Genomic DNA, 55,385 nt, shown 5'->3' on the forward strand with positions numbered 1-55,385 from the left:
GAGACGATGGCACAGCTGATAAATCTTCATCGGATGTACCGGCCAATCGCGAATGAATTCGCTCCCACAGGTATGCGCACGCCGGCAAGCCGTGCTGCTACAAAGATTAGCGGCTCATTCACGACCATTCGGCAGCTTCAGTTTTCGGCCTGCCCCTGCTTTGCGGCATACTCGCCTCCTCTGGAGACCGATGAAGCATGCTTGAGCAACTCAATACCCGCGTCGAATCCTGTTACCAACAAGCCGAAGATTTTTTCAAACGCCCCTTCAAACGCCCTGTCGTCAGCCTCAAGCTGCGCGGCCAGAAGGCGGGTGTCGCGCATCTGCATGAAAACCTGCTGCGATTCAATCCGCAGCTGTACCGCGAAAACAGCGAAGATTTCCTGCGCCAGACCGTGGCCCACGAAGTCGCGCACTTGGTGGCCCATCAACTGTTCGGCGACACCATTCAGCCCCACGGCGAGGAATGGCAGCTGATCATGCGCGGTGTGTACGAACTGCCGCCCAACCGTTGCCACACCTACGAAATCCAGCGGCGCAGCGTCACCCGCTACATCTACCGCTGCCCGTGCCCGGAAAGCGATTTCCCGTTCTCGGTGCAGCGGCACAAGCTGGTCCGCAAGGGGCGCCGTTATCTGTGCCGTCGCTGCCGGGAGATTCTGGTGTTCAGCGGCGAGACGCGGGTGGAATGACCGTCACGCCACGGCACCCGCTTCCCGCAACGCGCTTATTTCCTGCTCGCTGAACCCTGCTTCCCGCAACACCTGATCGCTGTGCGCGCCCACTGAAACGCCGATGTGCCGGGGCGCGGGCAAGCCTTCGGAAAACTTCACCGGGCAGGCCATCTGCGGCTGCGAAGTGCCATCGCCCCGAGGCACCTGCGTCACGACCTGCCGCGCCTGCAATTGCGGATGCTGCGCGGCCTCGGACAGGCTCAATACCGGCTCGACGCACGCGTCCACCCCAGCGAATAGCACCTCAAGTTCGTCAAAGCCGCGCCGCTCGAATTCGATCTGCAATTCCCGTTTGAGGGCCAGATGATCCACGGTTTCGGGTGATAAACCGAGCTTCGCGAGTTCCGGCCGTCCCAAGGTCTCACACAGCGTTCGCACAAAGGCAGGCTCCAGGCTGCCGACCGAAAACCAGCGCCCGTCGCGGCTGCGGTAGTGGTCGTAAAAGCCGCCGCCGTTGAGCCAGTTGCCCTCAGGCTGAGGCTCGACGTTAGCGGCCAGCGCCCCGGCCCCTGCCAGGGCGTTCAGGCTGAAGGCGCAGTCGGTCATGCTGATGTCGACGAACTGCCCCAACCCGGTGTACTGCCGCGCCACCACCGCCGCCAACAGACCGATCACGCCGTGCAGCGACCCGCCCGCAATGTCAGCCACTTGCATGCCCAGTGGCAACGGGCCGCTGTCTTTGCGGCCGGTGTAACTCGCCAGCCCCGCAATGGCCAGGTAATTGATGTCGTGCCCGGCACGCTGACGGTACGGCCCTGTCTGCCCGTAGCCGGTGATCGAGACGTAAATCAGCTTTGGATTGATCGCCTTGAGGGCTTCATACCCGAGCCCCAGCCGCTCCATGACGCCGGGACGAAACTGTTCCAAAACAATGTCGTACTGTGCGACCAGCCGCTTGACCACCGCCACCGCCTCGGGCTGCTTGAGGTCCAGCGCCAGGCTGCGCTTGTTGCGATTGAGGTAGGCGTGGCTTGCGGAAACGCCTTGATCGTGAGGCGGCATGACGCGCACCAGGTCAGGCCGGGTCGGGGATTCGATGCGCAACACCTCAGCGCCCATGTCCGCCAACAACAGCGAGGCGAACGGGCCGGGTAGAAGCGTGGAGAAATCGAGGACGTTGAGCGAGGACAGCGGACCGTGCATGCGAGCTTCCCTGGGCAGCAGTGATGTGGGACAGCGTAGGTCGGCGCATTCAATGGGGCAATGAAGTCAGCCCTGTGGAGGCAAATCCCTGTGGGAGCGAATTCATTCGCGAAGCGGTTGTACATCCGACAAAAACCCATCGAATGTACCGGCCTCTCGCGAATGAATTCGCTCCTACAGGGATTGCGCATTATTTTGAATCGGTCATCCAACAAAAAGCCCACCCCCGGTTTCCCGTGGGCGGGCTTTTCAGTTCAGCGCGAGGCTAACTGATTACGAACGGCCTACCGAAGCAGGGCCTTCGGCCACGCCCAGGTCGTCTTCAGGGCGGGTTTCTTCGATGGCACGGCCACCGGAAGCCAGCTCGGCCTGCATTTGCGGCACGTCCAGCTCTTTCACCCACTTGGCAACTACCAGGGTGGCAACCGCGTTACCCACCAGGTTGGTCAGTGCGCGGGCTTCGGACATGAAGCGGTCGATACCCAGGATCAGCGCCAGACCGGCCACCGGCAGGTGACCGACAGCCGACAGGGTCGCGGCCAGCACGATGAAGCCCGAACCGGTCACACCGGCAGCGCCTTTGGAGGACAGCAGCAGAACGGCCAGCAGGGTGATCTGGTGGGTGATGTCCATGTGGGTGTCAGTCGCTTGAGCGATGAACACGGCCGCCATGGTCAGGTAGATCGAAGTACCGTCCAGGTTGAACGAGTAGCCGGTCGGGATGACCAGACCCACAACGGATTTCTTCGCGCCCAGACGCTCCATCTTGATCAGCATGCGTGGCAGTGCGGACTCAGACGACGAAGTACCCAGCACGATCAGCAGCTCTTCACGGATGTACTTGATCAGTTTCAGGACGCTGAAACCGTGTGCGCGAGCGATGGCGCCCAGCACCACCAGCACGAACAGCAGGCACGTGATGTAGAAGCACAGCATCAGTTGGCCCAATTGCACCAGCGAGCTCACACCGTAAGCGCCGATGGTGAAGGCCATGGCGCCCAGTGCACCCAGCGGGGCCAGCTTCATGATCATGTTGATGATGTTGAACATGACGTGAGCGAAGCGATCGATGAAGTCCAGCACCGGCTTGCCGTAGGCACCCAGGCGATGCAGGGCGAAACCGAAGATCACCGAGAACATCAGCACTTGCAGGATATCGCCGTTGGCGAACGCGCCGACGATGGTGCCCGGAATCACGTTGAGCAGGAAGTTGACGACGGTCTGATCCTTACTCGCAGTCACGTAGGAAGCGATTTTCGATGCGTCCAAGGTGGCAGGGTCAATGTGCATGCCAGCGCCCGGCTGAACGACGTTGACCACGACCAGGCCGATGATCAGCGAGATGGTCGAAACGATTTCGAAGTAGAGCAGCGCGTAACCGCCGGTCTTGCCCACGGATTTCATGCTCTGCATGCCAGCGATACCGCTGACGACGGTGCAGAAGATGATGGGGGCGATGACCATTTTGATCAGTTTGATGAACGCGTCACCAAACGGTTTGAGCTGAACGGCAGTTTCGGGATACCAGTGACCGAGTGCGATACCAATGATGATTGCAACGATCACCTGGGCATACAGGGATTTGTAGATTGGCTGACGAGTCGTCATTGCAGTTTCCTCAAGAGCATCGCGCGTGTCATTCCTGATACACCGACGCCTAAAGTGCGAACCCACCTGCTCGGAGGGATTTGTTTTTGTCGAGCTGCGCGCGGCAGACCTCTGCGCCCTCTATCGCAATCACCGTGCCATCTTTCAAAAAATCACCGGAAGCCCCGAACGGCATGGACTGCTCGGTTAACGGTAGCCAACAATTCGATTCAGCGGTGGCGGATTTCCGCCCATTCCCGACAAAATAGCCCGGTCATTGGCGGGTATCCGCCTTGTGACATCCCTTTGCCACTGCCTACCATCGGCCATTCATCCGTTCGCCATGTGAAGATCAACGGGCCTGTCATGCGCCATCGAACCATCGCCAGCCATTTCGCCCGCGCCGTGCTGCAAGGTGCACAGCGCTATCAGCTCGATTGCGCGCCGATTCTCGAACAGGCGGGCATTCAGCCCGAACTGTTGAACGAGCCTCGGGCGCGGATCGCCCCAGAGCAGTTCGCACGTCTGATTCAAGGGGTGTGGCGGGCGCTGGACGATGAATTCATGGGGTTTGGGCTCGCCCCGAGCAAGCGCGGCACCTTTGCGATGATGTGCCACGCGGTGATTCACTGCCGCACGCTGGACAAGGCGCTGCAGCGGGGCTTCTTGTTTTATGGACTGTTTCCGGACGCCCCACGCTTGAGCCTGGAACGTGACAGCGACGAGGTCCGGTTGTGTCTGGACGACTCAAGCCTGCGCGACCCGGCGCACTTTCTCAGCGAGTCGCTGCTGGTCATCTGGCACCGGCTGGCGAGTTGGCTGATCGGGCAACGCATCCGGCTGGAACAGGCCACGTTCGCCTACCCCGCCCCCGCCCACAGCGCCGAATACGATCTGCTGTTCTATTGCCCGATCCAGTTCGATGCCCCGCAGACCGCGCTGACCTTTCACGCCCGCTACCTGGACCTGCCGCTGTTACAGGACGAGCGCACGCTGAAGCGCTTTCTCGAACGCTCCCCCGCTGACCTGCTGGCGCGGCCGGACGAGGGCGACAGCCTCAGCAGTCAGTTGCGTAGGTTGCTAAGCCGGGACTGCCAACGCTGGCCAGACCTGGAAATCGCCGCCGATCACCTGCACATCAGCCCCCAGACCCTGCGCCGCCACCTCCGAGAAGAAGGCACGAGCTTTCAGGGATTAAAGGACGAGTTGCGGCGGGACATGGCGATTTATCACCTGGGGCAGGCAGACCTTTCCCTGCAAGAGATCGCCGAGCAATTGGGCTTTTCCGAGCCGTCGGCGTTTCATCGTGCGTTCAAGAAGTGGACCGGGCTGACACCGGGGGCGTATCGCGCGCAGGGGGATTGATGCCCCGCCCACCCCACTGTAGGAGCGTGGCTTGTCCCGCGACCGGCGACGAAGTCGTCGTAAAGCCGGTAGATGCGGCGTGTCAGGAATGCCCCGTCATCAGGGTTTACGACTGCTGCGCAGCCGGTCGCGGGACAAGCCACGCTCCTACAGGGGAGTCTGACGCGGCTCATATCGCAAACTGAATCCTGAACGCCGCGCCCCCCAGGTTCGACTCGCCCAACGTCAACTGCGCGCCGTAGCTTTCAATGATGTCCTTGACCACCGCCAACCCGATCCCCTGCCCCGGATTCTGCCGGTCCAGCCGCTCACCGCGTTCCAGAATCCGGGCACGCTGGCTCTGCGGCACACCGGGACCGTCGTCTTCGATGAGCAAGACATCGCCCATCACAGACGGCTGCCAGCTCACCCGCACTTCGCCCAGGCACAGGCGATAGGCGTTTTCCAGCAGGTTGCCGAGCATTTCCAGCAACGCGCCTTCCTCCATTTGCACCTGACTGTCGTCCGGCAAGTCAAACGTGACATTGACCCGCTTGTCGCGATAGACCTTCTCCAGCGTGTTGCACAAACTCTCGACCACAGGCTTCAAGGCCACGTGATGGCGTACCAACCCACTCTTGCGCAAGCTCGCACGTTGCAATTGATAGCCGATCTGCTGGCTCATGCGCTCGATCTGCGACTGCAGAATGCGCGCTTGCTCAAGGTCTTCCGGGCGCTTGGCGATGTTCTCACTGACGCCCTGCAACACGGCCAGCGGCGTTTTCAGGCTGTGGGCCAAGTCACCGAGGGAATCGCGGTAACGCGTCCGCTGCTCGCGCTCGCTGCGCAGCAGGCGGTTGAGGGAGCCGGTCAGGCGCAGCAGTTCGCTGGGGTGCTTTTCACTGAGACCTTCCCGCGAGCCCTCTTCGACCTGGTCCAGTTCCTGACTCATGCCCTTGAGCGCCCGGAGGCTCCACGTCAGGCCGACCCACAGCAGAATCAGCAACACCAGCAAGGCGCCGCCGAAACCGAGGTACAGCTTCTCGCGCAGGCCGGAAATCGTCTGTTGATACTCGCGAACGGGCTGCACGGCCACGATGCTGTAGGCCGCGTTGCGCCCGCCGAGCAGCTTGATTTCAACGTCATACACGAAGAATTCTTCGCCGTCCGCCTGACGGATCTTGGCGAACTCGGTGCCCAGCCCGTCGTAGCGCGGCTGGTAGTCGATGGCTTCGTCTTCGGTGGCGCGAGAACGCCAGACCAGCTTGCCGGCCCGGTTATAGATGTACCCGAGCAAACGGCTGTCGGGCAGGCTGAATTGTTCGCCGGGAAGCAGCGTCGGCATCATCAGCCGATCGTCTTCGACCCGGGCAGCGGAAATCAGCGTCGTGACGTCCGACGCCAGGCGTTTCTCGATGGAGCTTTCGAGCGCCAGGCTGAAGGCGCTCTGTAACGCAGGCAACATCAACAACATGAAGATGACCGCCAGGGTGGCGGCGGCCAGCATCAGCCGGACGCGGAGCGATCGAATCATCGACAGCGCTCAGTGAACAGGTAACCCAGGCCTCGTACGGTGTCGATAGGCTTGAAGCCGTCCGCGCCTTCGAGCTTGCGACGCAGACGGCCGACCAGCACCTCGATCACATTCGGGTCACGCTCCTCGTCGTCCGGGTACAACTGCTCCATCAGGCGCTCTTTCGGCACCACCTGCTGATGGTGGCGCATGAGGTATTCGAGAATCCGGTATTCGTAAGCGGTCAGCGCCAACGGCTGCTCGTGCATGGACGCTTGCTTGCGATTGAGGTCCAGCGTCAGCGGCCCGGCAATGATCGTCGACTGGGTGAAGCCGCTGGAACGGCGCAGCAGAGCATTCATGCGCGCTTCCAGTTCTTCGAATTGAAACGGCTTGACCACGTAGTCGTCAGCGCCTGCCGCCAGCCCTTCGACCTTGTCCTGCCAATTGCCACGAGCGGTCAGAATCAGAATCGGAAAAGCCTTGTTTTGCGCGCGCAGCTGACGAATCAGGTCGAGCCCGCCTATGCCCGGCAGGCCAAGGTCGATCACCGCCAGATCGTGGTTGAATTGCCCCGCTTGATACAGCGCCTCTTCAGCATTGCCCACCGCTTCGACCACGTGACCGCTTTCGGTCAGGCGGGTCTGCAAGTGATGGCGCAACAGGGCTTCATCTTCGACAACCAGCAGTTTCATGACGCACTCCCAGGCACATTCATACCTCTCGCTTGATGATCCTTGAACGCTGACGGCTTACAACCGGTGATGAACGGGCAAATAATTGTCCGGCCTCTGAGTCAAGCTGGCCGACTGCGACGCGTAGGCCCCGCTCATCGCCGGTGCGGCGTCGGACAGTTTAGCCGCGCTCGGCATCATTATCCCGCTCAGTTTCTTGCTGTTTCTCGCCGCGTCGGCACGGGAAACGTCGGCTCGGCCTTCAGTGGCGTGTGCGGCAGCGCTGCCACCCAGAAACGCCAGCGCCAGAAAGAGCTTGTTCATCGTCGGCATGTGCAGGTCCTCGGGCGCCAGGCGCCTTGGTGGGTACGGGGCCGAGAATACGCAGCCAGCGCTGAACCCCTCCTGAACACGTTCTGAACCTCGGCTGAACACATATGTACCGCACGGGGTCGGAACCTGTACGGCACAATCGTCTAGGCTCAACGCCAGGCGAAGCCCTCAAGATCAAGCCCTCTAAAAGGGGACACCCCCGAAAAGGAGAGAGACATGCGTTCCATGCGTTTACTGATGGCCCTCACGCTCATGTGCCTGGCTGGACTGGCCCAGGCCGAAGTGAAAACCCGCACCCTCGACTATCAGGCCGCCGACGGCACGAAGTTGGTGGGCTATTACGCTTACGACGACGCGATCAAGGGTCCGCGTCCGGGCATCGTGGTGGTGCATGAATGGTGGGGCCTGAACGATTACGCCAAGCGTCGCGCCCGCGATCTGGCCGTATTGGGCTACAGCGCCATGGCCATCGACATGTACGGCGAAGGCAAGAACACCGAACACCCGAAAGACGCCATGGCCTTCATGCAAGCCGCCACCGCAGACGCTGGCGCTTCGGCCAAGCGCTTCGACGCGGGCCTTGAGCAGTTGAAGAAGCAGCCTGAAACCAACCCGCAGAAAATCGCTGCGATCGGCTACTGCTTCGGCGGTGGCGTGGTGCTGGACGCGGCACGTCGTGGGGAACCCTTGGCCGCCGTCGTCAGTTTCCATGGCGCGCTGACCACCAAAAGCCCAGCCAAGGAAGGCGTGACCAAAACGCCGATGCTGATTGAACACGGCAATGGCGACACCATGGTCACCCCGCAGAACGTCGCGGACTTCAAGAAGGAAATGGACGCCGCCAAGGCTGACTACAAATTCGTCGGCATCGACGGCGCCAAACACGGCTTCACTAACCCCGACGCCGACAAGCTGAGCCACGGCGACCATGGCGGTCCGGACATCGGCTACAACCAGACCGCCGACATGAGCTCGTGGGCTGACATGAAGGCGTTCCTGAAAGAGCAATTTGCGAAGAATTCGACGTTGTAAGCCGATCTGAGATTCGGATTGATTCTCGTCCCTGTGGGAGTGAGCTTGCTCGCGAAAGCGCCAGTGCAGTCAGTGATTTGGGGCAACTGGAATATCGTGTTCGTTACCAAGCTCATTCCCACAGGCTGATCTTTGCCATTGGGCTCAATGCCCAGTTCCCATGACAACCAAACGATCCCACGGCACAATGCCGCCCATGACGCCAAGCCTCCCTGACTGCTGCCCCACCCTCACCGCCCACTGGCCGCTTCCATTTCCATTGGCCAACGTGGTTTTGGTCAGCACCCCATTCGACCCGCAAAAGCTCGTCGACGGCGACTTCCAGCGCTGCTTGATCGAACCACCCGCCAACATTCAACGCTCGGTCGCCAAACGTCAGACCGAATTTCTCGCGGGACGCCTCTGCGCACGGGAAGCGATGCACCGGCTTGACGGCCGTCAACACGTGCCCTTGATTGGCGAAGATCGCGCCCCGATCTGGCCAAACGACCTGTGCGGCTCGATCACCCACAGCACCGGATGGGCCGCCGCCGTCGTCGCGAACAAGCGAGACTGGCGCGGGCTGGGCATGGACGTCGAACAGTTGATGACCACCGAGCGGGCCTCAAGACTCGCCGGGGAAATCCTCACCGCCGACGAACTGCAACGCATGGCCGCAGGCCCCGAACACCAGATCGCGCTGCATGTGACCTTGACCTTCTCCCTCAAGGAAGCGCTGTTCAAGGCGCTCTACCCCCTCGTGCTCAAGCGCTTCTATTTCGAAGACGCTGAATTGTTGGGCTGGACGGAAACGGGCACGGCCAGGCTGAGATTGAAGATTGAGTTGTCGGAGGAGTGGCACAGCGGCAAGGAACTCGACGCGCAGTTCAGCGTGGAGGGGGGGCAGTTGTTGAGTCTGGTGGCGATTGCCAATTGACCCCGTGGTATCCCGGCGGATGTAAATCCCCCTGTGGGAGCGAATTTATTCGCGAAGCGGTGGATCTAGCGACACTGAGAGGTGATCTGAGCGATCTTTCGCGAATGAATTCGCTCCCACAGGTCAACCCGCTGCGTCTGGTCGCCCTTGCAACGGACAATGCTCACACCGCCCCACCCATTCCACCCGGTAACTCAAACAACAACTGCGTCGCTGCCGAATCGATTGCCCTTCGGCCCCTTCTTTATAGGTAATGGTCTTGAACAGTGGATTGCGCGTCCCATCTGGCCGAAACCGCCGATTCAGCAAGCCATGACCGACCTCGGCAGCCGCAGCATCGACGTGCGCCAGTTGCCGCAGGCACGTCTCCAGATAATCCCCGGCACTGCTCCACAACACCGCCGGTGCAAGGCTGCCATAGGCATTTAACCGCTCGATCACCTGTTGCAGGTTGTCCAGCAGCGGCGCGAATTGCTCGAAGGGATCTATGGAATCCGACGCCTGAAACGCCTCCCCTTCAAATCGAACCCCGTCGAGAAAACCCCGCTCATGCAGGGCAAACGCCAGATCATCCAGCGCCAATGACCAGCTCATCCCCTTCACCAGACTCGCCACTACCACGGGAGGGATCAACTGCATGGCGTAGAACTTGAACCACTGCGACACCAGCACCGGCAGCTTCTCGGGCATCAGTTCCGGGCCGTAGACCTGCATCAGCAGCCGATCCAGCACCTCGTCGCACAACAACTCCGGCAGCGGAATCACAGGGCGGGCATCGTCCTGAACCCACGTTTCGCCGAATCCTGCGAAAGGCCCTTCAAAGATGTCCTGCGTCACACATCCCCCTGCTGACGGGGCCAGGTCAGGCTGAAACACGCGCCGCCCAACGCCTGACTGCGACCGATCAACGCCCGTCCGCCGTGCCAATGCACGATGCGCCGCACGATCGACAGCCCCAACCCATGACCACCCGACGCCCTCGTCCGGCTATCGTCCAGGCGCATGAACGGCGTAAAAATCCGCTCCCATGCGGTTTCCGGGACACCGGGGCCGTCGTCTTCAACGTCGATGCGGCAACGCGCCTGGCTCAATTGAAAGCCGATACGTACCTCGGACTCAGCGTGACGCATCGCGTTGCTCACCAGATTCTGCAAGGCCCGGTGCAGATAGCGCGGTTCGGCCTCGACCCAGGCTTCATCGCCTTCCAAGGCGTCTTCGTTGACGGAAACACAAATCCCACGCGACACCCGCACATTGGCGCGCAGCGGCGCCAGTTCGGTGATGACCTGATCAATCAAGGCGTCGAGGTCGACACGCTGAAAACTCAGGGTCGGCGAACCCTGCTCCAGCCGCGCATAGGTCAACATCTCGTCCACCAGTTTGTCGAGGTCCTGAATGTCGTTGTCCATCCCGACCATGTACTTGTGCCGCGCCTCCGGGGTGCTGGCATCGCTGATCATCTCCAGGCCGAAACGCAGGCGCGCCACCGGCGTGCGCAGCTCGTGAGACACGGCACGCACCAGTTCGCGCTGAATGGTCAATGAACGCTGCAAATGCTCGGCCATACCGTTGAACGCCGAGGCCAGCCGCCCCACCGAGTCGGCGCCGGTTTCCGGCACGCGGGTTTCCAGGCTGCCCTGGGCGATCTGCGTGGCCGCCGCTTCCAGCCCTCGAAGACGACGCTCTAGCCGACGCACCAACAGATACACCACCAAACCGATCAGACACAGCCCAAGGAATGCGATCAGCACCAGCAGCTCGGGCGGATAGGGATTCATCTGGTACAGCGGGCCAATTTCCAGCACCCACGGGGTTTCGCCGACGCCGGACAGGACGCGGATCGAATCGCCGCCCTTGCCCAGCGCCATGACTGTGTCGCCTTCGTCAATGCGCCGCCGCTGGTCATCGTCCACGTCGGCTTTTTCCAGCTTGATCAGGTGCATGTCGAAGCCGAAGCCCTTGCTCACGCGCAGGGTTTCCAGGCGCACCGGCTGCTCATCGACGGGGAAACGCACCAATTCATCGAGCAGCAGAAAAATCGTCGCACGGGCCAGTTGCTCGCTGATCTGCTGCACCTCGCCGGTCAACAGCAGAGCACTGCCGGGTTTACCGGGTGCGCTGGGTTCGACTTCGCGAAACACACGGGCGGCATGGGGGCCAGTCTGTTCAACCACCACTTGACCGCGGCTCAAACGATTGCGCGCCCCGCCGTCCAGATGCGCCTGTTCGGCGGTTTCCAGTTCAAGGGGAATGCCCAGCAAACGTTCCCACACCGCCAAGGCGCGGGTGCGTTCAATGCCGTCCATCGCCTTGAGGTTGTCCCCCATCAGGGCAAACGTGCCGTGGGCCAGTTGTTCGCGGTATTGCTCGCTGCGCACCTTGTTGGCCAGGTGCAGCGTCAGTACGCCGAGCAGCGCGACCAGCACCAACACGCCGAGCATGCCGCCGTAGATTCGCAGGAAGATCGAATTCATCGCTCGGCCCGGGCGAAGACGCTCATTTCTTTCGCCGCTTCCGGCACGAACAGGTAACCCTTGTTGCGCACGGTTTTGATCAGCCGTGGGTGAATGGGGTCGTCACCGATTCTGGGGCGGATTTTGGAGATGCGCACGTCGATGGAGCGGTCCTGCCCGTCATAACCGACGCCGCGCAGGGCGGTGAAGATTTCCTCGCGGGATAAAATGCGCCCGGCGTTGCTCACCAGTAGCCACAACAGATCGAACTCGGCGCTGGTCAGCTCGATGCCGGTGCCGTTTAGCGAGGCTTCGCGCAGGGCGTTGTCCACGACCAAAGGACCGAAGGTCAGCCGCCGTGATTCTTGCGCAGGGGTGTCAGGCGTGTCACTGCGCCGCAACAGCGCATGAATGCGCGCCAGCAACACACGGGGGTGCACGGGTTTGCAGACGAAATCATCGGCGCCCATGTCCAGCCCCAACACCTGATCGCTGTCGTCGGTCCGGGCCGTCAGCATGAGGATCGGCCCGTCGTAGTCGGCGCGCACCTTGCGGCAAATGCTCAAGCCGTCTTCGCCGGGAAGCATGAGGTCGAGAATCACCAGATCCGGCTGCTCCTCGACAATGCGCCTCGCCGCCCGCGCGCCATCGCCCTCCAGGCTCACTTGCAGGCCATTGTTCTCAAGGTAATCGCGGGTCAGTTCGGCCAGCCTAAGGTCATCCTCAACGATCAGCACCTGCCAGGGTTCTTGCTGCACGTTCCGTGTCTCCTGGGGTTGTTCTTATTAATAGAAGATCCGTTGGTCTCGCGTGGCGACAAATCATAGAGCGCGGTGGGCACCTGTGGGAGCGAATTTATTCGCGAATCGATGGGGCAGACGATACATCTCTGTGGTCTGAACGATTTTTCGCGAATGAATTCGCTCCCACAGGATGAACTCCACTGATGAATGAGAGGTGCATCGCCCTGTTTCTCAACATGACACGCGACATGCAAAACCACCCTCAACGCATCCCTGTTCACCCCGACGCCCGAGACAGAATTTGCACTCACGCACAACCCGTAAAATTCTTTTTACTCGCGAAAAAACGGTGATCGGCAGCCCATCCCAGTGGCTACGCGGCCTACGCGGGATTTCCCCATATCCCACACAAATTACACACAGCTTTATCCACAGGTCATGTGTCTAGGATGCGTTGCAATTAGTGTCCGAAACGCATTATCTTGTACCCCGTCGCTGATCGAGACCCTACATGTAGGGTTTCACTGAAAAAACCAAACACAAGTGACCGAGAGATTTCAAGCATTTTTCTCGCGCCCAATGGGTTGAATTATCCCCGTTTCACCGCCTGACCGCTCACACGCGAATGGCAGACACCAGGCTTCATGATCTGCGCGTTTCGGTACAAGTGTTGCAACATTAAACCAGCATTCTGCTTCAGATTTTCCGGGTGACGAGCCGTAGAGCCGCACCCTTTTCGGACTTCAAAGCCAGGGTCGGCGCTCCTTCAGCCTTCCCATTCGTTATGAAGTCATTGGGTCGACGTTTGTCGGTCAACTGCTTCAAGACGGAACGGTGGGCATGTGATTCATGCCCAATAAACATTAGAGAACGTGGAGACACCCATGCAAACAGACACAACTCGCGAGAACTCGCCCGCCATCGCGCCGCAGACAGGTGCGACCCAGCAGGACCTGTCCGCGACCGCACCGGGTCAGCTGCGTGTGATCAAGCGTAACGGCACTGTCGTTGCGTACACCGATGACAAGATCACCGTTGCCATCACCAAAGCGTTCCTCGCAGTTGAAGGTGGCACCGCCGCCGCGTCTTCGCGTATCCACGACACCGTTGCCCGTCTGACCGAACAAGTCACCGCGACCTTCAAACGTCGCATGCCTTCGGGCGGCACCATCCACATCGAAGAAATCCAGGATCAGGTAGAACTGGCGCTGATGCGCGCTGGCGAGCAAAAAGTGGCTCGCGACTACGTGATCTACCGTAACGACCGCTCCAAAGAGCGCGCTGGTCGTGGCGGCGATGCCCCGGTTCAGGCGCACCCCTCGATCCGCATCACTGCCAAAGACGGCAGCCTGGTGCCACTGGACATGGGCCGTCTGAACACCATCGTCACCGAAGCGTGCGAAGGCCTGGCTGAAGTCGATGCCAACCTGATCCAGAACGAGACCCTGAAAAACCTCTACGACGGCGTGGCGCTGACCGACGTCAACACCGCGCTGGTGATGACCGCGCGTACCCTCGTCGAACGTGAGCCGAACTACTCGTTCGTGACCGCCCGCCTGCTGATGGACACCCTGCGTGCCGAAGGCCTGGGCTTCCTGGGCGTCGCCGAAAGCGCCACTCACCACGAAATGATCGACCTGTACGCCAAGGCCCTGCCGGCTTACGTCGCGAAAGGTATCGAGTTCGAACTGCTGAACCCTGTGCTGGCCGAATTCGACCTGGAGAAACTGGGCAAGGCGATCAACCACGAGCGCGACCAGCAATTCACCTACCTGGGCCTGCAAACCCTGTACGACCGTTACTTCATCCACAAGGATGGCGTGCGTTTCGAACTGCCGCAGATTTTCTTCATGCGCGTGGCCATGGGCCTGGCGATCGAAGAGAAAGCCCGTGAAGACCGCGCCATCGAGTTCTACAACCTGCTGTCGTCCTTCGACTACATGGCGTCGACCCCGACCCTGTTCAACGCCGGTACCCTGCGTCCACAGCTGTCGAGCTGCTACCTGACCACTGTTCCGGATGACCTGTCGGGCATTTACCACGCCATCCACGACAACGCCATGCTGTCCAAATTCGCAGGCGGTCTGGGCAACGACTGGACCCCGGTTCGTGCGCTGGGCTCGTACATCAAGGGCACCAACGGCAAATCCCAAGGCGTCGTGCCGTTCCTGAAAGTCGTGAACGACACCGCTGTGGCCGTGAACCAGGGTGGCAAGCGCAAGGGCGCTGTCTGTGCCTACCTGGAAACCTGGCACATGGACATCGAAGAGTTCATCGAACTGCGCAAGAACACCGGTGATGATCGTCGCCGTACCCACGACATGAACACCGCCAACTGGATTCCTGACCTGTTCATGAAACGCGTCTTCGACGACGGCAAATGGACCCTGTTCTCGCCTTCCGAAGTCCCGGACCTGCACGACCTGACCGGTAAAGCCTTCGAAGAGCGCTACGAGTACTACGAAGCGCTGACCGAGTACCCAGGCAAGGTCAAGCTGTTCAAGACCATCCAGGCCAAAGACCTGTGGCGCAAAATGCTGTCCATGCTGTTCGAAACCGGCCACCCATGGCTGACCTTCAAGGACCCGTGCAACCTGCGTTCGCCACAGCAGCACGTCGGCGTGGTCCACAGCTCGAACCTGTGCACCGAGATCACCCTGAACACCAACAAGGATGAGATCGCGGTCTGCAACCTGGGCTCGATCAACCTGCCGAACCACATCGTCAACGGCAAGCTGGACAGCGACAAGCTCAAGCGCACCATCGACGTTGCCGTTCGCATGCTCGATAACGTGATCGACATCAACTACTACTCCGTGCCGCAAGCCCGTAACTCGAACCTGCGCCACCGTCCGGTCGGCCTGGGCATCATGGGCTTCCAGGACGCGCTGTACCTGCAGCACATCGCTTACGGTTCGGACGCTGCCGTCGAATTCGCCGACCGCTCCATGGAAGCCGTCAGCTACTACGCGATCCAGGCTTCCTGCGATCTGGCGGACGAGCGCGGTGCCTACGAGACGTTCCAGGGTTCCCTGTGGTCCAAAGGTGTGCTGCCGCTGGATTCGCAACAGATCCTGATCGAAGCCCGTGGCCAGAAGTACATTGACGTCGACCTGAATGAAACCCTGGACTGGGCGCCCGTCCGTGCCCGCGTTCAGAAAGGCATCCGTAACTCGAACATCATGGCCATCGCACCGACCGCGACCATCGCCAACATCACTGGCGTTTCGCAGTCGATCGAACCGACCTACCAGAACCTGTACGTGAAATCGAACCTGTCGGGCGAATTCACCGTGATCAACCCGTACCTGGTTCGCGACCTGAAAGCCCGTGACCTGTGGGACTCGGTCATGATCAACGACCTCAAGTACTACGACGGTTCGGTTCAGCAGATCGAGCGCATCCCGCAAGAGCTCAAAGACCTCTACGCGACCGCCTTCGAAGTGGACACCAAGTGGATCGTCGACGCGGCAAGCCGTCGTCAGAAGTGGATCGACCAGGCTCAGTCCCTGAACCTGTACATCGCTGGCGCATCGGGCAAGAAGCTGGACGTGACCTACCGCATGGCCTGGTACCGCGGTCTGAAAACCACCTACTACCTCCGTGCCCTGGCTGCGACCAGCACCGAGAAATCGACCATCAACACCGGCAAGCTGAACGCCGTTTCCAGCGGCGGCCACGGCCCGGACGACTCGGCGATCACCGCCCCACGTCCAGCCGAAGCAGCCCCGGCCGCCGGCCCAGCGCCCGTGCCAAAGGCCTGTGCGATTGATGAGCCGGATTGCGAGGCTTGCCAGTAAGGCAAATCGCGCTCCTTCTGTAGGAGCGCGCTTGCCCGCGAACCAGACACCCTGGAGTCGCTGACACAACACATGTAGCAGTCCGGCTCGCCGGCGGCAGCGTCTTCAAAACCGCCACCACCCGCAAACCGGACCACTGCAAACGGCCCTACACCGCACACCTGTAGGAGTGAGCTTGCTCGCGAATACGCCAGTCCATGCACCGGCGATTCCCGAATCGACACTCAAAAGAAGAAACACCGAGGGCCACCCTCACCTATTCATGTTCTTTGCGTGCAACGCCTGATACGCAACCAACACTCAAGATCCACCCGGTCAGTCATTACCACTGACCCTCACGCAGGAGACTCATCGTCATGCTGAGCTGGGACGAATTCGACAAAGAAGACGCCGCTGAACCCGCCAAAGGCGCCAACGCTGGCCACGCTTCGGAAGCTGCCATGGACAAACTCGACAGCGCCGGTGGTGCTGCCGCTCGCGACGCACGCGCCGTCAGTGCCAACGACTCCGCTGCCATCGCCCGCGCCAAAGCCGCGCTGGACAAACTCGACATCGCCGAAGGTCTGGCCGAACTCGAAGGCTCCGCCGCCCGCGTTGCTGTCGACGAAAAGCGCATGATCAACTGCCGCGCCGACCTCAACCAACTCGTGCCTTTCAAGTACGACTGGGCCTGGCAGAAGTACCTCGATGGCTGCGCAAACCACTGGATGCCGCAAGAAGTCAACATGACCGCCGACATCGCCGTATGGCGTAACCCGGAAGGCCTGACCGACGACGAACGCCGCATCGTCATGCGCAACCTCGGCTTCTTCTCCACCGCCGACTCCCTGGTTGCCAACAACCTCGCGCTGGCCGTGTATCGCCTCATCACCAACCCTGAATGCCGCCAGTACATCCTGCGCCAGGCTTTCGAGGAAGCGATCCACACCCACGCCTACCAGTACTGCATCGAATCCCTGGGCATGGACGAAGGCGAGATCTTCAACATGTACCACGAGATCCCGTCAGTCGCGAAAAAAGCCGCCTGGGGCCTCAAATACACCCGCGCCATCTCCGACCCGGAATTCAACACCGGCACCGTCGAGACCGATAAAGAACTGCTGCGCAACCTGATCGCCTACTACTGCGTTCTGGAAGGCATCTTCTTCTACTGCGGCTTCACCCAAATCCTCTCCATGGGCCGCCGCAACAAAATGACCGGCGTCGCAGAACAGTTCCAATACATCCTGCGCGACGAGTCCATGCACCTGAACTTCGGCATCGACGTGATCAACCAGATCAAAATCGAAAACCCACACCTGTGGGACGCCGAACTGAAGGAAGAAGCCTCGCAAATGATCCTGCAAGGTACTCAGCTGGAAATCGAATACGCGCGGGATACCATGCCTCGTGGGGTGCTGGGTATGAATGCGGCGATGATGGAAGACTACCTGAAGTTCATCGCTAACCGTCGTTTGTCGCAGATTGGGTTGAAGGAAGAGTATCCAGGGACGACCAACCCGTTCCCTTGGATGAGCGAGATCATGGACTTGAAGAAAGAGAAGAACTTCTTTGAGACTCGGGTGATTGAGTATCAGACGGGTGGGGCGTTGAGCTGGGATTGATTAAACCTAAGACCTATTTCGTAGATAGCCTCGCTTCGGCGAGGCGGCTCTAAGCTAATATATGACTACAGAAAAACTAATCACTAACCTTGAATTAGCCTACCAAAGCGTGCAAGAGGAAAGTCAATTCCTCAACGTAATTGATAGCTTGACAAAAAACTACAACCATATTGAACGCACGCAGTTAAATCTGTTAGTGCTTGGCGATCTTAATGCGCTTCTACAAAAACAACCGCAAGCCCGGCAACAAATAGTTGCCGATGTTCAAGCATCGCTGCGGCTACAAAAATTCAGCACCGTTACAAGAGCCGCTCACAGAATCAGCCAGGCGCTTGAAAAAATTGATCTTCCTATAACTTACAAAATACATGAAAAAATTCTTGCCTTAACAGATGCTATAGATGACCAGCTAAACATCCACAGCGTCGAAACTTCTGTAGAACTTGCAAAATGCGCTGCAGATTTTAGCAATGCGTTTTTAGAATTAACCCTTTACAAGCCAACCCTATTAGAAACAATTGCCAAAGATTTATATTCAGCCGATCTCGAACATTCAAGCATAACAATCTACTTCGCCGAAAATATTTCACTTGAAGTATTCTCAATTCGAACATCTGCGTTGAATGCGCTGATCGAAGAATGCTGTAATATTGTAGATATGAGTTCAAACCAAGCCGGAGTTCAGATAAACAAAATCGAATCCGGCAGCTATTTCGCAAAAATTTCTGCAAACCCCTTAGTTATCGCACTCCTAACCACAGTAATCACAAACGGCACTAACCATTTATTCTCAACTTTCGAATCCAACGCTGACCTCTCGTTACGAAATTCGACGGAAATTGTTGAAAAGCTACTTAACATTAGAGAAACCCTGAGAAACAACGGATTTGATACCAGTGACTTAGATGAAAACCTAAAGAAATCCACATTGACCATATCCAGACAGCTGGAGAAATTTCTAGCAAATAGCTCGAGAGTGGAAATTAACAACATCAGTATTAGTACGGCACCTCAAAGAATAGGCAGCGAAGCCATTGCTCAGCCCGAGAAAAAAACTATAAAAAATTTAAGCCCTCCTTCCATCTAACACTTACTCAATAAGCTATTCCGCTATCTAATGGGAATAGCTTAATCTACATCGGACATCGTATTCATCTACCTAAATCACCAAAACAGTGCCAAGTGAAAAGCCCAAAACGATTAGCGCATTCCAATAAATCCAGCTGAAGAGCTCGAAAGTAATAAATTCTTCCAAACCTGATCAATGCTCGTTACCCGGAATTGCCGCGCAACTATAGAATTTCATAATTGATGGAACTATATATAGCGAAGGGTTTACGCGCGAACGCCCCAGTACATCCCCGAAAACCTGTGAACGAAAGTGTATCAATCTGGGTGAGCACGTTCAACGCAGGTACTGGCACTCCTAGCAGTTGCATAAGGGGCGTGCGAACGATTCATGCCTGCAGAATAGCCGCAACCACACGTAGGAAATTTCCTAGACAGCGATGGTAGCCACTCAGTATCGTTCAGGGGTTTTCAACCCGTGGCGACGATTATGGACATCGACAAGACCAACAGCGATTGGAGTGAGCAGGAAATTCAGGCCGCGGTCGATGCCTACCTCGACATGCTGGAACGCGAAAAGAAGGGCCTCAAGATCAACAAAGCTCTCGAGAATCGCGTGTTACGTGAAGGGCCGTTAGCGGGTCGTACGAAGGGATCGGTCGAGTTTCGTATGCAAAACATCTCGACCGTTCTGGCAGAGATGAACCAAGAACGCATTATCGGTTACAAGCCCGCGAAAAACGTCGGCGCGAATGTTATCCGCAGCATTCGCGAAGCTCTCGGCGCATACAGCCATGTGGCGTCTCCTGAAGACTTCGAACCTACAGCGGACGAGGCGATACTCGAACAACGGGCTTTGAAGCTGGAAAAGCATCCGTTGAAGACGCCGCCGAAGGGCATTGAAAAGCCACAACAATCACCCTCTACGGGCAAAGCGTACATTCGGGATCCTGAAGTCAGAGCTTGGGTACGCCAGCAAGCTAAAGGCATTTGTGAAGGCTGTGGCCAGCCTGCCCCTTTTCAAGTCAATGAAACCCCATTCCTCGAAGTTCATCACGTCAAGCACCTGGCACATCAAGGCTCTGACCGCCCGAGCAACGCGGTTGCGCTCTGTCCGAACTGCCATCGTCGATGCCATCACTCCAGCGATAAACAGGCGTTCACCGATGCTCTCTATGACAAGGTCAAGCGGCTTGTCCCGGAGCCTTGACCTATGTTGTTTCGTCAAGATGATGACTTACCTCATCAGGCACCGGTCAACATCGCTAACGGATCGCATGGTACCAAGCGTCAAGACTAACCATAGTAATCCCTGTATTTGTCACAGTTGAAGAACAGCTCCAGCCCTATACACCACGCGACAACACCCCCCCAGATAAAAAAATCGTCGACCTGACTGTCGGGCATGAAGGTCGCGCTTGCACCTGCCATGATGAGAGCAAGGCCAACATATTTGCGCTGTTGTCGCTGCCTAATTTTGCGGTTGAACAGGTACCAACTGGTGCATGTGAGAAAAAGACCGAAGAGGAAGAGCATCAAGATTGTCCCTCTTCTCTTTCGCTGTGATCGCGGCCAAACAGCAACCCGATTCCCGATGTCATCAGTGTGAGCACCATGATGAACGGAGCATCGTCAAAGATTGGCGCCCGAAAAAACGCTGCTACGCCAACACCTGACAATGCCAGCCCGACCGACTTTCTTAGAACTCGCGGTCTGAGCTTGAAGACCAATAGGTATTGGATTGTCATGCAAACCCCGAAAAGCATCGGGTCAGTCATCGGATCGAGACTCCACCTTGGGCTTCGATCAGCATTGATTTGGCTGAATGCTGCGGCCCGATGCCTCCGTTCACCCATGCTTGAATGTCGATGAGGACGTCGCCCGCATGGCGCGTTCCCAGTGCCGACCTGACGCCAAATCCGGTCGCGACGCCGGCGGCATTTCTTGGGCCGGACGACTTTGCCGGAAATACCAGGCGACCGACCGCCGCGGCTACCAAGGCCCATGAATCATTGGTGTCGTTGATTTGTCCCGCTTGGGTTCGTGTCAGCGGATCAGACACCGCGATGATCATTTCGCACGGGCGTTTCTGGGCGAGCATTCGGTCGTAGAGCTCGACCAGCACGTCATGGATTTTCCAGTTGATCTGGACAAGGTCACAGAGCTGCAGGGACCGGAGCTTACGCACGTCCTCTGGCATGACGACAACGCGCGTCGCCTGAAACCGGATGTTGAAACGGCCGTAGTATTGAATCCTTTCCAGCTCCATCGAATGCGCCCGCAATAATAGTGAGGCGTCGGATTCTGCTGGGCTGGATTGAATTCAGGAATGCCGGTTAGGTGGAAATGGACGAGCCTTACTTATGGTTCGGAGAAGTCCTACGCGGAGGCGCCCATTTCCGGGATATCGAGTTGTGTGCGGTCTCTACCCCTTTGTCCTCGCCCGATACTCCTGCACCATCTCCTTCGTAACATCCTCCTTAAAGCACAACGGCGAGTACCCACCCGGCCGACTGTATGCACTGCGTTTCCCACACCGGCTTCCATTGCGGGTTGCGTTGTAGGGACATGGGCAGTTGCCGGAGTAGTTGGCGATGGAGTCTTCGATGAGGATCTGCGCGATGGCGGCGTCGGTGAGGCGGGTTTCTTTTGCGTTGACGGTGAAGGCGCTGAGCAGTGCGAGTGCTGCGATGAAGAAGGTTCCTACCTTGGTCATGGCTGTTCCTTAGCGGTGCGGATGGATTTTCCGGACAGCGTTTTACCATGACATCATTGAGCCACCACAATGCTTTTTCGCTGTAGAATGTGAGCGCATTCCTACTGCGGTGAATGAGGGTTCTTACAGACAGTTCGTTGTTTTCCGGGCCGAATTTCTACAGAGGGCCTATGATCGCTGCCGTCGGCAAGCCGGAGTGCTACACGTCAGCCATCTGTTAATCGAAACCTCTTAATGGAAGTGTGAAAGCCCACGGATATGGCCAAGAAATCCTCTCTGTTTGACGACCTCTTTGTAATCGCCAGCAAATTGCCTTGGTGGCTGAGTCTTTCGATTGCGCTGATCTCAGGCGTTGGCCTGCACGCGGTAGCCTCGTCTACCCCAGCGCCGTTCTCTGGCGCCCCTCATCAGTTTCAGTCGGTCGTTATCGGCAATATGACGCGGGTGGCGGCGGGCATTGGGCAGTACGCGCTGCCATTCATTTTCGGTTGCGGCACGGTGGCCTCGCTCTTCCGCCGTTTCCGATCACGCACGTTGTTGAAATCCGTCACCACCCCAGGCGGCAATACGTTGCTGAGCATCAGTTGGCGCGAGTTCGAGTTGTTGGTGGGTGAGGCGTTGCGTCGTCGCGGTTTCAAGGTGCAGGACACGGGCGGATCCGGGCCGGACGGCGGGATTGATCTGGTGGCGCGTAAGGACGGTGAAACCTATCTGGTGCAGTGCAAGCAATGGCGCGCGGTGCAGGTGGGTGTGCCGGTGGTGCGCGAGTTATACGGGGCGATGGCGGCCGAGGGGGCTGTCGGCGGGTTCGTGGTGACGAGTGGGACGTTTACCAGGCAGGCGCGGGACTTTGCTTCAGGACGCAATCTGCAACTGGTGGATGGGGACGTGTTGCGGCAGTGGATTGCCGAGACGAGCAAGCCCAATCCCCGGCCAACGACTGACGTGGCGCCCGAGGGTGTTGAGCCTGCGGTGGTTGAGCCGATGCAGCCAGCGGCGGTGGTTCTTGAACAAGGGCCTGAAGAGCCAGTGGCAACGCCGGCCGTGCCCAAGCCGCCCGCCTGTCCGCATTGCCGCAAACCGATGGTGATCCGCGTCGCTCGCACTGGCGCAAACGCTGGTGGTAATTTCTGGGGCTGCGGAGATTATCCGAAGTGTCGTGGCATTCGACCTATCTTTGGGCCAATGAAAAACATTTAATTCCCTGACGCGCACATAACTTTTTCGCTATTCAACATTTAGCCGGGTTTCATTTGATCCTGAGGCGCTGGGTTCTTACAGTGGCCTCACCTAATCGAACTTGCACACGCAAGAAGGTTTATTTCAAATGTTCAAATCCATCGGCATTATCAGCGCACTCGCTGTGTCTTCATTGATGGCCTCCCCTGCCGTTTTCGCCGAAGAATCTCCTGCCTTCGTGGCCCGCAACGAAGCGCTGCAAGCGAACGTCGAGCAGCACGAAGAAGCCCTGGCTGCGAAGGCCAAGGAGCAGGACAAGACGCAGCAAGCCTCAACCTACGACCCTCAAGCGGAGAACGCCAAACACACCTGACCTGTACGCCGTTTCTGTTCTGTCTTTTTCTTTGTTGTGTTTCTGTTGTTGCAACTCTCCGCGTCGTTGCTCCCGACGTGGGGCCCCAAAGCTCCAAACTTCAGCCGCTTTCCCTAGCGGCTTTTTTTTCGGCCTTAAAAAGTGACGACCGTAATAACGATGAAATAACGGGCCTGGGATGGTTAATTAACAACAGGCTTGAAGCCACGTTTCGCTGTTAGATCTTTTCGCGGGCAAGCGCGCCCCTTACGGTCATCGGTCTGCGCAAACGCATTTCTACCCATCGCCTGCAAGCGTCAGGCAAAATGCGGACCTCTGTAGGAATTAGCCTTTGATGAGGTAGGAATGCGCTTGCTCACCCTGAAATCAGCTTTGATCTGCACTGCGCTGTCGCTTGGCCTGAGCGTGGCGGGTGCCCAGGCTGCCACCGACACGAAGCACCCTGCCAAGTCGTCCAAGACCACTCACTCGACTAAATCCTCGAAGGCTTCGAAAACTTCCAAGACCGTGCCTGCCAAACCCACGGGGCAGAAGGTGTCGATGCTGGGTGGCAAGTTCGTGTTTTACCTGCCCAAGGACTACGTCAAAGGGCCGATGGAAGAGATCGATGATAAGGCGAAGGCTGCGGGGGTTACCGGCTCGCTGTACATGAACAAACCCGCGAAGCGTGTGGTGATCATCACGGAAACACCGCTGCCCGACGGCAAGACAGTGCCGTCAAACGATACGGAAACCCTGGACGACATCATCGCGGAAACCCTCGTTCAGCAGCAGTCCAGCTACAAGGACTTCAGCAAACTGGGCGAAAAGAAGGTCGTCAGAAGAGGCCTTGGGCTGCGTCAGCTGGATATCTCAGGCAGCGTCGATGGGGGCAAGGTGCTGAGCACCACCGTCGCCGCGGCCTCCGGCAATCGCACGGCGATGGTCAACGTGATCTCGCTGGCGAAGGATGCCAAGGCTCACGGGACTTTGGTGAAGGGTGTGACGGGAAGCAAATGATGAGTGCTGCTTTTTGGGCAGCGATTGCTGCCTGAAAAGCAGCAGACCTGCCTTCTCATCCGAGCTTACTGTGGCAACACCACCCTCACGCCCCCGGGATGCGCCTTGATCGCGGCGTACGGCACCACCGACCATTCCGGCCCTTCACAGGCGCGCATGACCCGGGCGAAGTATGGGCCGACGTAGATGCCTTCTTCGGTGAAGTACCAGGACGGGAAGCCCCAGACGGATTCGTCGGTGTAGTCGCAGTCGTCGTCGGTTTCGGGGGCTTTCATGTCGTCGGGGTGGGCGGCTTTCAGTTGGCTGACGAGCCAGGGCGCGAAGGCCTTGCTGCGGTAGTCCGAGTACGTGTCGAAGCTCACGCCGCCTGCTTCATCACGTTCATAGTGGAAGAGCTTGCCTTTGCCGACCCAGAGGACATCTTCCAGCGTCAGTTCCTTTCCGGTGGTCGCGTCGAGGTTAAGGGGCGAATCGCCGAAGTCTGGGTGTGCGCCGCCGCAATCGTAGGAGGTGGAGATGTTGAGGCTGATGATGCCGGGCGTCATCAGTTCCGGGGTGACGGACTGATCGAACTCACCTTCCGTACGGCTGCCACCGAGCATGCATTGGTGGTAGCTGACAACTTCATTCCACAGCCGCGAGCGCAGTTGCCGGTTGATTTTCTCGGCCTGTTCGGGGGCGTAACCGGAAGTGATTTCGAACAGGGTGATGCCGGATTCGGGCTCGACCCACCATTGCAGGTCGTGCCCCATAAACGTCTCTTTTTTATCAGCCTTGAGTTTCAGCTGGCTGAGGCGCAGGTAGTCGTAAGGAGAGTCCCGATAGATGTCTTGCCAGCCAGGCTCGGCGGTGGGATCGGGCGCGGTGATCTTCTTTTCGCTCAATTGCACCTTGTAGGATTTGCCCTTGGAACTGCTCCACTCCCCTGCCCAACCGGCGTCTGAGGATTTATGCAGATGCAGGGTGGGCAAGTCGGGGTTGTCGTCGTAGCTCAGGCCTTCGGTCAGCGTCAGATCCTGCCCGGTCTGTTTGCCGGAAAGCGCCAAATCCTTGTGGTACTTCTCATAGAAGTAGCGCCCGCTGATGTCGTCGGGCTTGGTCAGGTCCAGCTCTACCACGATGGGCGATTTACCGAGGGTGCCGGTGAAGACGTGCAGGGCATCAGCGGCATGAGCGAGCGGTGCCATCAACGCGGCGAGGCACGTCATCTGAGGGAGAAAGCGTTTCAGGGGCATCAGCCGATCCTTTGAAATGATGCGAATTCGGCGGCTAATCTGGCCGTTGACGCCACATCTGACAAGGGATTGGTGAACGTTTTTTCAGAAGGTGTGAACCCGTCACTTTCTGCTTTCGACCGCCATGCGCACGGCAAAGCCGAACAGCACCGTGCCCATCAACCAGCGCTGCACGTTAGCCCACGTGGGTTTGGTGGCCAGAAACACCGCAATCGACCCTGCCGCCATGGCGACCATCGCATTGACCGTGAGGCTGACGCCGATCTGCGCGCTGCCCAATATCAGGGATTGGCTGAGCACGCTGGTGCCCGATCCGACGGTGATGAATTGCGGCAGCAGCGAGAGGTAGAGCACGGCGACTTTGGGGTTAAACAGGTTGGTGAGCAGCCCCATCAGAAACAGCTGCTTATTGCTGTCCTGCGGCAAAGACTTGACCTGAAACGGCGAGCGGCCGCCTGGTTTGACCGCCTGCCAGGCAAGGTACAACAGGTACAGCGCGCCCGCGATGCGCAAGGTGTCGTAAGCGTAGGGCACGGCCATGACCAGCCCGGTGATGCCGAATGCCGCGCACAGCATGTAGAAGATGAAACCGATGCCAACGCCGCCGAGGGAAATCAGTCCTGCCTTGCGACCTTGTGAGATGGATCGCGAAATCACGTAGATCATGTTCGGTCCCGGCGTCAGGACCATGCCCAGAGAAATGAGGGAAAAGGCGATGAGGTTCGAGAGTTCCGGCATGAGCGCTGTCCAGCCATTGTAGGAAATGACCCGCTCGAAAGCAGCCGAGAGGGGTTGTGCGCATTCCACGCCAATCCCTGGGGAGCGTCTATAGACAGATTCGGGAAAAAAGCACCCGGACAGATGCCAGGCTTAACGACAGCCGGTGGTGATTATTCGACCAGTAGTGGCAAATTGCTCTTCCCACCCTCAGGGAAGGGGGTGACACTCAGAGTCGTTCGTCGTGGCCGATGTTTCAGTCGGGATGCTGCGTCACTACCCGGTGAAGAGCTATGAACACCTCAGTCCGTAAAGGTCTCTCGTTTGCCCGGCGCATGCATGTGCCGCGCAGCGTGGGGATGGGCATCGGCTTTTTTGCCGTTGCCGCCGCGCTTTACCCGTCACACCCACCGGTTTGGGTCTGGGTGGTGATGGTCTTGCATGGCTATGGATGGCCCCACTTGGCGTATCTTCTGGCTAAGTTATCAAAACAGCCCTACAAGGCCGAACGCCGAAATCTGATGTACGACTCGCTGGCCGGTGGGTTCTGGGCCGGCGCGATGGGGCTTAGCCCTCTGGCCAGCGTGACCGCGTTGTCGATGATGGCGATGAATAACATCGCTGCGGGCGGACCACGGCTGTTTCTGTTGGGCAGTGTGGCTCAAGTGGTCGGCGGGCTGGTGGCTTATGGCATTTTCGTCCCCGAACTGTTTCCTGACATTAGCCAGATCCAGATCTACGCCTGCCTGCCGATGTTGGTGATCTACCCAATGGCGATTGGCCTGGTGTGCTATCGGGTCGCGGTGAAGCTGTCGAAAAGCAAGAAGGCGCTGGAAAAACTCAGCACCACCGACAGCCTGACCGGCCTGATGAACCACGGTGCCTGGAAGGACCTGCTGCGGGTCGAGTTCAACAATTGCCAGACACTCAAGCGTCAGAACAGCGTGGCGCTGATCGACATCGATCACTTCAAGACCATCAACGACACCTACGGCCATATCATCGGCGACAACGTGCTCAAGCAATTGAGTGGTGCCTTGACCGCGAGCCTTCGGGAAACGGATCTGGCCGGTCGCTACGGCGGCGATGAATTTTGCGTGATCCTGCCCGATACGACGCTCGCGCAAGCCAACGACATCCTCGAACGCCTGCGCCGAACGGTGCACGACCACGCCCACACCGCCCTTCCCGACCTGCGGCTAAGCCTGAGCATCGGCATCGCGGCCTACGGCCCACACCTCACCGACGCAGGTATGTGGCTGCATGAAGCGGACATGGCGTTATACGCCGCGAAAAGCACCGGGCGAAACCGAGTCAATTCGGCGCCGCCCGGGGTGAGAGCGCGTGGGTCATTGGCGTTTGAGTGAGTCAGCGGCGAAGCCGGGCGATGGTTTGGAAGAGCGTAGGGATGGCGTTTTGCTGGAGGTACTTGTGAATGGCTTGACGTAACGTTAGTGGGGTGTTTACAGAAACGTTGGCCGTGTCTGGAGAATACGGTCCTGTCGTTTGTCCATTTTTTTCGGACGTTGAGGCCGTATATCGAGGCAATCTCGTTTTCAGGTCATAAACTTCTGTAGAAAGATGTTTTACACAATTTTTTTGATTCGGTTGAAAATGAGAGAAGCGCGAGCCAAAGTCTTCCACGACCGTGCCGACTGAGGAAAACTTATTGACCATCTGTTCAACAAAATCAAAATTCAGATAATGCAAGGCACTGTGTTTGGCATCTAACGCATTGCGCAAAAAACCGGTATCGAATCGCGTGCTCTGGAAGGCTTCGCTTTGTAGGATACGCGCTGCGGTGGCGGCATTCTTATCAGTAAATAAATAAGTCACTTCATGCCCCTCAGAGTCAAAGCTCATGCCCGGCGCCTGCGGCAAGATCCTCTGGCCATTATTATGCAACCGATAGAGAGCAAGGTTTCCCGCCAACTCGTCTACATAAGCGAGGTCGACGCCTTGACCGCTTGCAAACTCGTAGACGTCAGCCATCATTTCTCGGTCCATTTTGGTCAGAAATGGCAGCGGATCTATCGCGTTCAACCACGTAGAACTATGGCTGACTGGAGGTTCGTTAAGCTGTCCCGCGAAAAGGCGCGCCATTAATAAGGCTCGTCCGCTGATGGACACTGACGCTGCTTGCAAAGCCGGCGCAGTGGCAGGATGAGACATCGAGGGTGCTGGTAAGTCCTTACTCTTCGGCGGCACTGGGTAAGGGGGTGGATAGCCATCTGGAATTGAAATGCTCATGTGATTTCCTCGCATTGGAATCCGCCCTCGGTTACCGAAGGCGGACATTTCAGTTAGTAGCTCAAGTTGAACCGCACTCGGTCTTCGCCGGAGGGCTGACTGTTGCGCGCGCCACCCGCTGCTGACCAATGCCGAATAACAGCAATCGATCCAGGTCTGAACAGCTCCCCTTTAAAGCGGTAGCTAGTACCTGAGGAATTAGGAGCAATCTCTTCACAATTATCGGGATTGCTTCCAGAGGCATAGCAGAGCTCCACACGCTCACCGACGCTTTGAGGGAATCCGGTGGTACTCCAATCGATAGATTCGAGCGTATACATCGCGCGCGGCCGAGTATCCATATAACCAATCGGAAAACTTGCACCCCCAGCTCCCGGAGAAACAACTATTCGATAAGGCATTTTCGACTTCGTCACCGAAAACTCCCCCGCCATCCCCGACATCGACACAAACACCAACGCCAGCGGCAATAGTTTTTTATTCATGATTCATATCCTTATTTCTTGTTCTTTATTTATTCAGGCCGAACAACTCCCGTGAGCCAAACTCACCAAAAGGTTTTCAGTCCTTTTTGTAACGGATCAAACTTCGTTATCGAATCGCTAATCCATACTGACCTCCCTCCGTACGAACCCGGCGTCCATGCCAAACACTTCCACCCCACTGACCGTCGTCTTTCCCAAGGTGACGGGGCGCATTGATTCCGGGGCATCAAGCGCCGCCCGATGAATAACGAAATGTCCGCCCTGCTTTTCACCCACGGCATCGGTGGGCAGGACGACGGCGTCGGGGTGGCGGGCGATGAGGATCGACAGCCGTGCGCTCATGCCCAAACGCAGCCGTTGACGGCTGTCCCGATCAAGCGGTGGCAGGCTTACGGTGACGTGGTAGGAAGCGCCGTTGCCGCGCATGTCGGACTCAATCGCCTGAGCGCCTACAGCGGTGATCGTGCCGTGCAACACGTCGTTGAAGCCGTCACCGCTGATCTCGGCGGGCATGCCTTCATGCAACTGGTTGATGTCGACCTCGTCCACCCTCGCCTGCACCTTCAAACGTTCGACGCTGGCCAGACCGAACAACGCCTGCCCCTGGCTCACCCGCGCGCCCACGGCGATGGGTCGGTCGTTCGAGGTAGACGGTCCGTCCGGCAGACGCAGGACGATGCCGGAGAAAGGGGCCCTGATCTCGCCGCGCTGTTCGAGTGCGAGCAATGCGTCATGCCGGGCACGCGCACTGGCGAGCTGCATGTCCGCGATTTGTCGATGCTCTCCCTTCCCTCGCTTGCTGACCTGAGCCAGCTCAGCTTGAGCCGCCGAGACATCCAGCGACTGCGTGCGCAGTTGCTGCGTCAGGCTGTCGACCTCCATGCGCGGCACAATGCCCTGTTCCAGCAAGGCCTGCGTCTCTGCGAGTTTGCGTTGGGTATCCGCCAGCCCCAACTGACCACTGCTTAGCGCCCGGCGTGCCCTGGCCATTTCGTCGCCGTCAGCCCAGCTCTCAAACACCTGCACAGCGCTTTCGGCCTTGAGACGTTCGGCCAGGGCTTCCCGAATCTGCAGGTGCAACAGGTCGGGGCTGATCCTGAGCAACAACTGGTCTTGAGCGACACGTTGATCGATGGCGAACATGTGCGCTTCGATATGGCCCTCGAAGGGCGCGATCAACGTCATGGCCTCTCCGGGCACGATACGTCCGACCAGACCGATGCGATGCTCCAGCGGAGCCGGCGTGACCTGTACCCAGCGCTCCGTTGGCGCTGGCTCATCCTGCCTGCTCCCATAAAAGCCCGCACCTGCGATCAGCAGCGCCAGAACGCCCGCCATACCCGCCTTCAGAGCAGCGGGTTTGAGTTTCAATACGTCAGTCATTGAGCGCGATCTCCCAGCTGTCCAGGGTCGTGCCCAAGCGTTCATCCAGTCGTGTCTGGGCATTGAGGTAGGCGATCAGCGCATTGAGCACGGCATTCTCGGCGCGACGCAGGTCCTCCTCGAAACTCAAGACCTGAAAGGTGCTGGTGCGCCCGACGTGCAACCTTCGCCTTTCCACAGCCAGTTTTTGCTCGGACAAGCTGCGACTGCGAAGGGCAATTTCGTATTGCCGCCAATGGGTCTGCATCGTACGAATGGCATCGGTGACTTCCTGCTCCAGCGACTGTTGGGCTTCAGCCTGTTGCAGCGCCTGGGTGTCGACGGCGACCTGGGCGTGAACCCGTCGCTGGCGTTGCGCAGGGTCGCCAATCGGAATGTCCAGTTGCACGCCTGCGTAGGCATTCCATCGCCTGTCCTGACGTTGCTGTGCATTCGACGAATTACGCTGGCGATCCTCGGCGGCTCCGGCGACCAGAGACAGGTCCCACTGTTGATGATTTTTGGCGATCAACAGGTCGATATCGGCCAGCTCCTCTGCAATGCGCTGTCGCAGGTAGGCGGGCTGACGTTGTCGGGCAATGCTCAATGCGTGCTCGGGATCGATGTCGATACGCTCGGCGCTCAGATCATCACTGGCGTGCAGCGGTGTGGTGAGGTCCAGCGCCAACAATTTCAGCAGCGACCGACGGCTCGCCTCCAGGTGATGCGAGGCCTGTTCGGCATTGAGTTCCTGATAGGCCAGATCCGCCTCATTTTGCAGACGATCCACCTGCGCCATGCGCCCGGACGCAATCAACGCTTCGTTGACTCGCATCTGCTCGCGCGACCGCTCCAGCGCACGAGTCACAATCCGCAGTTGCTCTTGCGCCTTGAGCAACTCGCGGTAGGCAGACACGATTTGAGTCACGCTTTGCGCCACTGACGCTTCCAACCCGAGCCGATGGCTGCGTTCGTTCAACCGCGCGCGCTGGCGGGGAGCGGTGACGACGTCCCGCCCCGCGTTCTTCAGTAGCGGCTGCACAACTTCGATGCCCAGGCCCCGCTGTTGCTGGCGGCCTGCGCGATCAGTCCGATCGACCCGTTGCGCCCAGGACAGGCTGAAGCGGGTTCCCCATTCCGTGTTGAGCGAGGCTTTCGGCGTCAAGCCGACTTCCTGTCTGCGATCCTCCGAATCACGGCGTGCAAGCTGCCGAGCGCTTAAATAAAAGCGCGGAGAGAAAAAAGCCTCCGCCACCTGCACGTCGAACTTCTGCGCCACCCGCTGCAAGTAGGAGCGGCGAATGTCCCGGTTGGTGCGCAGTCCCAGTGCCACTGCGTCAGCCAGGCTCAATTGCAGGCTGCTGACAGTGCCTTGCGACAAGGCCCATTGGCCACCCTTCGTGGCAGACACGGGCATACTCGGCGCAGACATCGGGGGTTCCGGCCCCACCTCACTTCGCGCCTGCTCAATCGACAGGACGCTGAACACCATCATCAATGGCCGCGCATACCCCATCAGGCGGACAGGCCGGATACACCGGCCAGTCCGGCTTGGGACCGGGCTACGGTCCCAAGCGAGGTGTTTCACAGCGATGAACCCGCCGGTGGCTGAACGCGCTCCAACAGCTCGGCAGCGGACATCGTCCCGAGCAAGGTCAGGATCTCGTCCTCCATCTTGAGCGGCCCATACAGGGCTTCCTCACGGTCCAGATGACCTTGCTGAACGCTGCGATAACCCTCGGGATAGATGCTCTTCTCGATAGGCAACAGCCGGTCGTAATGCTCCAGCAAACCCCGGAAAACGATGCGTCTTTCCACCACACCCCGGGTGGTGGCGATTAATTTGATGAAGATGTCTGCGTCACTCTTGCGTACCGCCTGATAAGCGGCGTAACGCTCGACCAGCGTGTAAAGCCCGGAGTCGTCGAACACCACACCGCACAGCGCTTCGCGCCTCAGGCCCGCGAACGGATTGATCGCCGCCGTACGACGATGGCTCTGGGCCAAGGCAAATGCCACAGCCTGCTCGGCCTGCTGCAAGCGTCCCGGCGTCGTGAGCTTCTTGAGGTCTTCCAGGGCAGGCGCCTGTCGCCCCAGTTGCTCGATTTCCTCTTCAAAGGTCGCGAACACGCCACGGGGGCCGAGCCATTGTCGGTGCATCGTGTGCAGGTCCTCCTTGCTGTACACAGCCTGTTTGTGAACCATTTCATGAAAGCGGTCCATTTCCAGGTCGTCGCCGTGGTCGGTGATGCCTGGACGCTCCGCGGTTGCAGGGCTGTGGTCGCTTGAATTGCAGTCAGTCATTGAGGCATTCCTTTTTGTTGTTGAGTCGAGAATCTGTTCAGTTCGTACGGCAGGTGGATCAGTCATCCCTGAGCGCTACAGCGGGTGAGAGTCGTGCGGCCAGTGCCGCCGGGTAGCAGCCGAAAAACAGACCGGTCATCAGTGAACTGCCGACCCCGAGCAGTAGCGCGTCGAATGACAGGTTCAATGGCCAGCCGTTGAGCTGCGTGAATAACCAGGCGATGCCACAGCCGAATGCTGCCCCGAGCAGAGCGCCTATCACCGACAGGTGCGCAGCTTCGATCAGGAACAGTGACCTGATGTCCCGAGGCCGGGCGCCGAGTGCCATGCGCACGCCAATCTCACGACGGCGTTCACGCACGCTCATGAGCATGACGTTCATGACGCCTACCCCTGCCACTAACAGGGAAATCCCGCCAAGCCCCGCGAGCAGCCAAGCGAAGATGTCGGCCTGACGCTTGAGGCCATCAAGCAGTTGGCGAGGGATCTGTACGTTCACCTCATGCCCCCGCAGTCGCTCCTGCAACTGTCGCTGGAGCGATTGGGCGGCTACGGACGCGTCCACGTTCGGCTGCACCCTGGCGATCACATGTCCCAAGCGGATGGTTGAGGACAGTCGGGCCATGCTGTGTGCGGGTATGAAAACTGACGAATCGACAGGCACCGGAAGCAGCGGGTTGTGAGGCTGAGGCCTCAGAATGCCGATGATCTGAAATTGATAATCGCCGAGACCCAGCAAGTCTCCGGGCCGTAGCGGACGCGTTTCGATGCCCAATGCGCTGGCAGCTTCGTCGCCAATCACCGCGAACAGCCCATTGCGATCCAGCCGCGAAATGAACCGTCCTGACGCCAGCTCAAGGCCCATGACAGGCATCAGCGCAGCAGAGGTTCCGATCACCGTGGCATCAAGTTCGGCGCCGCCCGACCTGACTTTGACGGCGTATTGGCTGACAGGCGCCAGCTGCATCAGCTCAGGCATCGCGAAGTGAACGGATCGAGTGTCCAAGGTGCCCGGCATTGGCGTTCTGCGCGAATCGAACCCCGGAAAACTCGCAACCAGAACGTCCGTGCCCAGCCCCTTGAAGGTCGCCATCGCGTCGTCCGATGCACTGCGACCGATGTTGAGCAGCGCGACGATCGATGCGCTCCCCACTGCGATGCCCAGCAATCCCAGCCAGGAGCGCTGCCCCATCGCCAGCAGGTTGTGCACAGACTCGGCAACCTGCATGGCCCAAGGACCGAGTGCCAGCGCGTCAGACCGCGACATGCCCGACACGCTCATATACGCGACCTTGAGCCACTTCGACCTTGCGCTCGAAGCGTGCGGCCAGGTTCGCGTCGTGAGTCACCATGACCAACGTCGCGCCTTGTTCACGGTTGAGCGTAAGGAACAGCTCCAGGATTTCGTTGGCACAACAGGGGTCGAGATTGCCGGTGGGCTCGTCCGCCAGAATCAGCGATGGCTGCCCCACCAGAGCTCTGGCAATCGCCACCCGCTGGCGTTGCCCTCCGGAAAGATCCGCAGGCCGATGCTCCGCCCGGTCGGCGAGCCCCACAGCCTGCAATTGTGCCAACGCCAACGCACGTGCCGACTTTCGAGGCACATTTCGATACGCCAGTGGCAGTGCGACATTGTCCAACGCACTCAAGCGCGGCAACAGGTTGAAGGCCTGAAAAATGAAACCTATATGCCGGTTTCGCCAGGCAGCCAGATCATTGGCGGAAGCGGCCACGATGTCGTTTCCGACAAATCGTGCACTTCCCCGAATGGGACGTTCCAGCAAACCCAGGATATTCAGCAGTGTGCTTTTGCCAGACCCGGACGCACCGACTATCGCACAGGTGTCGCCGTGATCTAGCGTGAAATCGATAGTATCCAATGCGCATAGCGTCGCACTCCCCCGAACATACTGTTGGCTAACGCTGCGCAATTCAAAAAGACGTGATGAACAGGCTTCCAATTCATAACTCATGACGCTTCCCTGTCATTGCCCTACACCGTGCGCATTTATTCTTTTATGAATGCCACATAAGCGTCTGTCGGCAATAGCGACACCGGCTAACGCCACCCAAGATACTTCCTATTATGCGCACTTGATTCACCGAAACAATCCGTCAAATGTAGGGGGTACTTGGGTTTTTCGTTTGCGTGGAACCACCACATGCAGCGCCATGAGTTGGGCACGATTCTTCACATCATTCTTTTTCAGCAGTGCCGAAACATGATCACGGGCCGTGTAATCACTGATGCCCAATCGTTGCGCGATATCCTTGTTGGTGTAGCCCAACAGCACCAGCTGCAAGACCTCGTACTCCCGTGGCGTCGCCCGGTTCGCTCGTTGTCGCATAGGCTCTCCCTCTTGCATCGACTTGATGTCGCTTTTCGTGGATGCCTTCCCTGGCACTAAACTTCCCATCGGCGTCGACGGGCGTTTATTGAGCGTTAATTTGTCTTTTTTACACTTGAATTGAATATTCGGCATGAAGGTTATAATTTGCACCGCAAAAGGTAATTAATCCTACACTCCCTGAAGACAAATCCTTGATTTGGTCTTACAAAGGCACGCAACAGGCACAGTTCGGCTCATACGCAAACAAGGTTGCATATGAGGAGTGCGAGTCAGAGGTATAGACAGCGACAATAAACGGAACAATTCTCAAATACAATCACCCGTTACAAATCATGTGACGGCGCGAGGCTTGACTTGGGGTGAGGCATTCATAAAACGAAGGGCGACTTGTACTAGAGTAAGTGCAAATCGCCGACGCTAAAAAAGGAAATGGATGACAAGAAATCAGGATGATGCCTGACTGAACATCTTCATGGCCCGCTCACGAATCTCGTCGGGTGTGAGGTCTTCCTTGTGAGTGCCGATGAACCAGAGATGGCCAAACGGGTCGCGAACGCTGCCGCTGCGATCGCCGTAGAACATGTCCTGAACATCGGTGACGATCGTCGCCCCCGCGTCCACGGCACGTTTGAACTGTTCGTCGACATCGGGCACGTAAAGGTGCATGGCGAAGGATGTTTTGCCGTGAGGATCAGCGCTGGTGAAGCCACCCTGATCACAAGGGTCGGCAAGCATCAGGCGAGAGTCGCCGATCTGCAATTCAGCGTGGCCAACACGGCCGTCGGGGCTGTCGAGGCGAAACATCTCGTTGGCGCCAAATGCGTTTTTATAGAACTCGATGGCTTTGGCGGCAGGCGAAACGCCCAGGTACACGGTCAGGCTATGCTGACCGTCGGGGATAGGTTTGACGCTCATGACGGTTCTCCTTGACTGTTCTGTGAGTCATTCGGATAGCGGTCAGGCAAGCGTAGTCCTGAGCGGGGCGTCGCTCAACGACGCCCCGTCAGTCAGTGGCCGCAGCGTGCAGGCAGTGCGTCATCCACTTGCATGCCCTTGCGCATGCCGAAGAACATGGCGGTCAGCAAGCCCACGGCGCCCATGATCGCGCAGTAGCCGACGCACACCCATGGGCTCCACGGCATCAAGGCGATCAGCGCCAGCGGCGTGGTGCTGGCCCATAACGCGTAGCTGATGTTGTAGGTCAGCGAGATGCCGGACACGCGAATGTTCGCCGGGAACAGTCCGACCATGACGGACGGCACCACGCCGACGATTCCGCACGCCAGGCCCGCGACTGCATAGGCCAGGCTTATCGGCAGCCACTGGATCACCAGACTGGCATACAGCAGGCCCACGCCCACCGGCAGCAGCAGGCTGTAAAGGACCACGCCGCGCCAGGCGCCGATGCGGTCCACCAGCATGCCAGCGAGCACGCAACCGATGTTGAGGAAGACAATACCGACGCTGCTCAGCGCGAAGGTGTCGCTGGGGCTCATGCCGAAGCGTTGTTGCATCACGGTCGGGGTGATCACTACCAGGGTCACGACTGCGGAGGTCAGCACACAGGTCAGCAGCGCAGCCGGCAACAGCGATTGGCGGTGCTCCCGCACCACGGCGCGCAGGGGCAGTTCGGTCATGCCTTGACGCTGGGCATGCAAGGCCATGAACACCGGCGTTTCGCTCAGCCAACGACGCAGCCAGACGCCGATTACCCCGAACACGCCGCCCAGCAGAAACGGGATGCGCCAGGCGAAGTCGAGGATTTCTGCATGGCTGAACACCTTGGCCAGCCACGTCGCGGTCAAAGCACCGATCAAGTAGCCGAACGTCAAACCGGCCTGCAACACGCCCAAGGCATAACCGCGATGGCCTTTGGGTGCATGTTCGGCGACGAATACCCAGGCGCTCGGCACCTCACCGCCCACTGCCGCCCCTTGCAAGATACGCAGGCCCAGCAGAATCAACGGCGCCCAATAGCCGATGTCGGCATAGGTCGGCATCACGCCGATCAGCAGGCATGGCAGGGCCATCATCATGATACTCAGGCTAAAGACACGCTTGCGGCCCAGCTTGTCAGCGAAGTGCGCCATCAGAATGCCGCCCAACGGACGGGCCAGGTAGCCGGTGACGAAGATTCCAAAACTCTGCAACAGCCGCAACCACTCGGGCATTTCCGGCGGGAAAAACAACTGACTGAGGGTCAGTGCAAAGAATACGAAGATGATGAAATCGTAGATTTCCAGCGCCCCGCCCAGTGCCGCCAAGCCCAGGGTCTTATAGTCGCCCCGGCTGATCGGTTGTGGACGTGGTCGAAGAATGGCTGTCATGAGAGACCCCATTTGGCAGTTAAAACGGCAGTTAGGTGCGACAAAGGCGCGCAGGATAACAAAGCTGACGGGTTGAGGGCGGCTCGCAGACCACCGGCGTTACGTCACATCACAGGGCATACACGCCGGGCGTCATGCCGAACTGCGCACTGAACGCGCTGATGAAGGTGCTGACGCTGTCGTAACCGAGCCGTTGGGCCACACGGTTGACGCTGTCGCCCTCGGCCAGCAATTCAAGCGCTCGCTTCATCCGCGCGACAATCCGCCATTGCATCAGCGACATCCCGGTTTCAGCACGAAAGTGTCGGGTCAATCCGCGACGGGACATGCCGACCCGCCGCGCCCAGTCGTCGAGGCTGGTCTTGTTGGCGGGATCGGCGACGATGGTCAGGGTCATGCCGACCAGATGCGGACTGCTGGGCATTGGCAGAAACAACGTGTTGGCGGGGGACACCTTCAACTCGTCAAACAACACGTCGAGTTGCCGATGCTGCGGCGCGGTGAGCTCACCCGAGTGATCATTCCAGCCGCCGATGCGTTCGAGCAAGGCGCTGGACAGCGACGTCATGTCGAACACCGTCGGTGTGTTAGGAAACAGCGGACACAGATCGGGTCGCAGGTAGATGATCCAGCCTTTCGTGGCCTCGTGCACACGCGTGGCGTGGGCGACCCCGGGAGGAATCCAGCCAATGTGCCGCGATGGAACGACCCAACTGCCAGTGTCCAGCTCGGCCGTGATAACCCCTTGCCGGACGGCCCACAATTGACCCTCACGGTAACGGTGCAACGTCTCGTCACTGCCCGCCTGCAACAGCGCCGTGGTCAGCAGTGGTCGTCCATCCTGGATATGGCGTTGCAACGGGTACTGTGCTGGCATGGCCCGATTTCCCTGTTGAGTGGCTTGCCGACGGTAGCAAGCCAAAGGGCATGGCGCCAGTTTCAAATGTCGGTCAGTGCACCGATTCCATTGGCATCACCCGTTCCATGTAGAGGCTGCGCAACGCGATGCCGCTGGGGTGCTCGTACGCCTCATCGCGAATCGCAACGAAACCCATCGCTCGGTAGAAATCAGCGGCGTTGAGCGAAGCGTAGAGGTAGAGCCGGGTGAAGTGTTCTTCGGCGGCAATCGTCTCCAGACCGTCCATGAGGCGTTTACCGACACCTTGACCGGCGTGCGCGGGTTCGACGAACACAGCAATCACTTCGCCGCTTTGCCGGTCCAGAATGCCGTAGCCTAGCAGTTGACCGTCTTCTTGGGCGACCAGCGCGCATCGCGTGGCAAACAGCCGAAGGTACGACTCGGGGGGTGGCGACCCGCTCCATATCTCGACCTGTTCGGGCGAATAATGGCTGGCGCACAGCTGCCGAACCGCCCGGGTGCGCAGCGACCAGAGCAGGGGAATGTCCGAAATATTGCCGGGTTTGAGTTCGATCATGTCGCGATTCCGGAAGGAGAAAACGCACGAACGGTCGCGTTCGCGCACAGCCATTGAGCCCGAGCGACAGGATGCGCTTTTACATACGACGGTGAAAGGTCCGGGCCTCGTTTCTGGCCGCAGGCCAAACATCCCGTCGGCGGATGCTGAAAAACGGATTAAAAGCTCACCGTCGCGGACAATCTCGCCGTGCGCGGTGCGCCGAGGAACAGGTAGTCGTCGCCCAGGTATTCGCCCACGTCTCGCCAGTAACGTTTGTCGAACAGGTTGTCGACCGTCAGGCGAAACACGGTGTCGTAGCCATCGAGCCTGGTGCTGTAGCGGCTGCCTGCGTTGAACACGGTGTAATCATCCACCTTCACCGAGCCTTCGCGGTTGGCGTATTTGCTGGAGCTGTACTGCATGCCGCCTAGCAGCGCGAGGCCCGGAATCGGCAGGCTGTAGTCAGCGGACAGGCTGCCGCGGAATTTCGGCACGTTGATCGCCTGATGGTCTTCATAGGCCGCTGTGCCGCTGTCTTCCACGCGAGCCTTGATGGCGGCGGCACTCGCCGATATTTGCAACTGTGAAGTCAGCCAGCCGTTGGCGCTCAGTTCCAGCCCCGTGTTTTTCTGCTGGCCCTGCTGCACGAACGTCAACGTGCCGTCGTCGTTGGGCTTCGAATACTGGTAGGCCTGACGGGTCTGGAACACGGCCGCCGTGAAACTCATGCGTTGCCAGTCGTACTTGACCCCGGCTTCCAGTTGGCGAGAGATCGTCGGCGCCAGAATCTCACCGATGTTGGTGTCGAACACCGACGCCGTGGCGCCCAACGAAAGGCCTTTGCTGTAGCTGGTATAGAGCGAAACGTTGTCCACGGGTTTGTAGATCAGCGCACCTTGAGGCAGGAAAATCGAGCGCTGCGTGTGGCGATTGTCGCTGCCGTCTTCGTTGTAGGCTTTTTCATCGAGGCGCACCTGACGACCGCCGATCACGGTTTGCCATTGGTCGTTGAAGCTGATGCGGTCGGTTGCGAACAGACCGTACTGACGGCTGTCCAGACGGCGTTCGGTGTGGCCCACGGGCAGGTCGGACGGGGCGAAGCTTTCAGGCGTTTCGTTGATATTGCCGGACCCGATGTAATTGCTGAAATACGGCCGGGTATCGACCGTGCGGCGAAACGCGCTGGTGCCGAAGGTCAACTCATGCTTGAGCCAGCCGGTGTTGAACAGGCCCGTCATGGCCGCTTCGACTTCATCGTTTCGGCGCGTGTCGTCGGGGCTGCGGAAGTCGTAGATGTCGTAGCCGCCATTGGTATTGAAATGCCCGGTCACGGGTGTCGCCGGGCAATCGCTCTGGTAGTAGCAGCCATAGGCGAACGCGCTGTAATCGTCGATCACCACGCGGCTGCGCGAGGCGCTGAGACTTCCCTTCCAATCGTCGCTGAAACGGTACTCATAACGACCGCTCATGTTCAGAGAGTCGATGCCCACCGGGTTCGACCCGCTTTGGTAGCCCAGCAACTTGCGCGGTGAGGCATCGTGGGGCAGCTCTGTTCCGCCGATGAGTTGATAACCCGGCACCGAGCGTTGCTCTTTGGTCTGGTACTCGACGTCCAACTGCAAGGTCGATTGATCGTTGATGTTCCAGTCGAACGCCAGCGAGGCGAAATCCCGCTGGCCATTGGCGTGTTCGACGTAGGAACGAATGTCTTCGTGGGCGACGTTGGCGCGCAGGCCGAACTGTTTTTCGCTGCCGAACCAGCCGCCGACGTCCGTGGCGATATACCGCTCGCCGTGCTCGTTGGTGGACACCGTCACCGAGCGCACGTCTTCCGGGCGTTTGGTCTTGTAATTGACCACGCCGGCAGGCTCCGACACGCCGCTTTGCAGGCCGGACAGGCCTTTCAGCAACTCGACCTGCTCCTTGTTTTCCAGCGCCACGTTCTGCTCGCCGGTGATGCTGCGACCGTTGATGCGGTAGCTGTTCGCCGCATCCAGGGAGAAACCGCGCACGACGAAGTTTTCGTAGTAACCGACTGGCGCGTAGCTGTCGCCCACGGACGCGTCGTTACGCAGCACGTCGCTGAGCAATTTGGCCTGCTGGTTCTTGAGCATCTCCTCGCTGAACACCGAAATCGACGCCGGCGTGTCGCGCAAGGGGGTTTCATTGAAACCGCCCACCGACGCGCTGCTGGCCTGGTAGATCGACGCCTGTTCGCCTGAGACCTTGACGGCGTCCAGCGTCAGCGGCTCAGCCTCTTGCGCGGCCAGCCATGGCGAGACGAAGGCAATACTCAGCGGCAGCAGGCGGCGCGGAAAACCGGCTGCAGGTCGGCGTGGGGTGGTCATCGACAGTGAAGCTCCAGGAGGGATTGTTTCTCGGCGCACTTTTTACGTTCTGTATGGTTTTTTTACAACCTCGATACGTCCTCTTTGCACGTATGAAAACGCTCGAAACGGGGACGTCCACTCATCTACACTCGGCGGCCTATCTTGCAGGATATTTCCGTCATGACCCCTTCGCTGCTGCTTGCCGTTCTTGCCTCGGGCTTCATTTACGCCATTTCGCCCGGCCCAGGGGTGTTGGCGGTGTTCGGCATCGGCGCATCCAAGGGGCGACGCGCGGGTGCGGCGTTTCTCTGCGGGCATCTGCTGGGGGATGTGATCTGGTGCAGCACCGCGCTGGCCGCGATCATCGGCGCCAAGGTCATCGGGTCAACGACCTTCGACGTGCTGGGGGTCATCAGTGGACTGTTCCTGTTCTGGCTCGGCTGGCGGGCGATTCGCGCCAAACGCAGCAGCGAAGACGAGCCCAAAGCCCCAGCCCGCCACCCGTTCTGGCACGGCATCATGTTCGGCCTGACCAATCCGAAGGCCTACCCGGTGGCGGTCGCGACGTTTACCGCGCTGCTCTCCAGCCGGGTCGATCTGCTGAACTGGTCGATGCTGCCGCTGCTTATTTTGATCAGCACGCTGGGCGGCATCGCGGCCTACGGCATCATCGTCGGCGTGGTCGGCGCTCGCCACGTGCGTACCCTGTATCAGCGCCACGAACTGACCATCACGCGGCTGTGCGGGGTAATGTTTATCGGGTTTGCGATTCACGCGTTGACCCACGCGGTGCCGGGGTTGTTGCCGCGCAAGCCCTGACGTTCAGCGTAAGGGTGTGGCCGCCGCCTCTTCCGACAGCCACGCCAAAAACGCCTTCACCTGTGGATCACGCTCACGACCCGGCACGCACACCGCCACATAACGCGGGCCGGGCAGGCTGACCTCCGGCCGGAACGCCACCAACTCTCCGCGCGCAACGCTGTCCGCCACCAGCACAGTGCTCGCCAGCACCAGCCCATGCCCGGCGACTGCGGCGCTCAAGGCGTAATGCTCGTCGTCGAACTGACGAATTCGCGCCTTTTTCAGCCAACCGTCGCTGTCTGCAGCCTCGCACCAGCTTTTCCAGTTGACCGAAAAAGCGCCCGGCATCGGCCAGCGCAAATCGATCAACTCCACCCGATGCTCATCCAGCGCGTCCAGCAGACCGGGCGCGCCATAGACGCCGAAATACTCATTCATCAGGTCCTGCTGAAACAGGCTCGAGTCATCGCGGCTGACGGTTCGGATCGCAAGGTCGATGCTGGAATCACGCGACAGATCGACCAGCTCATTGCGCGTGTCGATGTGAACATTGAACTGAGGAAATGCGCGGTAAAAACGGCCCAACCGAGGAATCAGCCACGCGGATGCCAGCGCGGGCGTGGTCGACAGCGTCAGGGTTTGAGAAGCCGTTTCGGGGCTGAAGCTTTCCAGACTGCGACGGATGTCCAGCAACGCCTGATGGCTCTGGCGATACAGCTGCTCGCCCTCTTCCGTCAGCGCCACGCCCTGACCGGACCGAACGAACAGCATCGCGCCCAGCCAGGCTTCCAGCGTCTTGACCTGATGGGAAATGGCCGCGGGCGTCACCGACAGTTCCTCGGCAGCCGCCTTGAAACTGCCCAGCCGCGCCGCCGCTTCGAAGGTGCGCAACGCATTGAGGGGAAGAGTGGAAAACACGGAAAGCTCCCTGCATGAAATGAACTGATGCGGCGTCAATTTATCTCATTTCACCCGACGCCGACGATTCGGTAGGGTGACGGCCATCGTTCTTCACGCCTCAGGATAAAGCCCATGCAAGGCCCCACACGCAAGGTGGTTCAAGCCATCCTCTACGAAGTCATCGCGATTGCCGTGCTGTCGCCCACCCTTTCACTGATCTACGACGACGGCCTGGCCCATGCGGGCGCGCTGTCTGTCATGCTTTCGGCCAGCGCGCTGATCTGGAACATGGTTTACAACTACCTGTTCGAATACTGGGAAGCCCGCCAGACCCGTCGCACACGAACCTGGGGCCGCAGGCTGCTGCACTCGTTGGGCTTCGAAGGAGGACTGGTGGTGATGCTGGTGCCACTGGTGGCGTGGTGGCTGGACATCACATGGTGGAGCGCGCTGGCGACCAACCTGGGTTTGTTCGTGTTTTTCTTCTTTTACGCGCTTGTGTTTCAGTGGGGGTTCGACCGGGTGTTCGACGTGCCGGCTTCGGCGCGGGAGCCGGTGTCGGGTTGAGGCATCACTCGATTCGAAAATCGGGGTGCAGGCGTTTCCAGTGCGCTCGCAATACGTTCTTTTGGTTGTCGATCATTTGACTGTCATTCAATGCCCCCGGCCATAACGCCCGCGCACTGTCCATCACTGCTCTGAGGTTGTAGAGCACCGGGCGCCAAGGAATGTCGCCATAGTCTGCCCATCGCTTGAAATGCTCCATGGAGACCTCGTACCAGTTTTTGGTCTTGGCCATGTTCAAGGCATATTGGCTTTCGTCAGCGATATAACCTTTGGTCATCACGACGTCGTAGGCCGGTGACAGCTCTGCATGCCGGCCATCCCGGTAAATGATGCTCCAGTTCTTGAGGTGAGCATCGCCGTTCGCCAGCAGAATGTTGACCAACAGACGCCGTGCCATCTGAATCGCGTCCCGCTGTCCATGGATCGAATTCTGATAAAGCAGTTTGCCGATCTGGTCGTAGCTGGCCCTCCGGTATTTGTCATGGGCATACGCATAGAAGATCTGAGCAAAATCCTCCGAATGAACCCTCTGGTTTCCTGGCAACCGATCGTAGCGACGAATCCCATAAGCCTGCTGCTCGTCAGGCAGGTTGATCTGCGGAAAGGCCTCGATATCTGCCATCCTGATCAGCTTTATTTCAGGGATTCAGATGTCTCCCCACGGGCTTTCGTCGTCATGCACGACAGGCGAGCGCGGGCCCTCGGATGGGCGATCCAGATTGGGGTACAGCGGCTCGACGTTCTCCGCAACGTCGCTGGCGAGCACTTTTTCTACGCGATTTAGCCTCGATTTGGGAACCAGGACCAAGACCGCATCCAGGCCTTCCGCGATCTGATCGAGGGTGGCGAGCCTGGGATTGAAACCGGCTTCGATCTTCCCGTACTGCTGACGGGTGAGGCCCGCGCGCAAGGTCATGTCCTGGATTTTCAGGCCCAGGACCAACCGCTGTTTTCGGATTTGATCAAGCAGAGTGGTTTTCATGGCGCGGTCTCAATTGAGTGGTCAGCACGTGCACTTTATGAAGCTCATTCGCTGAAAAGAGCCATATAGGTTGCAAGAACCACTTTATGAGCCATATAGATTACATTTCAAAAGCTATTATTGGGCCAACCCCACCTTCAGCAATTTCCCGTCCTCTTCATCCGTCAGCACATACAGGTAGCCATCCGGCCCTTGGCGCACGTCACGAATGCGGGCGTTAAGGTCGCCCAGCAGGCGTTCTTCGTGCACGACTTTGTCGTCCTTGAGTTCCAGGCGGATCAGCACCTGCGCGGAGAGCGCGCCGACGAAGATGTCGTGGTCCCACTGCTTGAATTTGTCGGCGCTGTAGAACGTCATGCCGCTGATGGCCGGGGATTTTTCCCAGACGTGGAACGGGTGGGTAACGCCTTCGACGATTTTGCCTTTGGATTCGGGAATCGGCTGGCCGTTGTAGTCGATGCCGAAGGTGGAAATCGGCCAGCCGTAGTTGGCGCCGCGTTCGATGATGTTGATCTCGTCGCCGCCCATGGGGCCGTGTTCGTTGGTCCAGACCGTGCCGTTCCAAGGGTTGAGTGCGGCGCCTTGCTGGTTGCGGTGGCCGTAGCTCCAGATTTCAGGGCGGACATTTTTCTGGCCGACGAAGGGGTTGTCGTCCGGGACCGAGCCGTCGGCGTTCAGGCGCACGATCTTGCCTTGCAGCTTGTCGAGGTCCTGGGCGGTGGGCCGGTTGTTGTTTTCACCCAGGGCGATGAAGAGGTAGCCGTCCTGGTCGAAGACCATTCGTGAGCCAAAATGATTGCCCACGGACAACTTCGGTTGCTGCTGGAAAATCCGCGTGAAGCCTTCGATTTTGGTCATGTCAGGCGACAGCCGTCCACGCCCTGCGGCAGTGCCACCGGTCTGGCCATCCGCCGAGGCTTCGGCGTAGGTCAGGTAGACCATGCGGTCCTTGGCGAAGTCCGGAGACAGCACGACATCGAGCAAGCCGCCCTGCCCCTGCACCCAGACTTTCGGCACGCCGGACAGCGGCGCCGAAAGCTTGCCGTCGGGGCTGACCACGCGCAGGCTGCCCGTGCGCTCAGTCACCAACATGCCTTTGTGGTCCGGCAGGAACGCCACAGCCCACGGGTGTTTCAAGCCCCCCACGACCTCGTCCACCGTCAGTGTGCCCTCCTCGCTTTTGTACGTGGCGGCGGAGGCTTGCAACGAGAGACTGAAAAAGGCCGTTGCACACAGCGTGGCGATCAGGGTCTTGCGGAACAGGCTGCGATGGGACATGGGCGATCCTTTTGCTGAGGTTTTAGTTGCTGCCGCGCGCGTTGCTGGACGGGCGCGGTGACTGCTGACGAGTAGGGTAGCCGTTGCCAATGCCGCCGTTTTCCAGCGTGGGCATGCGTTGGGGTGACGTATTCAGGTTCGAATTGCGCGGGACCGGCGCAATGGGCTGAGTCCCTTGGCGGCTGTTGGGATTGGCGCGGCGAATGGCGCCGTCATCGACGTTATTGTTGCTGCGGTTGGGGTAGCTGGCCGAGGCCAACAGTTTAGGGGATTGCGCGGAAGGCACATCGGCGTGAGCCACGCCGACGCCCAACAAGGCAGTCAGGGAACACAGAGCAAGACGTCGCAGAAAGCTGTTCATCATTGACCTCGGAGGCATGATTGAGTGGCGAGTCCCGTATTGGATGGCGCGGGCGGCCCTAGGTTCGCCACGAGATGCGCAGAGAGATTCGCGGTGCGAGAAAGGATGAGCAACCGGTAGGGCATTTCACTTTGTAACGATGAGTGTCTGGGGAGAGTCTGGGAGAGCCGGAAAGCGGGCAGTCGCCTGCCTTCGATGATCGGGCCCGGGATTGGGTGTAACCTCTGCCGACGAAAAAAGCCGCCGAGTTCCGAACCTGCCATGTCCGACGCCCCTGCCCTCAAGGAAATCTTCAACCACGAACGGCTAAAGCACATTGCCGAAGAAACCTTCGCGGTCTATCCGGCATTTGATCGCAAGCGCTTTCTTGCCCAGGCGACAGAGGGTCTGGACGGCCTGTCCCTCATGCAACGCCTGAACCGGGTCAGCCAAAGCCTGCACGCCGGACTGCCCCAGGATTATCTCGCGGCACTGGACATCCTCTATCAACTGGCCCCACGCTTGAACAGCGCGTTCGTCAGCCTGATCCTCCCGGAATACGTCGCTTTGTACGGTCAGGACGACTTTGAACGCTCGATGGAAGCGCTGAAGTTTTTCACTGCCTTCGGCTCTTCGGAATTTGCCGTGCGGCACTTCTTGCGCCGGGATTTCTCACGGGCCATCGAGGTGATGCACGGCTGGTCACTTGACGACAACCCGCACGTCCGGCGTCTAGCGAGTGAAGGATGCCGCCCTCGCCTGCCGTGGTCGTTTCGGCTGGAAAACCTGATGGTCGATCCCTCGCCGGTGCTGGACATCCTCGACAATCTCAAGGCCGACGACAGCCTGTACGTGCGCAAGTCGGTGGCCAATCACTTCAACGACATCACCAAAGACAACCCCGAATGGGTGCTCGATCAACTGGAGGGATGGTCGCTGGACAACCCGAACAGCGCCTGGATCGCTCGCCACGCCTTGCGCTCATTGATCAAGAAAGGGGATGTGCGTGCACTGACGCTGATGGGCGCAGGCGAAAAAGCCCAGATTCGGCTGAGCGACTTAAAGGTGACGCCTGAGGCGATCAGCCTGGGCGAGCGTATCGAGCTGACTTTCACGCTGACCTCTACATCGAACGACGCCCAGCGCCTGATCATCGATTACGCCATTCATTACGTGAAGAAATCCGGCGGCACGTCGGCCAAGGTTTTCAAGCTCAAGGCACTGGATCTGGTCGCTGGCGCGTCGGTGACCCTGCGCCGCGAACAGGAGGTGCGCAACTTCACCACCCGCGTGCATTACGCCGGACGGCATGAGGTGGACGTCTTGATCAATGGTGAATGCCTGGGTCGCAGCGGTTTTGACCTGAACGCGTGACGAAGACAGCCGGTCGGCTGCTGCACAAATCTTCCAGACCTGAGGGTAGGCTGGGCGCTAACGTGTGCAGCCGTGCCTCTTTTTTCAGGAGCCTCCATGCCCGAACGCAACTGGATCGATCTCAAGCAGGACGCCTTGTCCGGCATCGAGACGGTGCGCGCGCATTTCGAAGGGCATGCGTACGACCCGCATTGGCACGACAGTTATCTGGTGGGCATTACCGAGCAAGGCGTGCAGCAATTCAACTGCCGTCGTCAGCAGCACAACAGCACGCCGGGCAAGGTGTTTCTGCTCGAACCGGGCGAAATTCATGACGGACACGCGCCGGAAGCGGACGGCTTCACCTACCGCACGCTGTACCTCGACCCGCACTGGATGGACCGGGAGTTGCGCGCCCAGTTCGAAGAGGCGCCGGACAACGGGCACGTCAGCTTTGCCGCGACCCTGGCCGACGACAACCGCCTGGCCATCGCCACTGCGAACGCCTTCGAAGCCATGCACAGTGGCGAGCTGCGCATCGTGCGCCAGACCGCGCTGGACAACCTTTTATCGAGTCTCACGGACCATTTGCGCTGGCGTGCGCTGATCAATCCCGATCCGCGCCTGCCGCTGGTGGCGCAACGGGCGCGGGATTATCTTCACAGTCATCTGCATCAGGACATCGGTCTTGACGATTTGGCGACGGTGACCGGCGTCGACCGTTTTCGCTTGAGCCGGGCGTTCAAGGGAGCCTTCGGATTGGCGCCCCATGCCTACCTCATTCAACTGCGCCTGACCCGCGCCCGCCGCCTGCTGGCCCGGGGTGAACTGCCGGTCGATGTCGCGGCGGCGCTGGGGTTTGCCGATCAGAGCCATTTGGGCCGCTGGTTCCAGCGCGCCTACCGCATGACACCTGCCGACTACCGCAAGCGCTGCTCAAATCTTCCAGACTGACACCCGCCCGCGCCGCGATCATCACGGCATGATCCTTCGCTGCCGAGTTGTTCCCCATGCAAACCTTTCTGCCGTTCCTGCTGTTCGCGTTCGTCTCTTCGATCACCCCTGGCCCGACCAACATTCTGGTGCTGACCAACAGCTCCCGATACGGCTTGCTGCGCACACTGCCGATCGTCGTGGGCGGCTGCGCCGGGGCGGCGTTGCTGGTGTTGGTCGTCGGCACGGGGCTGGGCGACGTGCTGGCCCGTCATCATCAAGTGCAAACGGTGATGGCGTGGGTCGGCATCGCCTGGCTGACCTGGCTAGCGTGGCAGATTTTCAGCGCGCCCGCCGAGGCCATTGATCCTGACCAAGCGAGCACTGGGCCGCGACTGGGGCTCTGGAGCGCTGCCAGCCTGCAACTGGTCAACCCGAAAACCTGGATGATGGCGCTGGCCGTGGTGAGTGTGTTTGCCGGGACTGACGCGGATCGGATGCTGCGGGTGATGTGGCTGTCGCTGACGTTCTTTCTGGTAGCGATCCCGTGCATGGCGGCGTGGGCCTACCTGGGCGTGAGCGCTGCGAAGTTTTTCCGTTCGCCGCAGAGCATGAAACGGTTCAATCAAGTCATGGCACTGCTGCTGGTGGCATCGGCGTGGTTGACGTTGGTGGTGTGAGAATTCCCGCGTTGTCGCTAACATGCCCCAGGGGTCGCTGAAGAACTGGGATCCTCTGTAGGAGTGAGCTTGCTCGCGACGACTGAGGCTTAGCCGCTAGAAATGTGGCGGATGTACAGGCCTCTTCGCGAGCAAGCTCACTCCTACAGGTTTTGCAGAAGCCTGAAGACTGAGCCCTGCCGCAATGACAAATCTGTGCAAGGGACGCCCACATGATTTAATGCCGGCTTTCAACACGAATTCCGGACCTCCCGCCATGGCCCCTTTCTACGACGCGCGCGGCAATATCTACGCCGTGATTTCCCCTGAAGCCCTGCGTGCGCTGGGTGTGAACGTGCCGCTGTCTGCCGCCGACGCCGCGCTGGCCCGTCTAAGCTGGGCGCCTCAGGCGGTGGCGGCGATCTGTGACTGGCCTGAAGGCCAGCGGCCGGCGGGCAGCAAGGCTCATCGCTCCGACGGTCTCTTGGTCGGTCCGTTTCAGGACACAGCGCCGTTCGACGTGCTGATCGTCAACACCGACGCCACCCTCGCCGAGCGCAGTGGCAACGGGCTGACCATCTTCTCGCAATCCCTGGCCGACACCGGTCGCACACCGCTTGATCAGGCGTTCACGCTACGGGTGCATCACGACAGCGCCGACTCCGCCAGCCCGGTGCCGACGCAAGCGATGCCCACCGTGATCGACAGCGTGTCGGGGTTCTGGCTGGACATCGGCACGCCAGGCTTCGGGGCGAAAGCGGTCGGGGCCAAGGGGCCAGGCGTCAGCGAGACCACGCACAATGACGCGCCGGTCAATCGCGTCGAACGGCTCGCCACGCTGCACCCTCACTGGCACACCAGCGTATTCGTCAGAGTCGGCAACCCTCATTGCGTGACGCTGGTCCCGGACGTGAATTCCCTGCCCGGTTTCGAGGCGCTGCACGACGCCCCCCTCAACGATGCCCTGACTCGCATTGCCTTCGCTGCGGGCGAATTCGGTGATGGCGATCCGTGCCCTGCTGGCATCAACCTGCAATGGGCCGCGCGCATCGCCCCCAACCGGATCATGGCGCGGGTGTTCGAGCGCGGCGAAGGGCCGACCGCCTCCTCCGGAACCAGCGCCAGCGCGGTGGCGTCGGCCGCCTGGCTCTGCGGCTGGGTCGAGGCGGGCCTGGTTGAGGTGGTGATGCCCGGCGGCACAGCACCGATCCGGCTCATCGAGCAGAACGGCCAATTGCACCAGGTCCAGCTGTTCGGCGCGGCCCATCCACAGCACTGATCTACCCCACCGTCGCGCTGTCCTTCCTAAAGACGGCGCAGTTTTATGTGGTCATTTGTGAATTCCAACGCAATCGAATGTGAAATTGCCACTATTCGGATTGCAACCGCCATGAGGTTGACTATGCTCTGATCCAACGTGGCTCGGCGCTGACAACACGCCGTGCACGGGCCGCATCAGTCATCGACACTGGAAGTCAGGCGCCGCATATGGACAGGCTCGGTCACCCCGCAAATCGACTACCGCTGATCGCTTCGATTGTGATCAGACGACTGGTATTCACAAGTTTTAACATTCCCCAACCCTTCTATTACGCGCCCGGCAGCCCTTTTCGGCAGTGCTCATTGCCGTGCGATGTCATACCGCCATGACTCATGCACGACGCCCTCAGGTCGATTTCCGTATCAGCCAATCAAGGAAGACGGTCGCGTTGACCGCGTTTTCGTAATTATCGAGGTGTCTGGCCCATGTTCAATTCCGTCCGCAAGGCTGTCGAAGCCGAGTTGCAAGTTTCCACCGCCGCGCTGTGCCAGTCGAAGGCCAAGCTGGCGGCGATCAGCCGTTCCATGGCCATGATCGAATTCACGCCGGATGGCATCATCCTCGACGCCAATGAGAATTTTTGTCTCACCATGGGCTATCAGCCGGGTGAGCTGGTCGGCAAGCATCACCGGATCTTTTGCGAGAAAGCGTTCTGCGACAGCGAGGCCTACGGCAAATTGTGGCGCGACCTCGCTCGTGGCGAACCGCTGTGCGGCGAGTTCATGCGTCTGGACAAATCCGGACGGGAAATCTGGCTGGAAGCGAGCTACATGCCGGTCTATGACACCGACGGCAGGGTTCAAAGCGTGATCAAAGTGGCGTCGGACATCACCGCTCGGGCGCACAAGAGCCACGAAAATCAGAGCATGATCTGCGCGATCGGCCGCTCGATGGCGATGATCGAGTTCTCCCCTGACGGTCGGGTCATCACGGCCAACGAAAACTTCCTCAAGACCATGCATTACACGCTGGCCGAGATCGTGGGTCAGCACCACAGCCTGTTTTGCACCCGCGCCGAAGTGGAGTCCCCGGCGTACAAAGCGTTCTGGGCATCGCTCAATCGCGGCGAATACCACGCCCATCGTTTCGAGCGGGTCGATAAGCACGGTCAGACGGTCTATCTCGAAGCGACGTACAACCCGCTGTTCGATGCCAAAGGGCGTCTGTACAAGGTGGTGAAATTCGCCAGCGACATCACTGAACAAGTGACCGTGCAGCGTAACGCCGCCACCACTGCCCACGACACCTCAGTGCGCACCGATGCCTGTGCGCAGAAGGGTTCCAGCGTGGTGCAGCAAACGGTGGAGGTGATTGAGCAGATTTCCAATGACCTCAACGAAGCGGCGCGCAGCATCGATGCGGTGAACAAACAGTCGGAAATCATCGCCACCATCGTCCAGACCATTCGCGGGATTGCCGATCAGACCAACCTCCTGGCCCTCAACGCGGCCATTGAGGCCGCACGCGCGGGAGAGCACGGCCGTGGGTTTGCGGTGGTGGCCGATGAAGTGCGAGGGCTGGCAGCGCGAACCAGCAAGGCGACCATCGAGATTGTGGACGTGGTGCGACAGAACAACGAACTGGCCAAGAGCGCGGTGTCGAGCATGCAGTCGAGCCTCAGCCGGACGGGCACCGGGGTGGAACTGGCCAATGAGGCCGGGGAAGTGATTCTGGAAATCCAGCAGGGATCGCGGCATGTGGTGGATGCGATCAGCCAGTTCAATTCGACGTTGCGGCTGGATTGAGCCCATCACTCGGGAACACTACACACCTGTGGGAGCGAATCCATTCGCGAAACGGACGATCAGTCAATAAACCCCTGTCGTTTGTACTGACGTCTTCGCGAATGAATCCCACAGGATCAATCATCCGCCAACATTTATTCGCCGATATCCTCATTCCACAATTCAGGCTTGTCGGCGATGAATTGCTTCATCAGCCCGATGCAGGTGGCGTTGTGCACCACATCCACTTGCACGCCTCGCGAGCGCAAGAGTGCTTCTTCACCCATGAACGTTTCGTTCTCGCCGACGATGATCTTGCGAATGCCATACAGCAGGATCGCGCCACTGCACATCGCGCAGGGTGACAGGGTCGTGTAGAGCGTGGCTTCGCGGTAAACCCTGGCGGACTGGCGTCCGGCGTTTTCGAACGCGTCCATTTCGCCGTGCTTGATCGCGCTGCCTTCTTGCACGCGACGGTTATGGCCGCGACCAATGATCTTGCCGTCGTGGACGATCACCGAGCCGATGGGAATGCCACCCTCGTCCAGCCCCTTCTGCGCTTCGTCGATGGCCGCCTGCATGAATGGGTCCATGGTCTCTCCTTCCCCTGTCGATCAAAAAATAGGCCGGACGCTGCTCGCAGAACCCGACGCCTCAAGGCTTGGCTTTTTTCAGCGCGTTGTCCAGCGCGGTCGACACATAGACTTTGAGCAACTCGCTGGAACGGCCTTTCATGTCCATGCCGACGTCGCGCTGCTTGGCGCGGAATTTATTGGCGATTTCAGGCGGGGGATCACCCGCGTCGAGGGCCGTCAGTTCGTCAGGGGTGAACGAAGCCGAGTAGGCAGCGGCGAGGTTTCGATCCCATTCCTGTTGATACTGGGGCTGCAAATACTGAAGTTCGTCCTTGACGATTTCCTGAGCCTTGGTGCGTCCGACGGCTTCGACGATGGTGGTGAACGTCACAGTGCGCGACGCCACCTGGTACCCCAGCCAGCCGAGGCTCTCGCCCAAATGATGATCCTTGACGAAAGCCAGCGCGTCGGGTGCTGTAGATGCGGTGGCCGGTGGCTGAGCGGAGGGTTGTGCTAGGCGCGAGGCTGAGGGATCGGGAGCGGTGTCGACCGCCATCGCACAGTTTGACGCCCCCACTAATACGCCAAACAGCCCACCAGCCGCCAAGTTCAAAATCGTCAACGCAGTCGATCTGCTATATCCCATGTCCTCTCCCCGGCGACTTTTATCTGTGTGATCAACTCACTGACTCCCCCGAACGCTAGCAGTTGAGCGACGCTTTACCAACTGATCGAACGCGTGCCCGGCGCAAGGCGAGCGGTGCGTTCAGGGGTGAGACCACAGATTCGGGGCAAGGTTGAGAGGAGATTGCAGTCTGGAAGACCGGCACAGAAGGGAGTGGGCTTGATCACGAAGGGGCCAGATCATCCACATCCCTGTGGTTTCTGGAATCAGCCTTCGTGGGCAAGCCCGTGCACACAAGGGGAATTGCTCGAAACGACTTACAACCCCGCCGAGACCTTCTTCGCGATGTCAGCAGGCACCCACGCGGTCCAGATTTCCGGGTGGTCTTTCAGGAACGTCTTGGCCACCGCATCCGGCTCCAGACGTTTCTCGCTCATTTCGCCGAGGGTTTTGTTCAGTTGATCAATCGGCAGATCAACCTTCTCGAAGAAGCTCACCAGCTCTGGGTATTGCTTGTGAAACGGCTCGGACACGCCAATGGCCAGGTGTGCGGCCAATGAGGCCGAGCCGATCGGGTTCGGGTTGGAGGCATCGGACAGCGTCTTCCACGCGGCCTCGTTGAACGGCGGCTCTTCCAGCTTGATCAGCTTGAAACGGCCCAGCAACGGCGTTGGCGACCAGTAGTAGAACAGCACCGGTTTGTTACGGCGAATCGACGAGGCGATTTCCGCGTCCAGTGCCGCGCCCGAGCCGGTGCGGAAGTTCACGTAGGTGTCGTTGAGCTTGTACGCCTTGAGCTTCTGGGTGTTGACGATTTCAGAAGTCCAACCCGTCGGGCTGTTGAGGAACCGGCCCTTGCTCGGGTCTTCCGGGTCTTTGAACACGTCTTTGTACTTGGGCAGGTCAGCCACCGACTTGAGGTCCGGCGCCAAGGGTTTGATGCCTTTTTCCGGGTCACCCTTGATCACGAATTCCGGCACCCACCAGCCTTCGGTGGCGCCTTTGACGATGTTGCCGAGGCCGTAGACCTTGCCTTCGGATTCCGCTTTCACCCACGCGGGGCTGCGACCGGCCCACTCTTCACCGATCACTTGAATGTCGTTCTTGGCCAGCGCCGCTTCGAGGCTGACCGTGCTGCCTGGCAGCTTGTCGGTCGGGTAACCGTAGCCCTTCTCGACGATAGTCCGCAGGACCTCGGTGATCAGGCTGCCGCTTTCCCAAGTGATGTCGCCGAAGTGAATGGGCGTGGTCTTTTCAGCGCTGTGCGCGGGCTGGGTCAGAACCGCCAACGCGAGCAGCGAGCCGCCCAGCAAGTGTTTGATCGATGTCATGGTTGTCTCTTTTTAGTTCTGGTTAATGAGTTCGGTCACATCGTCAGCGATCAAGCCCACGTCAAGACAGGCTCGATCGGCTTCGGCACAGCACACGTTTCATTCAAGACCTGCGCGCACGTCGCAGGTTTCAGTTTTTTTCACATCAGCCCCCAACCTGTGATCTGCGAGGCGGCTTACAACGCTGGCAATCCCAGGCGGTGCGCGTGTTGTTCGTAATCGAGCAGCACCTGGTAATCCTCTTCGCGGGCGGGCAGCACTTCGCTGATCGCCAGCACCTGCGCAACGTGCGGCAGGTCTTTGAGGGCCTGATTCAACGCGGCCCGAATCGCCTCGGCATCAGCGCCGAGGCGGGTGATATAGGGCAGGCACGGCCCCTCGGCGGTGCGCCCGATCACCTTCACTCCCGCCACCTCCTCGCTGTGATCCCGAGCGAGATAATCGAAGGTCACGCTGTCGATGGCGGCAAGATCCCCGTGCCCTTCCTTGATCGCGGTGAGGCTGTTGCGATGGCCCCCCGTCAACGACACTTGGGCGAAGAAAGTGCCGCCTTCTTGCAGCGGTGCCAACGCGTGGCGAAACAGGTTCATGCCGGAATTGGAGTCCCGGGAGTTGAGCAGCCCGTGACTGCCGCGGAAATCCTCCAGCCGCCCACGCGCATCATCGGCCCTCGCCACCAGCACGCTGCAATGGTTGCCATCAGCGCTGTGGCGCAGTTGATACACCGGACGTCCCACCACCTGGACCTGCCCCCGCAGTTGGGTCATCAGCGGGTAGCCGCAGGTTTGCGTGATCAATAAATGCGGCGACAGCCAGAGCTGCGGCAAATCAAGCGACTGGGCGTCCAGGCGTTCTGCCCCGAGCAGTTCAAGCACGCGGCTCACCCATTGCTCCTGCGCCTCGCGCACGCGGTCAGGGGCAACGTACATTCTTAATTCTGCGTAGCCTTGAGCCATGTCGGGATACCGGTCGGGTGCGAAGGTCGCCAAAGGAATACTCGAACCCC

The 55,385-nt window shown here is 59.3% G+C and carries 53 protein-coding genes and 2 pseudogenes; 20 read left to right on the forward strand and 35 right to left on the reverse strand.

The window, feature by feature from the left end:
- Positions 1-197: 197 nt before the first annotated feature.
- Positions 198-692 (forward strand): SprT family zinc-dependent metalloprotease, encoded by a 495-nt coding sequence (locus tag ACWKWE_RS07085; protein WP_341962992.1) that lies wholly within the window; start codon positions 198-200, stop codon positions 690-692.
- Between the two features lie 3 nt (positions 693-695).
- Here the strand turns inward: ACWKWE_RS07085 and ACWKWE_RS07090 are convergent, their stop codons facing one another.
- Positions 696-1,877 (reverse strand): CaiB/BaiF CoA transferase family protein, encoded by a 1,182-nt coding sequence (locus ACWKWE_RS07090; protein ID WP_483850099.1) that lies wholly within the window; start codon positions 1,875-1,877, stop codon positions 696-698.
- A 273-nt stretch (positions 1,878-2,150) separates the two neighbouring features.
- Positions 2,151-3,485, reverse strand: coding sequence for a dicarboxylate/amino acid:cation symporter (locus tag ACWKWE_RS07095; RefSeq protein WP_166597643.1), 1,335 nt, complete (start codon positions 3,483-3,485; stop codon positions 2,151-2,153).
- A 345-nt stretch (positions 3,486-3,830) separates the two neighbouring features.
- Here ACWKWE_RS07095 and ACWKWE_RS07100 point away from each other — a divergent pair, with 345 nt between their 5' ends.
- The gene (locus ACWKWE_RS07100; RefSeq protein WP_483850100.1) at positions 3,831-4,829 is read left to right on the forward strand and encodes an AraC family transcriptional regulator; all 999 of its coding nucleotides are present in this window, start codon (positions 3,831-3,833) and stop codon (positions 4,827-4,829) included.
- A 169-nt stretch (positions 4,830-4,998) separates the two neighbouring features.
- On the opposite strand, the gene ACWKWE_RS07105 is transcribed toward ACWKWE_RS07100, so the two are convergent.
- Genes ACWKWE_RS07105 through ACWKWE_RS07115 form a run of 3 tightly spaced genes read right to left on the reverse strand, consistent with a single transcriptional unit; the run spans position 4,999 to position 7,328 of the window.
- On the reverse strand, positions 4,999-6,342 hold the full coding sequence (locus ACWKWE_RS07105) for an ATP-binding protein (protein ID WP_166597641.1): 1,344 nt from the start codon (positions 6,340-6,342) through the stop codon (positions 4,999-5,001).
- A complete protein-coding gene (locus ACWKWE_RS07110) occupies positions 6,339-7,016 on the reverse strand; it encodes a response regulator (RefSeq protein ID WP_483850101.1) in 678 nt (225 codons plus the stop codon). The genes ACWKWE_RS07105 and ACWKWE_RS07110 overlap by 4 nt, the downstream gene beginning before the upstream one ends.
- A gap of 57 nt (positions 7,017-7,073) precedes the next feature.
- Complete coding sequence (locus tag ACWKWE_RS07115; protein ID WP_483850102.1) at positions 7,074-7,328, reverse strand: hypothetical protein; 255 nt, start codon at positions 7,326-7,328, stop codon at positions 7,074-7,076.
- Positions 7,329-7,553: 225 nt separating this feature from the next.
- Here ACWKWE_RS07115 and ACWKWE_RS07120 point away from each other — a divergent pair, with 225 nt between their 5' ends.
- On the forward strand, positions 7,554-8,360 hold the full coding sequence (locus tag ACWKWE_RS07120; protein ID WP_166597655.1) for a dienelactone hydrolase family protein: 807 nt from the start codon (positions 7,554-7,556) through the stop codon (positions 8,358-8,360).
- A gap of 196 nt (positions 8,361-8,556) precedes the next feature.
- The gene (locus tag ACWKWE_RS07125) at positions 8,557-9,276 is read left to right on the forward strand and encodes a 4'-phosphopantetheinyl transferase family protein (RefSeq protein ID WP_483850465.1); all 720 of its coding nucleotides are present in this window, start codon (positions 8,557-8,559) and stop codon (positions 9,274-9,276) included.
- 123 nt (positions 9,277-9,399) lie between these two features.
- Here the strand turns inward: ACWKWE_RS07125 and fhuF are convergent, their stop codons facing one another.
- From fhuF to ACWKWE_RS07140, 3 genes are read right to left on the reverse strand one after another with little or no spacing between them, the layout of a single operon-like run.
- Positions 9,400-10,152: a siderophore-iron reductase FhuF gene (fhuF, locus tag ACWKWE_RS07130; protein ID WP_483850103.1), complete on the reverse strand. Its 753-nt coding sequence runs from the start codon at positions 10,150-10,152 to the stop codon at positions 9,400-9,402.
- Positions 10,110-11,750, reverse strand: coding sequence for an ATP-binding protein (locus tag ACWKWE_RS07135; protein ID WP_483850104.1), 1,641 nt, complete (start codon positions 11,748-11,750; stop codon positions 10,110-10,112). Before ACWKWE_RS07135 ends, fhuF begins: the two co-directional genes overlap by 43 nt.
- Positions 11,747-12,487 carry a response regulator gene (locus ACWKWE_RS07140; protein ID WP_166597636.1) on the reverse strand — a complete coding sequence of 247 codons (741 nt, stop codon included), beginning with the start codon at positions 12,485-12,487 and terminating at the stop codon, positions 11,747-11,749. The genes ACWKWE_RS07135 and ACWKWE_RS07140 overlap by 4 nt, the downstream gene beginning before the upstream one ends.
- Before the next feature lie 869 nt (positions 12,488-13,356).
- Between ACWKWE_RS07140 and ACWKWE_RS07145 the strand changes: the two genes are divergently transcribed.
- From ACWKWE_RS07145 to ACWKWE_RS07160, 4 genes are all read left to right on the forward strand, one after another.
- Positions 13,357-16,272: a ribonucleoside-diphosphate reductase subunit alpha gene (locus tag ACWKWE_RS07145; protein WP_483850105.1), complete on the forward strand. Its 2,916-nt coding sequence runs from the start codon at positions 13,357-13,359 to the stop codon at positions 16,270-16,272.
- Positions 16,273-16,628: 356 nt separating this feature from the next.
- Entirely contained in the window at positions 16,629-17,876 is a 1,248-nt protein-coding gene (locus tag ACWKWE_RS07150; protein WP_341962976.1) for a ribonucleotide-diphosphate reductase subunit beta, read from the forward strand.
- Positions 17,877-17,937: 61 nt separating this feature from the next.
- The gene (locus tag ACWKWE_RS07155; RefSeq protein ID WP_483850106.1) at positions 17,938-18,963 is read left to right on the forward strand and encodes a hypothetical protein; all 1,026 of its coding nucleotides are present in this window, start codon (positions 17,938-17,940) and stop codon (positions 18,961-18,963) included.
- Between the two features lie 471 nt (positions 18,964-19,434).
- Entirely contained in the window at positions 19,435-20,154 is a 720-nt protein-coding gene (locus ACWKWE_RS07160) for an HNH endonuclease (protein ID WP_483850107.1), read from the forward strand.
- 325 nt (positions 20,155-20,479) lie between these two features.
- On the opposite strand, the gene ACWKWE_RS07165 is transcribed toward ACWKWE_RS07160, so the two are convergent.
- The 3 genes from ACWKWE_RS07165 to ACWKWE_RS07175 all read right to left on the reverse strand — a co-directional run bounded on the left by ACWKWE_RS07165 (position 20,480) and on the right by ACWKWE_RS07175 (position 21,660).
- On the reverse strand, positions 20,480-20,722 hold the full coding sequence (locus ACWKWE_RS07165; RefSeq protein ID WP_483850108.1) for a hypothetical protein: 243 nt from the start codon (positions 20,720-20,722) through the stop codon (positions 20,480-20,482).
- Positions 20,719-21,213: a hypothetical protein gene (locus ACWKWE_RS07170; protein ID WP_483850109.1), complete on the reverse strand. Its 495-nt coding sequence runs from the start codon at positions 21,211-21,213 to the stop codon at positions 20,719-20,721. The genes ACWKWE_RS07165 and ACWKWE_RS07170 overlap by 4 nt, the downstream gene beginning before the upstream one ends.
- 156 nt (positions 21,214-21,369) lie before the next feature.
- Complete coding sequence (locus ACWKWE_RS07175; RefSeq protein ID WP_483850110.1) at positions 21,370-21,660, reverse strand: hypothetical protein; 291 nt, start codon at positions 21,658-21,660, stop codon at positions 21,370-21,372.
- Between the two features lie 258 nt (positions 21,661-21,918).
- Here ACWKWE_RS07175 and ACWKWE_RS07180 point away from each other — a divergent pair, with 258 nt between their 5' ends.
- The 3 genes from ACWKWE_RS07180 to ACWKWE_RS07190 all read left to right on the forward strand — a co-directional run bounded on the left by ACWKWE_RS07180 (position 21,919) and on the right by ACWKWE_RS07190 (position 24,211).
- On the forward strand, positions 21,919-22,860 hold the full coding sequence (locus ACWKWE_RS07180; RefSeq protein ID WP_483850111.1) for a restriction endonuclease: 942 nt from the start codon (positions 21,919-21,921) through the stop codon (positions 22,858-22,860).
- Between the two features lie 127 nt (positions 22,861-22,987).
- Complete coding sequence (locus tag ACWKWE_RS07185) at positions 22,988-23,212, forward strand: hypothetical protein (protein ID WP_483850112.1); 225 nt, start codon at positions 22,988-22,990, stop codon at positions 23,210-23,212.
- A gap of 345 nt (positions 23,213-23,557) precedes the next feature.
- Positions 23,558-24,211 (forward strand): DcrB/PsbP domain-containing protein, encoded by a 654-nt coding sequence (locus tag ACWKWE_RS07190; RefSeq protein WP_483850113.1) that lies wholly within the window; start codon positions 23,558-23,560, stop codon positions 24,209-24,211.
- Positions 24,212-24,276: 65 nt separating this feature from the next.
- Here ACWKWE_RS07190 and ACWKWE_RS07195 read toward each other — a convergent pair whose 3' ends face one another.
- Entirely contained in the window at positions 24,277-25,446 is a 1,170-nt protein-coding gene (locus ACWKWE_RS07195) for a hypothetical protein (protein ID WP_483850114.1), read from the reverse strand.
- 102 nt (positions 25,447-25,548) lie between these two features.
- Positions 25,549-26,184 carry a LysE family translocator gene (locus tag ACWKWE_RS07200; RefSeq protein ID WP_483850115.1) on the reverse strand — a complete coding sequence of 212 codons (636 nt, stop codon included), beginning with the start codon at positions 26,182-26,184 and terminating at the stop codon, positions 25,549-25,551.
- 272 nt (positions 26,185-26,456) lie between these two features.
- On the opposite strand from ACWKWE_RS07200, the gene ACWKWE_RS07205 reads away from it, so the two are divergent.
- A complete protein-coding gene (locus ACWKWE_RS07205) occupies positions 26,457-27,530 on the forward strand; it encodes a diguanylate cyclase (RefSeq protein WP_483850116.1) in 1,074 nt (357 codons plus the stop codon).
- A 1-nt stretch (position 27,531) separates the two neighbouring features.
- Here ACWKWE_RS07205 and ACWKWE_RS07210 read toward each other — a convergent pair whose 3' ends face one another.
- The 13 genes from ACWKWE_RS07210 to ACWKWE_RS07270 all read right to left on the reverse strand — a co-directional run bounded on the left by ACWKWE_RS07210 (position 27,532) and on the right by ACWKWE_RS07270 (position 41,008).
- Positions 27,532-28,413: a hypothetical protein gene (locus tag ACWKWE_RS07210; protein ID WP_483850117.1), complete on the reverse strand. Its 882-nt coding sequence runs from the start codon at positions 28,411-28,413 to the stop codon at positions 27,532-27,534.
- A 53-nt stretch (positions 28,414-28,466) separates the two neighbouring features.
- Entirely contained in the window at positions 28,467-28,898 is a 432-nt protein-coding gene (locus ACWKWE_RS07215; protein WP_483850118.1) for a hypothetical protein, read from the reverse strand.
- Between the two features lie 117 nt (positions 28,899-29,015).
- The gene (locus ACWKWE_RS07220; protein WP_483850119.1) at positions 29,016-30,281 is read right to left on the reverse strand and encodes an efflux RND transporter periplasmic adaptor subunit; all 1,266 of its coding nucleotides are present in this window, start codon (positions 30,279-30,281) and stop codon (positions 29,016-29,018) included.
- On the reverse strand, positions 30,274-31,692 hold the full coding sequence (locus tag ACWKWE_RS07225) for a TolC family protein (protein WP_483850120.1): 1,419 nt from the start codon (positions 31,690-31,692) through the stop codon (positions 30,274-30,276). Before ACWKWE_RS07225 ends, ACWKWE_RS07220 begins: the two co-directional genes overlap by 8 nt.
- A 152-nt stretch (positions 31,693-31,844) precedes the next feature.
- Positions 31,845-32,564, reverse strand: a complete 720-nt coding sequence (locus ACWKWE_RS07230) for a hypothetical protein (RefSeq protein WP_483850121.1) — start codon at positions 32,562-32,564, stop codon at positions 31,845-31,847.
- A gap of 58 nt (positions 32,565-32,622) precedes the next feature.
- The gene (locus tag ACWKWE_RS07235; RefSeq protein ID WP_483850122.1) at positions 32,623-33,831 is read right to left on the reverse strand and encodes an ABC transporter permease; all 1,209 of its coding nucleotides are present in this window, start codon (positions 33,829-33,831) and stop codon (positions 32,623-32,625) included.
- Positions 33,818-34,537 (reverse strand): ABC transporter ATP-binding protein, encoded by a 720-nt coding sequence (locus ACWKWE_RS07240; protein WP_483850123.1) that lies wholly within the window; start codon positions 34,535-34,537, stop codon positions 33,818-33,820. Before ACWKWE_RS07240 ends, ACWKWE_RS07235 begins: the two co-directional genes overlap by 14 nt.
- Positions 34,538-34,663: 126 nt before the next feature.
- Positions 34,664-34,912 (reverse strand): LuxR C-terminal-related transcriptional regulator, encoded by a 249-nt coding sequence (locus tag ACWKWE_RS07245; RefSeq protein ID WP_166597650.1) that lies wholly within the window; start codon positions 34,910-34,912, stop codon positions 34,664-34,666.
- Between the two features lie 447 nt (positions 34,913-35,359).
- Positions 35,360-35,830: a VOC family protein gene (locus tag ACWKWE_RS07250; protein WP_166597613.1), complete on the reverse strand. Its 471-nt coding sequence runs from the start codon at positions 35,828-35,830 to the stop codon at positions 35,360-35,362.
- Positions 35,831-35,922: 92 nt separating this feature from the next.
- Positions 35,923-37,242 (reverse strand): MFS transporter, encoded by a 1,320-nt coding sequence (locus tag ACWKWE_RS07255; protein ID WP_166597612.1) that lies wholly within the window; start codon positions 37,240-37,242, stop codon positions 35,923-35,925.
- A gap of 109 nt (positions 37,243-37,351) precedes the next feature.
- Positions 37,352-38,119, reverse strand: a complete 768-nt coding sequence (locus tag ACWKWE_RS07260) for a helix-turn-helix transcriptional regulator (protein ID WP_483850124.1) — start codon at positions 38,117-38,119, stop codon at positions 37,352-37,354.
- A 73-nt stretch (positions 38,120-38,192) separates the two neighbouring features.
- Positions 38,193-38,678, reverse strand: a complete 486-nt coding sequence (locus tag ACWKWE_RS07265) for a GNAT family N-acetyltransferase (RefSeq protein WP_166597610.1) — start codon at positions 38,676-38,678, stop codon at positions 38,193-38,195.
- A gap of 158 nt (positions 38,679-38,836) precedes the next feature.
- Positions 38,837-41,008: a TonB-dependent siderophore receptor gene (locus ACWKWE_RS07270; protein WP_483850125.1), complete on the reverse strand. Its 2,172-nt coding sequence runs from the start codon at positions 41,006-41,008 to the stop codon at positions 38,837-38,839.
- Positions 41,009-41,170: 162 nt separating this feature from the next.
- Between ACWKWE_RS07270 and ACWKWE_RS07275 the strand changes: the two genes are divergently transcribed.
- Positions 41,171-41,809 (forward strand): LysE family translocator, encoded by a 639-nt coding sequence (locus tag ACWKWE_RS07275; RefSeq protein ID WP_341962944.1) that lies wholly within the window; start codon positions 41,171-41,173, stop codon positions 41,807-41,809.
- A gap of 3 nt (positions 41,810-41,812) precedes the next feature.
- On the opposite strand, the gene ACWKWE_RS07280 is transcribed toward ACWKWE_RS07275, so the two are convergent.
- The gene (locus ACWKWE_RS07280) at positions 41,813-42,709 is read right to left on the reverse strand and encodes a LysR substrate-binding domain-containing protein (protein ID WP_483850126.1); all 897 of its coding nucleotides are present in this window, start codon (positions 42,707-42,709) and stop codon (positions 41,813-41,815) included.
- A gap of 114 nt (positions 42,710-42,823) precedes the next feature.
- On the opposite strand from ACWKWE_RS07280, the gene ACWKWE_RS07285 reads away from it, so the two are divergent.
- The gene (locus ACWKWE_RS07285) at positions 42,824-43,258 is read left to right on the forward strand and encodes a PACE efflux transporter (RefSeq protein WP_483850127.1); all 435 of its coding nucleotides are present in this window, start codon (positions 42,824-42,826) and stop codon (positions 43,256-43,258) included.
- A 4-nt stretch (positions 43,259-43,262) separates the two neighbouring features.
- Here ACWKWE_RS07285 and ACWKWE_RS07290 read toward each other — a convergent pair whose 3' ends face one another.
- The 4 genes from ACWKWE_RS07290 to ACWKWE_RS07305 all read right to left on the reverse strand — a co-directional run bounded on the left by ACWKWE_RS07290 (position 43,263) and on the right by ACWKWE_RS07305 (position 45,879).
- Positions 43,263-43,880, reverse strand: a complete 618-nt coding sequence (locus tag ACWKWE_RS07290; RefSeq protein ID WP_483850128.1) for a type II toxin-antitoxin system HipA family toxin — start codon at positions 43,878-43,880, stop codon at positions 43,263-43,265.
- A 24-nt stretch (positions 43,881-43,904) separates the two neighbouring features.
- Entirely contained in the window at positions 43,905-44,240 is a 336-nt protein-coding gene (locus tag ACWKWE_RS07295; RefSeq protein ID WP_483850129.1) for a helix-turn-helix transcriptional regulator, read from the reverse strand.
- A 117-nt stretch (positions 44,241-44,357) separates the two neighbouring features.
- Positions 44,358-45,503 (reverse strand): PQQ-dependent sugar dehydrogenase, encoded by a 1,146-nt coding sequence (locus tag ACWKWE_RS07300; protein WP_483850466.1) that lies wholly within the window; start codon positions 45,501-45,503, stop codon positions 44,358-44,360.
- A 37-nt stretch (positions 45,504-45,540) separates the two neighbouring features.
- Positions 45,541-45,879, reverse strand: a complete 339-nt coding sequence (locus ACWKWE_RS07305) for a hypothetical protein (protein ID WP_483850130.1) — start codon at positions 45,877-45,879, stop codon at positions 45,541-45,543.
- A gap of 261 nt (positions 45,880-46,140) precedes the next feature.
- Here ACWKWE_RS07305 and ACWKWE_RS07310 point away from each other — a divergent pair, with 261 nt between their 5' ends.
- The 6 genes and pseudogenes from ACWKWE_RS07310 to ACWKWE_RS07335 form a co-directional block, all read left to right on the forward strand.
- A complete protein-coding gene (locus ACWKWE_RS07310; RefSeq protein ID WP_483850131.1) occupies positions 46,141-47,232 on the forward strand; it encodes a DNA alkylation repair protein in 1,092 nt (363 codons plus the stop codon).
- 96 nt (positions 47,233-47,328) lie between these two features.
- Positions 47,329-48,165 (forward strand): AraC family ligand binding domain-containing protein, encoded by an 837-nt coding sequence (locus tag ACWKWE_RS07315; protein ID WP_483850132.1) that lies wholly within the window; start codon positions 47,329-47,331, stop codon positions 48,163-48,165.
- A 56-nt stretch (positions 48,166-48,221) separates the two neighbouring features.
- On the forward strand, positions 48,222-48,824 hold the full coding sequence (locus ACWKWE_RS07320; RefSeq protein WP_401144812.1) for a LysE family translocator: 603 nt from the start codon (positions 48,222-48,224) through the stop codon (positions 48,822-48,824).
- A gap of 256 nt (positions 48,825-49,080) precedes the next feature.
- A complete protein-coding gene (locus ACWKWE_RS07325; protein WP_483850133.1) occupies positions 49,081-50,082 on the forward strand; it encodes a diaminopimelate epimerase in 1,002 nt (333 codons plus the stop codon).
- 467 nt (positions 50,083-50,549) lie between these two features.
- A pseudogene (locus ACWKWE_RS07330) lies at positions 50,550-51,335 on the forward strand (PAS domain-containing protein); the annotation flags it as partial.
- A 96-nt stretch (positions 51,336-51,431) separates the two neighbouring features.
- Positions 51,432-51,869: pseudogene (locus ACWKWE_RS07335) on the forward strand (methyl-accepting chemotaxis protein); the annotation flags it as partial.
- Between the two features lie 134 nt (positions 51,870-52,003).
- On the opposite strand, the gene ACWKWE_RS07340 reads toward ACWKWE_RS07335, so the two are convergent.
- The 4 genes from ACWKWE_RS07340 to ACWKWE_RS07355 form a co-directional block, all read right to left on the reverse strand.
- Positions 52,004-52,441, reverse strand: a complete 438-nt coding sequence (locus tag ACWKWE_RS07340; protein WP_483850134.1) for a nucleoside deaminase — start codon at positions 52,439-52,441, stop codon at positions 52,004-52,006.
- Positions 52,442-52,502: 61 nt separating this feature from the next.
- The gene (locus ACWKWE_RS07345) at positions 52,503-53,069 is read right to left on the reverse strand and encodes a hypothetical protein (RefSeq protein ID WP_483850135.1); all 567 of its coding nucleotides are present in this window, start codon (positions 53,067-53,069) and stop codon (positions 52,503-52,505) included.
- A gap of 296 nt (positions 53,070-53,365) precedes the next feature.
- The gene (locus ACWKWE_RS07350) at positions 53,366-54,379 is read right to left on the reverse strand and encodes an ABC transporter substrate-binding protein (protein ID WP_166597597.1); all 1,014 of its coding nucleotides are present in this window, start codon (positions 54,377-54,379) and stop codon (positions 53,366-53,368) included.
- 176 nt (positions 54,380-54,555) lie between these two features.
- Complete coding sequence (locus ACWKWE_RS07355) at positions 54,556-55,335, reverse strand: phosphate/phosphite/phosphonate ABC transporter substrate-binding protein (protein ID WP_483850136.1); 780 nt, start codon at positions 55,333-55,335, stop codon at positions 54,556-54,558.
- Between the last annotated feature and the right edge of the window lie 50 nt (positions 55,336-55,385).

This window comes from Pseudomonas salicis (assembly GCF_057128705.1).

Excerpts from the sequence above, each read along its gene's own strand:
- ACWKWE_RS07235 (WP_483850122.1), bottom strand. The coding sequence starts at position 33,831 with ATGTCGCGGTCTGACGCGCTGGCACTCGGTCCTTGGGCCATGCAGGTT.
- ACWKWE_RS07195 (WP_483850114.1), bottom strand. The coding sequence starts at position 25,446 with ATGCCCCTGAAACGCTTTCTCCCTCAGATGACGTGCCTCGCCGCGTTG.
- ACWKWE_RS07085 (WP_341962992.1), top strand. The coding sequence starts at position 198 with ATGCTTGAGCAACTCAATACCCGCGTCGAATCCTGTTACCAACAAGCC.
- ACWKWE_RS07270 (WP_483850125.1), bottom strand. The coding sequence starts at position 41,008 with ATGACCACCCCACGCCGACCTGCAGCCGGTTTTCCGCGCCGCCTGCTG.
- ACWKWE_RS07100 (WP_483850100.1), top strand. The coding sequence starts at position 3,831 with ATGCGCCATCGAACCATCGCCAGCCATTTCGCCCGCGCCGTGCTGCAA.
- ACWKWE_RS07200 (WP_483850115.1), bottom strand. The coding sequence starts at position 26,184 with ATGCCGGAACTCTCGAACCTCATCGCCTTTTCCCTCATTTCTCTGGGC.
- ACWKWE_RS07340 (WP_483850134.1), bottom strand. The coding sequence starts at position 52,441 with ATGGACCCATTCATGCAGGCGGCCATCGACGAAGCGCAGAAGGGGCTG.
- ACWKWE_RS07190 (WP_483850113.1), top strand. The coding sequence starts at position 23,558 with ATGCGCTTGCTCACCCTGAAATCAGCTTTGATCTGCACTGCGCTGTCG.
- ACWKWE_RS07170 (WP_483850109.1), bottom strand. The coding sequence starts at position 21,213 with ATGGAGCTGGAAAGGATTCAATACTACGGCCGTTTCAACATCCGGTTT.
- ACWKWE_RS07345 (WP_483850135.1), bottom strand. The coding sequence starts at position 53,069 with ATGGGATATAGCAGATCGACTGCGTTGACGATTTTGAACTTGGCGGCT.
- ACWKWE_RS07105 (WP_166597641.1), bottom strand. The coding sequence starts at position 6,342 with ATGATTCGATCGCTCCGCGTCCGGCTGATGCTGGCCGCCGCCACCCTG.
- ACWKWE_RS07285 (WP_483850127.1), top strand. The coding sequence starts at position 42,824 with ATGCAAGGCCCCACACGCAAGGTGGTTCAAGCCATCCTCTACGAAGTC.
- ACWKWE_RS07220 (WP_483850119.1), bottom strand. The coding sequence starts at position 30,281 with ATGACTGACGTATTGAAACTCAAACCCGCTGCTCTGAAGGCGGGTATG.
- ACWKWE_RS07090 (WP_483850099.1), bottom strand. The coding sequence starts at position 1,877 with ATGCACGGTCCGCTGTCCTCGCTCAACGTCCTCGATTTCTCCACGCTT.
- ACWKWE_RS07125 (WP_483850465.1), top strand. The coding sequence starts at position 8,557 with ATGACGCCAAGCCTCCCTGACTGCTGCCCCACCCTCACCGCCCACTGG.
- ACWKWE_RS07095 (WP_166597643.1), bottom strand. The coding sequence starts at position 3,485 with ATGACGACTCGTCAGCCAATCTACAAATCCCTGTATGCCCAGGTGATC.
- ACWKWE_RS07305 (WP_483850130.1), bottom strand. The coding sequence starts at position 45,879 with ATGAACAGCTTTCTGCGACGTCTTGCTCTGTGTTCCCTGACTGCCTTG.
- ACWKWE_RS07230 (WP_483850121.1), bottom strand. The coding sequence starts at position 32,564 with ATGACTGACTGCAATTCAAGCGACCACAGCCCTGCAACCGCGGAGCGT.
- ACWKWE_RS07310 (WP_483850131.1), top strand. The coding sequence starts at position 46,141 with ATGTCCGACGCCCCTGCCCTCAAGGAAATCTTCAACCACGAACGGCTA.
- ACWKWE_RS07325 (WP_483850133.1), top strand. The coding sequence starts at position 49,081 with ATGGCCCCTTTCTACGACGCGCGCGGCAATATCTACGCCGTGATTTCC.
- ACWKWE_RS07185 (WP_483850112.1), top strand. The coding sequence starts at position 22,988 with ATGTTCAAATCCATCGGCATTATCAGCGCACTCGCTGTGTCTTCATTG.
- ACWKWE_RS07320 (WP_401144812.1), top strand. The coding sequence starts at position 48,222 with ATGCAAACCTTTCTGCCGTTCCTGCTGTTCGCGTTCGTCTCTTCGATC.
- ACWKWE_RS07115 (WP_483850102.1), bottom strand. The coding sequence starts at position 7,328 with ATGCCGACGATGAACAAGCTCTTTCTGGCGCTGGCGTTTCTGGGTGGC.
- ACWKWE_RS07265 (WP_166597610.1), bottom strand. The coding sequence starts at position 38,678 with ATGATCGAACTCAAACCCGGCAATATTTCGGACATTCCCCTGCTCTGG.
- ACWKWE_RS07255 (WP_166597612.1), bottom strand. The coding sequence starts at position 37,242 with ATGACAGCCATTCTTCGACCACGTCCACAACCGATCAGCCGGGGCGAC.
- ACWKWE_RS07260 (WP_483850124.1), bottom strand. The coding sequence starts at position 38,119 with ATGCCAGCACAGTACCCGTTGCAACGCCATATCCAGGATGGACGACCA.
- ACWKWE_RS07155 (WP_483850106.1), top strand. The coding sequence starts at position 17,938 with ATGACTACAGAAAAACTAATCACTAACCTTGAATTAGCCTACCAAAGC.
- ACWKWE_RS07295 (WP_483850129.1), bottom strand. The coding sequence starts at position 44,240 with ATGAAAACCACTCTGCTTGATCAAATCCGAAAACAGCGGTTGGTCCTG.
- ACWKWE_RS07215 (WP_483850118.1), bottom strand. The coding sequence starts at position 28,898 with ATGAATAAAAAACTATTGCCGCTGGCGTTGGTGTTTGTGTCGATGTCG.
- ACWKWE_RS07175 (WP_483850110.1), bottom strand. The coding sequence starts at position 21,660 with ATGACCAAGGTAGGAACCTTCTTCATCGCAGCACTCGCACTGCTCAGC.
- ACWKWE_RS07240 (WP_483850123.1), bottom strand. The coding sequence starts at position 34,537 with ATGAGTTATGAATTGGAAGCCTGTTCATCACGTCTTTTTGAATTGCGC.
- ACWKWE_RS07245 (WP_166597650.1), bottom strand. The coding sequence starts at position 34,912 with ATGCGACAACGAGCGAACCGGGCGACGCCACGGGAGTACGAGGTCTTG.
- ACWKWE_RS07250 (WP_166597613.1), bottom strand. The coding sequence starts at position 35,830 with ATGAGCGTCAAACCTATCCCCGACGGTCAGCATAGCCTGACCGTGTAC.
- ACWKWE_RS07225 (WP_483850120.1), bottom strand. The coding sequence starts at position 31,692 with ATGTCTGCGCCGAGTATGCCCGTGTCTGCCACGAAGGGTGGCCAATGG.
- ACWKWE_RS07135 (WP_483850104.1), bottom strand. The coding sequence starts at position 11,750 with ATGAATTCGATCTTCCTGCGAATCTACGGCGGCATGCTCGGCGTGTTG.
- ACWKWE_RS07150 (WP_341962976.1), top strand. The coding sequence starts at position 16,629 with ATGCTGAGCTGGGACGAATTCGACAAAGAAGACGCCGCTGAACCCGCC.
- ACWKWE_RS07315 (WP_483850132.1), top strand. The coding sequence starts at position 47,329 with ATGCCCGAACGCAACTGGATCGATCTCAAGCAGGACGCCTTGTCCGGC.
- ACWKWE_RS07210 (WP_483850117.1), bottom strand. The coding sequence starts at position 28,413 with ATGAGCATTTCAATTCCAGATGGCTATCCACCCCCTTACCCAGTGCCG.
- ACWKWE_RS07275 (WP_341962944.1), top strand. The coding sequence starts at position 41,171 with ATGACCCCTTCGCTGCTGCTTGCCGTTCTTGCCTCGGGCTTCATTTAC.
- ACWKWE_RS07160 (WP_483850107.1), top strand. The coding sequence starts at position 19,435 with ATGGACATCGACAAGACCAACAGCGATTGGAGTGAGCAGGAAATTCAG.
- ACWKWE_RS07165 (WP_483850108.1), bottom strand. The coding sequence starts at position 20,722 with ATGACTGACCCGATGCTTTTCGGGGTTTGCATGACAATCCAATACCTA.
- ACWKWE_RS07110 (WP_483850101.1), bottom strand. The coding sequence starts at position 7,016 with ATGAAACTGCTGGTTGTCGAAGATGAAGCCCTGTTGCGCCATCACTTG.
- ACWKWE_RS07180 (WP_483850111.1), top strand. The coding sequence starts at position 21,919 with ATGGCCAAGAAATCCTCTCTGTTTGACGACCTCTTTGTAATCGCCAGC.
- ACWKWE_RS07205 (WP_483850116.1), top strand. The coding sequence starts at position 26,457 with ATGAACACCTCAGTCCGTAAAGGTCTCTCGTTTGCCCGGCGCATGCAT.
- ACWKWE_RS07290 (WP_483850128.1), bottom strand. The coding sequence starts at position 43,880 with ATGGCAGATATCGAGGCCTTTCCGCAGATCAACCTGCCTGACGAGCAG.
- ACWKWE_RS07355 (WP_483850136.1), bottom strand. The coding sequence starts at position 55,335 with ATGGCTCAAGGCTACGCAGAATTAAGAATGTACGTTGCCCCTGACCGC.
- ACWKWE_RS07120 (WP_166597655.1), top strand. The coding sequence starts at position 7,554 with ATGCGTTTACTGATGGCCCTCACGCTCATGTGCCTGGCTGGACTGGCC.
- ACWKWE_RS07350 (WP_166597597.1), bottom strand. The coding sequence starts at position 54,379 with ATGACATCGATCAAACACTTGCTGGGCGGCTCGCTGCTCGCGTTGGCG.
- ACWKWE_RS07145 (WP_483850105.1), top strand. The coding sequence starts at position 13,357 with ATGCAAACAGACACAACTCGCGAGAACTCGCCCGCCATCGCGCCGCAG.